Source organism: Thermoplasmataceae archaeon (genome assembly GCA_038729425.1).
Classification (GTDB): Archaea; Thermoplasmatota; Thermoplasmata; order Thermoplasmatales; family Thermoplasmataceae; genus B-DKE.
Genome location: JAVYSB010000001.1, coordinates 175,866 through 233,536, shown reverse-complemented (window position 1 = coordinate 233,536; position 57,671 = coordinate 175,866). Strand labels below are relative to the sequence as shown.

The following is a 57,671-nucleotide window of genomic DNA, read 5'->3' as shown; positions in this document are numbered from 1 at the left end:
GGGAAGCAATACCGAAGTCATTTGCTCAGGGTACTGCGGCCATACAGGTTGAAAGTGACACAACCATCGAAATTAACGGAAAACATTTGGACTTGGCCGCTGGGAAAAACGAAGTACCCCTCTACGCAGCTGTCTTTATGGTGGCTTCAAAGAGAGCCATATTTATATAGATTATTTGGTAGTTATGTGTATAAGGAAAAAACCTTTATACTCTCATTCAATTGGCAAACGGTGAAAAAATGGACTTTAAACATAGCAAGACTCTTGAAAACCTGAAAGCAGGTTTCGCGGGTGAAAGCCAGGCTAACAGAAGATATCTTTACTTTGCACAGAAAGCCGATGAAGAGGGGAACCAGGAGATCTCCCAGATTTTCAGATCAACCGCCGATGGAGAAACAGCACATGCCTTTGGGCACATGAATTACCTGAAGGCAGTAGGAGACCCAGTCACTGGAGAACCTATTGGAACTACCGAACAGAACCTCAAATCCGCAATAGCAGGTGAAACATATGAATATAGCCAGATGTATCCAGGCTTTGCAAAGGTCGCCCGGGAAGAGGGCTTTGAGGATATAGCCCATTGGTTTGAGATCTTAACTAAAGCGGAAAAAGCGCACGCTAAGAAGTATGAAGATACTCTCGCGAAATTGAAGCAATAAATATGTCAGTATTCATACAACCCGGAGAGATACTCTCTCCTTCAGCTTATAAAACAAAGAGAGAACTGATAAATAGGCAAGTAATAGAATTCGAAAGAAAGCGCCGGATTACAACCAGGACGTTCAGTTTCCTCTTCGAACACAAAGATATCATCCTGAATCAGATAACCGAAATGGTATTCCTTGAGAATGTCACGGATTATAAAGAAGTACAACACCTCATAGGGATATACGAGGACCTCATGCCTTCAAATGGCGTCCTCAGCGTCTCAATGTTCATAGAAATATCAGATCAGGATCAGCTGCTGAGGGAAATGCCCAAGCTAGCAGGAATAGAGAAGACTGTTTTCCTGGTGTTCGACAGCGCTGAGATCCAGGCCACTCCGGAATCAGGTAGATCAACAGAGGTTCTTGAATCAACACTACAGTACCTGAAATTTAAGTTCAGCAGAGCACAGGTTTCCAGATTCACGAGGTCTAAAAATGCCTTTATTGAAACCCGCAAGAAGGAATACGAACAGGTCGCCAGAATCCCACCAGATCTTCTCGAGACTCTCAAGAAAGAAATAGTTTCAGTTGAATAGATTTTCTCTTCCATTTTATTTTCTTCACCAACTAGTGTTTGTGCGTTTATTGCGCAGACCTTACCTTTCAATGCTCAAACCAACATAAAATAGGGTTCCCGATAAGTTATTTATTTGACATTACATGGGCAACTATGGCATATTCGTTACTTAACAATCAGGAAAATGAGGTCTTTGAATACGTCGCCAGATTCGCCAGGGAAGAGGTAAAGCCTCTGGCCAAGAAGATAGACGAAGAAATGGAGGTGCCAAAGGCCCTTATCGACAGAATGAAGGAGCTTGGACTCTTTGCAACTTATATCCCGGAAAAGTATGGCGGTGCAGGACTCAGTTTTCGCTTTCTTGTCAAGGTTATTGAAGAACTCTCGAAAGCCTGTCCAAGCACCGCACTGGTGCTTGATGGAGCACTGACGCTATTTGCGGAACCTGTGCTGTTGTTCGGTGACGAATCCATCAAGAAGCGTTATTTGACACGGGTAGCCAGTGGATCCGTGGGTGGTTTGGCTCTTACTGAGCCCGGATCCGGTAGCGATGCGGCCTCTATCAAGACATCTGCCATTAAAAAAAGCGGAAAATATGTGATAAACGGGAACAAGATTTTCATCTCAAATGGGAGGCTTGCGGAATTCTATGTTGTAGACGTGGTCACTGATCCATCAAAAGGTTACAGGGGAATCTCTACATTCGTTGTTGATGCTGATACGCCCGGCTTAGAAATAAGCAGGGATATCCACAAGATGGGAATAAGGGGATCAAGCACAGTCGAACTTGTATTCAATAACGTTGAAGTGCCTCCTGAGAATATCGTTGGGGAGTTGAATAGTGGATTTAAGGTAGTAATGGAAACGCTCGACGCGGGAAGAATAGGAATAGCCGCACAGGCACTGGGAATCGCAGAGGGGGCGTTTGACGAAGCAGTTGAGTACATAAAACAGAGAAAGCAGTTCGGCCAGCCAATTTCCAGTTTTCAGGGGATACAGTTCATGATATCAGACATGGCTACGAGAATCGAAGCGTCGCGTCATCTGATAGACGCTGCAGTTTTGGCCATGGAAAGACACGAGGACACGGTTAGACTATCTTCGATGGCAAAACTCTTCTCCTCGGACATGGCCATGAGTGTAACAACAGATTGTCTCCAGCTCTTTGGCGGCTACGGGTACACTACTGACTTTGACGCTGAAAGACATATGCGTGATGCGAAAATAACTCAGATTTACGAAGGAACGAATCAGATTCAGAAGGTCATAATATCAAGAGAAATTCTGAAATCAAAGTGAATACATGATATGGCTGGGCTGTTCCGGTTGGAACTACAAGGAATGGTTCGGGGTATTTTATCCATCCTATATCAGAGACCAGCTAAGATACTACTCTCAGATGTTCAACTCAGTGGAAATAAACAGTACATTCTATGGCAATCCGGAGAAGGAGATCGTGCAATCTTGGTGCAAAAAGGTCGGAGACAGGAAGGATTTCAGATTCTCCATAAAGATGCCCGGGAGCATAACGCACGATCTGTTTTTCAGCGACAGGAAGAGCTGCGTAAACAAGGCGGTCGATTTTGAAAGGCAAATCTTAGGTGAAATGGATTCAGCCGGAAAACTAGGAGCCTGCTTGATTCAGATGTCTTCACGACTTTCCATGAACTACTGGGACGATTTTACGGATTTTCTAGGAAATCTGGATTCTTCGGGATACAAATACTTCGTAGAACTCAGAAACTCTGATATGGAACTCAGATCCGCGTCTGAAACTCTTGGAAATATGGGAATTGGAACAGTCAGTACTGACACACCCGTGGCCAATTTATCCAGTCTCGAGGTTGGGACAAAATACATAAGGTTGCATGGGCGAAATGTGGCACAGTGGGAGAGCAAAGACGAAGGAATGTCAAAATACAAGTATCTCTACAATATGGATGAGATTCGGGAACTGAGCGCGACTATTAAGAAATCCGTATCAACAGGGGATGACATCTTTATTTATTTTAACAACCATCACGAGGGGAATGCTCCAATGAACGCTATTAGCCTTGGCATGGAACTGGGACTCCGGATTGGAAAGGGTCAAGATCAGAAAAAGCTATTCTAGACACAAAAGGACGGCAATCCATTATAAATAAAAGGAGCATTTACCAAATCAAGGGCTTGAATTATGACGGACATGTCGGCAATAAAATTCGGGACTTCCCTGAAATTTTCCTATTCTGGAAATGTATACGAGGGACTTTTCATCCACTTTGACGGTGCGCTTGTTACCGTGAAGCTGTCAAATGGTTATAACATAGTCATTCCAGTTGAATCTATGGACCTCATTGAATCCAGATTTGAAGAAAACGGTAATTCCACACCAACGATGCAGGCGGTGTCTCCTGCCAAAAGAATGAGCAACAGTTCAAAGAAAGTTTCGCTTCTGGCTACAGGGGGCACAATAGCCAGCAAAGTAGATTACAAGACGGGGGCAGTGAGCCCTTCCCAGGACGTAAGCTTTATTTCAGATAAGGTGAAAGGAATCAATGTCGACGCTGAGACCATAGACAATATCTTGAGTGAGAACATAACCCCGGATAAGTGGATCGGCATAGCGAAAAGAATTAAGAATGGGCTTGACAAAAATGATGGATGTGTAGTGTTCCACGGTACTGATACAATGACGTACACCGCATCGGCAATCAGCTTCATGTTTTCTTCACAAACCGGGCCCATAATATTTGTTGGATCGCAGAGAAGCTCGGACAGGCCAAGCAGTGACGCTTTCCTGAACGCCGAAGGAGCTATTCATCTGGCCACAACAGATTTTGGAGAAGTTGGGATTGCCATGCATGACAGCCTTTCTGATAGCAGGATTTCCATACATCGTGCCGTAAGGACCAGAAAAATGCATACCAGCAGAAGAGACGCATTCAGGAGCCTTGGGGAGAAGGAACTGGGGAACTATGAGTCAGGGAAAGTCACCATTAACTCACCTTACACGAAGGTGGGAGATCGGAATGAATTGATGGCAAAGCTGGAACCGTCAGTTTCATTGATTTACTTTTACCCGTCATATTCTCCTGAAGATTTCCAAAGGGCAATCGAAGGAAAGAAGGCAGCTATACTGATGGGGACTGGGCTGGGTCATGTATCCCACAGCCTCATGCCAGTTATATCTGAGGCTGTCATGGCCGGCAAGAAAGTCATGATGACGTCCCAGTGCTTGAATGGGGCGGTAAATCTTAATGTTTATTCCACAGGGAGAGAACTTCTGGAGTCTGGCGTAATTCCGCTGCACAATATGCTTCCAGAGGTAGCGCTGGTAAAGGCAATGTATGTACTTGGTAACTTCAATGACGATCAGTTCAAGGACATTATGCAGCTAAACCTTCGTGGCGAAATTATTGAAAGGGAGTTTGCAGGATCATTCGAGGGGCTGGTTTGAACATGTCTGCAAAAACATACGATCTGAGAAGTAAAATGAAGATTGGCCTCGAGATACACTTTCAGGTGTCGGGGAGAAAACTATTCTGCAGATGCCCTACAGAATCTCACGGCTCTGAGATTTTCAGATTCTCTCGCAAGCTTGTTGCAACTTCTAGTGAGATGGGTTCCATAGACAAGGCCGCCAGATATGAGATGGAAAGAAATCTGTCCGCAGAATATTCTGCCACAGATAATTCATGTCTAGTAGAATATGATGAAGAACCCCCTCATGCGGTTGATCGAAAGGCAATGGATGCCGCTGTCATTGCTTCCCTAGCTCTTAAGTCAAAGGTGCTCGAAGACATTTTTTTTATGAGAAAGGTAGTTGTTGATGGATCTAACACCTCCGGATTTCAGCGAACCGCGATTATCTCCATGAACGGTTCCATTTCAACATCCCGTGGAGATGTCAGGGTCACCAGTGTCTGTCTGGAAGAAGATTCGGCCAGGCTTCTCGAGGCGGAAAAGGGTGTGAACCTATTCTCCCTAGATAGGCTTGGTATTCCGCTTATTGAAATAGCCACAGAACCTGATATTATAGACGAAGATCATGCAGTGGAAACGGCCAGGGCAATAGGGTATTTTGTCCAGGCCACTGGTTTGACGCGTATGACAGTAGATGCCATTAGACAGGACGTCAACGTTTCATTCGGTTTTGGCAGGGTGGAAATTAAGGGCGTTCAAAAGCTCTCCCTGATCCCTGACGTAATAAGGTATGAGCTCGAAAGGCAGGAGGCATTGCTCGAGATATCCCACAGGACACAGCAATACCTTGAGTATTACAGAATATCACCTAAAATAAGCGACTTGACCGAATTGTTATCCAATACAAGTTCGCGAATAATTTCGCAAAACATATCTTCTGGGAACCGGGTATATGGCTGCCCTCTCAAGGGCATGGCTGGTTTGATGAAAAGCGGGTCTTTCAGGATGGGAAAGGAAATCTCAGATCTGGTAAAGAGATACGGAATTAAGGGGCTATTTCATTCCGACGAGCTTCCTGATTACGGTATAACAGCGGAGGAGGCTGAACGAGTCTATAATATCCTGAATAAGGGGAGGGAAGACGCGGCGATCATAATATCATGCCCGGAAAAAATGAAGGAAATGCTGTTTCAGGAGATATTCCGCAGGATTTCAAAACTGATAAGTATGGATCTCACGGAAACAAGATTTCCCACTGATGAAGGAACAACTGGATTTCTAAGGCCAATGCCGGGACGGGAAAGGATGTATCCGGAAACTGATATTCCAGTCATATCGCTTAACCGGTCCTATATCGAGGAAATGTCGGGGAAAGTCCCTGAATCCCCAGAAGAAAAGATAGGAGAGATATCCAGCAAATATGGAATCTCAAAGCAGGATTCTATGGTCTTGGTCAACACCTTCAGGTCAAACGACTTTGAAGAGATTTGCAGTTTAATTGGAAATCCAAAAATATCAGCCAGGCTGCTTTTGCAGACCATACCCGAACTCGAGAAAAAGTACAAATCCACTGTGCAGATGAACGAGCTTTACAAGTTGCTCAGGATTGCTGGCGAGAGAGGCTGGATTAGGGATGTCATTGAGAGGGCAATAGAGATAATGCTTTCCAAGAAAAAATTGGCAGTTGATATAATTGGCATGGAAGAGATCACTCCCATGTCTATGGACGACATTGTTTCTGTCTTGAGGAAAATAATCTCGGAAACTCCAGGTAAGGTCAGCGAGAAAAATATTGTTGCTAAGATTAAAATGGTTACCGGGAGGCCATTTAATCCATCAGACGTGATCTCAGCATATAGGGCTCTTAAAGATCGATACCTGCCTTAATTTATCTGCGGACTCTTTTAATCGATTCTTTCACATATACCAAATTACGCTCAAGTATGCGGGAAAAGCGCTAAATATTCGAGGAAATATACTTATATCGTGTAACAATACTTTGCCTATGCTTTACGGGTACATACCCCTATTGATAACGCTTATCCTGCTTATCATTGGTATGGCTGCTCTGTTTGCTATCCTGCCATCTCTGAGTCAGAACAGATTCGGGAAAAGTGGACATGTGAGCTTCAAGGTAAACGACATTCTTTCAAACATGGTCAATGTTAATAGTCCCCCGGTGAAAGACCAGGCATATCTGGAGACATATGAAAGCGGCGAGATTTCAAGGGGTGAAATAGGAAAATTTGTAAACATACAGTATTACATAATTGTTCTGCTATTTGTACTGTTCGATGTTGATATGGTACTCCTGTTCCCATGGGCATTCGACTTTAAGACACTTGGACTAGGTGCCTTTATCGATACGCTCGTCTTCCTGGCAATGCCTCTTTTCGCCGTCTTTTACGCCTTTAAGGAAGGATATATGGAGTGGCTCAGATGAAGACTGGAGAACCAGGAATATTCACTACAAAGCTTGAAGACGCGCTCAAATGGGGAAGGACGTATTCCCTGTGGCCCCTGACACTTGGCCTTGCTTGCTGCGCCATTGAAATGATGGCTATACAGGCATCAAAATTGGATATATCGAGATTCGGAAGTGAAATCTTCAGGAATTCCCCCAGGCAGTCCGACCTTATGATTGTTTCCGGTACGGTAACGAAGAAAATGGCTCCTCGTATAAGAAGGATATACGACGAGATGCCATATCCCAAATATGTTATTGCAATGGGTGTTTGCGTAATACAAGGCGGACCATACTGGGAAGGTTACTCAGTCGTTCTTGGTGTTGACAGGGTCATACCAGTCGATGTTTACGTTCCCGGTTGCCCTCCAACACCAGAAGCCCTTACCTATGGAATAATGACTCTCCAGAAGAAGATTATGGGAGAGACAGAGAGGTGAATTATACGGTAGAGATAATCGGAGAGTCTGTTGGAAAGGATGGAAGAAAAATAATTCAGGTGTCAAAAGAGAATTTTCTAGACCTTATGAAAGACCTCAAAAGCAAAGGGTATGAACACCTGTCCCTCATTACAGGCGTGGACCGAAAGGACTACATGGAGGTCGTTTATCATCTTCACTCTTTAAAGGAAAACCAATATGTGGTTGTTAAGGTCGAGACTAGAGACTATAAGATCCCCAGTGTCGTAGATCTCTGGCACAGTGCGGACTGGGATGAAAGAGAAGAATACGATCTCATGGGCATAATTTTCGAAGGTCGCAAAGATCTCAAGAGGCTATTTCTTCCGGAAAATTGGGTAGGTCACCCTCTCAGGAAGAATTATGACCTCAAGAAAGCACAGTACATAAACGTAGACAAAGAAGGGAACGACTATGCAACTTTTGATGAAGGGGGTGGCTGGTGATGGAGCCGGAGAGGGAATGGGTAGAACTGAATTTTGGGCCTCATCACCCATCAATGCATGGCGTACTAAGAGTCAAGGCAAAGCTTGACGGCGAAATAATAAAGGATATAGAGATCATAATAGGGTATCTTCACCGTAACGCCGAGAAGCTGTGTGAAATGACATATTTTGCGGACAACCTGGTATATTTTGACAGAATGGATTACGTCGGCGCAATGAATATGGAAGTAGGCTATCTAGAAGCAGCTGAAAAGTTACTTGATATAGAACCTCCAGAACGTGCGAAATGGATCAGGGTCATAATGGCTGAACTGCAGCGTATAGCAGCACATCTTGTTGAGATTGCCGCAATAGGTCTGGATCTTGGAATGCTAACCCCATTCTTCCATTGTTTTCGGGAAAGAGAGAAAATTCTCGATGTCTTCACAGAGGTATCTGGTGCGAGGCAGGAGGTTAATTACATGAGCATCGGTGGCGTCTATCAGGATATCACGGAGAGAGCAATTACCTTGACAGAGCAGTTCTTTGAGGAATTTCCGAAGCGCCTTAAAGATCTTTACAACATGTTCATGAAAAATGATGTATTTCTTTCCAGAACCAAAGGAATAGGGATTCTTGATAGAGATACCGCCATAAATTACGGAGTGACGGGGCCCGTATTAAGGGCGTCAGGCGTCGAATATGATGTTAGGAAAGCAGAACCATATCTTGTTTACGATCAGGTCAATTTTGACATTCCCGTATCGTATAAGGGAGATAGCCTCGCAAGGGTGCTGGTAAGATTCGAGGAGATAAAGCAGTCCCAGAAAATTGTGGAACAGGCTATCAAGAAACTCCCTGACGGACCTTACTTTAATCCGAAAGCAAAGAAATCTCTGATGATCAGGCTTAGGGGAGAAGGGGAAGTTTACGCCAGAACGGAATCTTCGAAAGGTGAGTTTGGTGTCTATATCGTTGGAGATGGCGGCGTCAAGCCCTATAGAGTCAGGGTCAGGAGCCCTGCCCTCAAAAACCTGTCCATACTGAGGCCTCTTTCAAAAGATACGATGATAGCGGATATGATCACCACGTCGGCTACACTTGATCTGGTTTTCGGGGAGATAGACAGATGAACATATTAATCAGGCTGCAGGAATTTTTCTCGCCGCTTGGGCACTACCTTTCCTACATTCTAGCCTACTTCTTTGAAACACTCTTCCTTATAATTTTTGCAGCGCTTAGCATCATCGTTGCAATATATGTATTCAGGAAGTACATGGCGAGGGTGCAACAGAGAATCGGTCCAAATAGGGTCGGGAAATTTGGGGTTTTTCAGCTCATTGCAGACGTCTTCAAGTTGATAGGAAAAGAGAACATCTTGCCAAAGAGCAGGGATGATCTGCCCTATAAGTTGGCTCCAATTGTGGTGTTTATGGGGCTGATGCTGGCTTTTGCAATACTTCCATATGGCAGTTTTTACTACCTTGGATCTTTCACAATTACCCATTCTGAAGTTACTATTATTCTTCTTTTCGCGATTATATCAATAATGCCAATTGGCGAACTTCTCGCTGGAATCAGCTCATACAACAAGTATGCTATTCTCGGATCGCTGAGAGCCGTTGCAAAGGACGTATCATTCGAGGTGCCCATGATGCTTTCAGTGATAGCGATCGTTATGATGGCATCTGCGAGGACACCAAGTTCCCTGAGTTTAGAGTCAATTCTGTCTAGCGAGTTTCTTCCTTACGGAATACTGGAACCGATCGGGCTCTTTGTGTTCTTTGTGTCCATGATTGCAAGGGCTTCATATTCTCCGTTTGATATGGGCGAAAGTGACAGTGAGTTAATTACCGGCTCTACTACCGAGTACTCCGGTATGAGGTTCGGTCTGTTCTACGTGGGAATGTTTGGAAGCATATTCCTAGGTTCCCTTATAGTTGCCACGCTATACCTTGGTGGACCAAGTGGACCACTGGAATCAAGCGTTGGCTTTATATGGCTTCTGATAAAGGCCTGGATCTTGGTGATCATATCATTCACCATATGGCTGTCAATGCCCAGGATAAGGATAGACAAGTTCGTCAATTTCGGTTGGAAGTACTTGCTTCCGATTGCAGTCATAAATTTGATCCTGACTGGGATCATTACGCTGGGGTGGGGACTATGATAGAAGTCAAGGAACCAAAGAGAAGGATTCCACTTATTGGAACCATTAGGGGTCTTGGAACTGTTGGGAAATATGTCTTCAAAAAGCCCGTAACAGTTCAATATCCAGAAGAGAGACAGGTTTTGCCTGACAGGTTTAGATTTAGGATATTCCTCAATCTGGATGAATGTGTAGGGTGCACACTGTGCGAACAGGTATGCCCGAATCAAAGCATAAGTATGCAAAAAGTTGAGAGGGAAAATCCGAGAAACAAGAGGAAGATCTACCCAGATGTTAATTTCGGCACCTGTACTGTATGCAGAAACTGCCAAGAGATATGCCCGACAGAGGCAATATATCTTACAAAGGAGTTTGAGACATCCAGGACGAGAAACAGCTTCACGTATTCCCCAGAAGAGCTTGCAATGAAGGAAAACGAGGTTATCAAATGATCGACACAATAATAATGATCATCCTCGGCATAATAATGATAGTCCTCGCAGCACTGGCGGTTAATTCAAACAGGCTTTTTCATTCTGCAGTATGGCTCATGCTGTTCCTCTTCACGCTTTCCGCGACATTTATTTTTCTCGGAGCGAGCATAGTAGGAGCTATGGAACTTCTCGTTTATGTTGGTGCTACAGTTACGCTCCTAATATTCACCCTCATGCTAACTGGAGGTAAAGAAATTGAATAAGAAAGGAGCGTTCGCAGTCTCCCTAGTATTTCTTATAGTTTTCCTGTATGAGGTCATTCAGATATCCGGTGCAAAGTTCACATTCACTCCACAACCCCAGACAATTTTACTTATAAGCGAGGGACTTTTCAGTACTTACATTGTCCCCTTCGAACTTATATCAATGATTCTCGTAGGAGGCATAGTCGGTGCACTCTACATAGCAGGGAGGGAAAATTGATGGATCTGTTTATTGTAAGCTCAATTTCCATGATACTGTTTGTCGCGGGACTTTACGGGATCATGACGTCCAACATAGGGATCAAGATGCTCATTTCCATTGAGATACTTATCAACGCGGCTATGTTGAACCTGGTTGGCGTTGCGATGGATTTCAGCAACGTTACTCCGCTTATTTTGGCACTTTTTGTAATTGCAATAGCCGCTGCTGAATCTGTCATCGGGATAAGCCTGCTGACTGCAATTTACAGAAGATACGGCAGAGTCTCTCTATCTCTCCTGAGGGAGATTAGGTGGTAAAAAATGTACATATACGCCTGGTTAATTTTCATATTGCCTCTGATTTCTTTCCCACTAGCACTGTTCATAGGAAAATACAGAAAAAATGCCGCGGGAATTATAGCCTCTTCAATGATCGGGCTCTCTCTGCTGTTCTCCGTCCTGACTTATTTTTACGTGGGTGCTAATGGTACGATTTACAACAGCTATCACTGGTTCGCCAATATAAATTTCGGAATATACGTTGACAACCTTACGCTTATCATGCTTCTCATGGTATCGTTTGTATCTCTGATGATACAGTTATTCTCAATTTATTACATGAAAGACGACCCGAACAGGCATGTTTACTTCGCGGAAACCTCGCTATTCACCGCTGGAATGCTTGGTCTGGTCGAGTCGTCTGATCTTGTTTTCTTCTTCCTTTTCTGGGAGCTTGTTGGTCTCTGTTCATACCTGCTGATAGGTTTCTGGTTCTTCAAACCAAACGCAGCTTCAGCCGCTAAGAAAGCTTTCATTGTAACAAGAGTGGGTGACTTGCTTTTCCTCATAGGCCTAGCGTTACTCTACACGTCTCTTTCAAGCTCCACACTCCTTTCTCCCGGCGAAAGTCCGCTTAGCATACCGCTGCTCATCAATTTAGCAACCAATCCTTCAACTCAATCAGCTTTTATAAGTGCAATCGGCCCTACCAATCTTGGGATCATAACATTGCTGTTCCTTGGAGGAGTAGCCGGGAAATCATCCCAATTTCCTCTGCATGTTTGGATACCTGATGCGATGGAGGGTCCTGCAACTGTTTCTGCTTTGATTCATGCTGCGACCATGGTTACTGCGGGAATTTATCTGGTAGCGAGGGTTTTTCCACTGTATCAGGTAGCACCTTCATATTCCCTTGTTGTGGTTGCTGTCCTTGGAGCTTTCACTGCACTGTTCTCGGGAATCCTTGGCGTTGTGATGAATGACATCAAGAGGATACTCGCATATTCCACTATCAGTCAGCTAGGCTATATGCTTGCCGCAATCGGGCTGTCTGGACTGATCGGATCAATAGGCGTCTCACTTGGCATATACCAGCTGGTGGTTCATGCCATGTTCAAGGCATTGCTCTTCATGTCCGCAGGTGCAATTATGATTTCACTAATGGACCTCAGAAGCGTAAAACAGATGGGAGGACTCTGGCGCAGAATGCCATTTACCATTTCCCTGATGTTCATAGGGGCTATCACGCTTGCTGCTATACCTCCAACAGCTGCCTTCTTTTCCAAAGATGCAATAATAGCCGCTGCGTGGGAATATTTCGCATTGTCAAATGGAAACCTGCTTTATATGCTTCCGTGGATTTTCCTGGCTGTTGCGGCTTTCCTCACAGCGGTTTACACTTTCAGGATGTTTTTCCTTGTCGCACTGGGAAAACCAAGATCTCATCTTGCGGAGCATGCTCGTGATGCACCATTGATCGCACTTATACCACTCTTTTTCTTGGCTGCGTTTTCCCTAATTCTTGGAATATTCCAGGGCGGATTCTATAACTTCATTTATCCTGTTTACAAGACTCTCGCCCCAAGTGCTACAATAGTATACAGTGCTCCCGGGATAATACAGTACATCCCCCTGATATTGGCCCTTTTCGGAATTCTGATAACATACATCTTGTACGGTACAGAAAGGTGGAAACACATTGATGTCTCCAGGAACGTTTTATACCGTGCAGTAAAGCAGAAGTTTTACCTTGATTACCTGTTCACAAGGGTTATCGCTGAGAGGACTATAGTACCTGTTTCCGGTTCAATAGCCGGGGCAGAATTCACATATAACAATGGTGTAGAGAAATTTGGAAAGGAGTCACTCAGTTTCGGTTCGTTTCTAAGGAAAATGCAGAACGGACTTGTTGAGAATTATTTCCTCGTCATAATACTTGGAATGACCCTTGCATTTTTGGTATTGATAATTGGGGGTGTTTTCTGATGTATATGCTTGCGATTTTCCTTGCACTCATCGTTCTTTCATTCGTTGCATTCTTTATGGGAAAGTATGCAGGGGCGTTTTCGAAGATATCCTCGGCCACAATCATGGTCCTTACTGTTGCCTATGCGATCCTTATATTTCCGAGCAGGAGCGCCAGTGGATTGACGCCAATAAACTCTTACGCCTTCGCACCCGGAATAGGAATTTATTTTTCCATTGGTGTCAACGGACTGACAATTTCACTTCTTGTGCTTGCATCAATAGTATCTCTTGTATCCATTCTCATTGCTGACAAGAAGGAGTATAAAGCAACATTCTACGGCTTGATGCTCCTAACTGAATCCGGTCTATTCGGAATACTGCTGTCAAGAGACTTCCTCTTCTTCTACATTTTCTGGGAGGTGGTCCTGATACCAATGTATTTCATCATAGGAAGATATGGCGGGCAGAGAAAAGATACGGTATCGCTGAAATTTTTCGTATACACTCACATCGGCTCCGTCTTCATCCTACTTTCAATCCTTACGCTGTTCAGTTTCTATTATGGATACTCAGGATCGACAGTATTCACTCTGCAAATGGCTACGCTCCTTAACCCAGCCTTCATAAATAATTCTGCGTACCTGCCTGTCTTTTGGAAAGGTTTTATGCTCTTCGGATTCATGCTTGGATTCCTCGTGAAACTCCCTTCCTTCCCATTACATTCATGGCTCCCTGATTCATACACAACTTCTCCTTATCCTGCAACAGTGATGCTCGCAGGCGGACTATCTGTGATGGGCGGTTATGGTCTCTTTGGAATCCTCCTTCCAATTTCGACTACAATCCCTGTTGCGGTGCTCTGGGTGCTGATCGCTCTTGGCATAATCAGTCTGCTCTACTTTGCCTTTACAGCCATGTTCCAAATGAACATTAAGAGGATGATGGCGTATGCCAGCGCCTCCGCCATGGGGTTTGTGGTTATTGCTTTCTCTGCCGGAATATTGGACAGTTCATTGTCAATTAGAAACATCGAACTTTCTGGCGGAATATTCCAGATTGTGGCTCACGGAATTATTATGGCTCTAGTTTTCTCGACTTTATACTTTATAAGTGAAAGGACAGGCAAGGAAAACATCTACCAGATGGGGGGAATACACAGAGAGATGCCGTGGCTTTCGTCTTTTCTACTTGGAGGACTTCTTGCATCACTTGGCCTTCCGGGACTTGCCGGATTTATAGGGGAATTCTCAATAATTGCCGGAGTTTTTCAAACTGTGGGATGGTTGATCTTCCTTCTCATACTGGGCATGATAATTACTGCTTCTTACCACATATGGACTGCCCAGCGCGCCCTCTATGGCCCATATAACGAAACTCTGGGTAAGATCAGTGACGCATCAAGAAAGGAGATAGCGATACTTGCATCAGTGACCATAGTCATTTTTGTCCTGGGTGTTTATCCAAACCTGATCTTTGGTATTATAAGCGCCTACGTCGGAGGAATTATATGAGCATATACTCAAGCATAATGAATTCAATGCAGTCCGCATCGCACGTTTCAATGTATTACTATCCACTTCTGTTTCTTGGTGTTATGGCATTTATAATGCTGGCGCTTGGTATAAAAGTTTCAAATAAGAATGTGTTCGCTGGCATTACCTTTGGATCGGTGCTAGTTTCAATGGCCCTTATCCTTCTTAATCCCTATGATGGCGTGCAGGTTGGTTCACTGGTCTTCAATACTTTCACAATTTTCTTCGTGGTCATATTGATAATTTCCGTGCTCTATGTAACCTTCCCCATGATCAGGGGAATCAAGACAAAGCCGGAAATATTCTATTCAACCCTTATTTTTGTACTGATCGGCATGATCATTGCAACTCTGAGCTACAACCTCATAATCATATTTGTCGCCTTTGAAGCCGTGAGTATCGGCACCTACGTTATTTCTGCATATGGTAAGGAGAAAAGGCATCTTGAAGCATCCACGAAATACTTCTTTACCGGAACCATAGGGACTGCATTTACGGTTTTCGGGCTATCATTTTTCTATACAGCTACAGGAACATTCACACTTACTACCGAGGTTGTGAGTTCCTCTCCAGCAATGCTGGTCGCGCTCCTTTTCCTGGTAATAGGATTCGGGTTCAAGCTTGCTATATTCCCCATGCATCAGTGGGCAATTGATGCCTATGACGGTACGGAGAACGGCGTTTCAGCTTTCTTATCAACCGGAACAAAACTACTCGCGTTCATGATTCTCCTAAAGGTGCTCCTGGTAGGGTTTGTTTCCGACTTCCACGATGTCTATATCCTCTTTGTGATCCTATCGATCTTTTCCATGACATATGCAAATCTTGCCGCCCTGTCTCAAAACAATCTGAAGAGGCTCCTCGCCTATTCGAGTGTTGCACAGGCAGGTTATCTTATTCTCGTTATAGCTCTAGTCGGCAGCGCTGGGATAGGGAACGTGGCATACGTTGCTGTCACGGCTGGAATGTTCTATTCTCTCGTGTATATATTCATGAAGGGAGGGTCATTCCTTGCAATGAATCTCGTAAAGAAGCAGAGTGTGGAAGTTTCCGATATGTCCGGACTTGCCAAAAAGTCCCCGGCCACAGCCATCAGCTTTGCGATCCTTCTAATGGGCCTCGCCGGTATTCCTTTCACTGGTGGGTTTACCGCGAAGTATTATCTGTTCCTTTCACTGATAGAGGGGAATCTTTGGTGGCTTGCTGTAATTGCCATACTGAACAGCGCAATTTCAGTGTTTTATTATTTCAGAGTGATAATGTTCATGTTCTGGAAAGACCCTGTTGAAGACGGTAATTTCAACCTAAATGTCTACTCAAAAATACCGGTGATTGTTTCCGCGGTCATAATGGTAGCCCTGTTCTTTTTCTTCTACCTGCTTCCTACGTTTGCTACTTATGCGCCTGGACTCTTCGCTACCATGGGGGGAAGTATATGAAGGGAGAAGACGATTATGGAATCATAATGAGCGCGCTGGCAATGGGAGACCTGAATGATGTACAGGCAAGGATACGAGGAAGGATCAGGAAGCTCGGCCTTGCTCAGAAGTACAGACCATCCGATCGAACTACTGCCTATATTGGAATGCTTGAAGCCCTCCAGTCAGTGCTGGAAGGAAAAATAAGCGTCGATGATTTCATCAGGTCGCTTGAGAATCCTTTGGTTTCACAGGAATTCAGGTTTGTAGACAACTGGCAGGATTTTGTCAGTTCTGTTACCTATTACCTTAACTACTACATCGACAGATACAACATCCACCTTCCGGCATTTGATGCAAAGAGAAGTGATGATAAATGACAACAGGATTCATGGAGTGTTTCGAACACCTTTCGGATGATGAGGAATCGGCTGCGGAGTGCGTACATTGCCTCAGAAAATATGGGGAGCAGGTCTTGTTTGACGACAAGCTCGGAAGGTTGAAACTCGGCAGAGAGCTTTATGAGGATCATTCCAGAGACATGAGCAAGCTGACTGAGATATTGAAAATCAAGAACAGATCCGATTATGAGGAATCTGACAAAAAATTTAACCTGACAATGTATTAGACTGCATGCCTACTGACGTCAACGGGAAGGGCAAAATCTTCTTGGACAGGTATGAAAGGACTCTGGTTATAACCATGTCCAACACGCTGGATAATATCATTGATACTGAATCTTTGCAAGCAATAATAAGTTCAATCTCTTCAATGACTGATGATACAGATTCTATCGTACTTTTTGGATCTGGAGGAAGATCATTTTCCGTTGGGTATGACGGCTCATGCAAAAGGATCCAGGAGAGGGGGCACATGAAAAACATCTACGAGATGGGTTTTACCATATCGCGCATGCTGGCTTCCATTGACGTCCCGGTCTTCGCTCTCGTTGATGGACTGACCCTCGGTATGGGTATGGAATTCGCCCTGTCCTGTGACATGATCATTTCCTCTAGGAAGTCCAGATTCGGCATGCCCGATTTCAGGTACGGCTTACCCTCGCTCACAGGTGTGATCTCATCTGTACTGGAAACTTATGGAAAGAGAGCTTACGGCATGTTAATGAGCGGTGAGATTTTTGATGCTGCCACAGCATTTGATATTGGAGTAGTATCAAGAATCGTCGAAGGGAAGGAATTTTTCAGATCGTCGATGGAATATGTTAGGTCAATAAACCTGGAACTGATGTCATTCTACAAACGCGAGAACATGAGATTTTCCCAGAGCGTTAATGCCGACAGGCTTCTCATGGACTTCTATGATCTGACCAGAATTAGGTTGAAGGAATTAGAGGTCTTCAGAAGCACTCTGTGATTGATCAATGTAATTTTTTCTCTCTATTCGCCTGGCAACATACATCCCGCCGAAATAGAGCAGAATCATAGGCAGGGCAATAACTACCATGGTGAAACCCGTAACTCCAGGGGAAAATATCATGCCAAATACAAGTGAGCCGATGATCGCATACCTCCAGTTCTTCCGCCAGGTTTCGTATTTTACCAGGCCCAATTTTGTCAGGCCAACCATGAAAACCGGGATCTCGAACGAAAGGCCGAATGCAGCAACGTAGATCAGTAGAAATGACACAAAATTCATGACGCTGGTCGTGGGAGCTGTGCCAAGGCCGAGATCAAATTGGTAAAATATGTTGAACAGCGTTGGAGCAACTAGCCAGATTCCTATGAACGATCCCGTGATGAACAGTACTGTCGCCGGTATAAGCGTAATTCTTGCCAGTGCCTTTTCGCTGGATTTCAAAGCAGGGCCAACGAATGCTGATATCTCGTATACCAGCACTGGCATCGTGAAAATCAGGGAAAGGAAAAGGCAAACGTAGAGATCGGCGACCACGGCATCTGTGGGTTTGACCACGATTAATTGTGTTGTACTAGGAAGGACATGGCGCTCAAGTAAGACAAGAAACTGTGCCCCTATATTTCGATACGGATCAACGGTGAAAAACGGGAACGTCACGCCAAATAGGTGATAAAGGCGAATTCTTAGAGCTATGAAAAAAACGAATAATATACCGAATGGGATCAGGATCCTGATGAGCCTGATCCTGAGCTCTTCGATATGTTTTAAGCTGCTGGAAATGAACGTTTCATCGCTCATTGTCCACTTTTGAGTTTATCAGCGATCTCGTCCCTAAGTTGCTTCTCTGTCTTGTCCTTAGTCTCTATGCCAAGGCTCTTTGCCATCTGGGAATAATCAATGCCTGGAGGCGCTGGTGAGGCTGGTGTGGGGGCTCCATTCATGGCGCTCTTGATCTCCTTCTCTATCTCCATCTGCCCCCTCTTGAATTCCCCGGTTGCCTTGCCTATATTCCTGGCAAGATCCGGAATCTTCCTCGTGCTTCCAAAAAGAACGAGAATAACAACGACTATGATAAGCCAGTCTATTGGTGAATCAAACATTGTTGTAAGTATGCAGGACCGTTATTTAAAATTTATCTGGTAATACTTAACCTTAGGAAACATCGAATTCTGCGTTAATTCCCCTCTCACTATATCCGTTCACTATGGGTGCTATTCGCGCCTTCAGGTCAGAAGATATCTTTGTAGCCGAAATGGAGATTGTCATTTTCTTCTTGTTTACTACAATGAATCCAATCGTTTTGTCCTCAGGCATGATCTGAGAGGTTCTTGCGAACTTCTCGATAAACTCAGAAACAGAGTCCTGCGGATATTCACTGACAAGCAGTTCCGAGACTTCCCTGAGGGATGATTCCAGTTTTGAGAGTTCTACGCAAATGGTGGAGGGGTGAAAATCACCCAAACTTATGTTATACATCACACAATCTGTCAATGATATCAGCCTAGACTTTGACTCTTTTAAGATACCACCTTTCCGAACCGTCAGAATCTCGCTTGAAGCTGTCTGCCAGGGTAGCGGGGGCTCCCGCGATTCCGGGCTGGCCAACTTCCCAGTTTACCGGAGTGGCGAGCTTGTTCTTCCAGTTGAACTGGAACGCCTTTATGACTCTGATGATTTCGGATATGTTTCTGCCCACTTCGGCAGGGTAGTATATCATCCACCTAACTTTCTGGTCAGGGTCGATAATAAATACCCCTCTGACAGTCAGGCCAGCTTTTTCATCAATAAGGTTGTATGCTCTTGCAACTTCCTTGTCTATGTCTGCGATGACCGGAAAAGGGACCTCAATCCCATAATGGTCCTTTATGTCCCTTAGCCAAGCTATATGGCTGTAGATACTATCCACGCTGAGACCAAGGAGTTCCACTCCAAGTTTCTGGAAATCTTCATACCGCTCAGAAAATGCCATAAACTCCGTTGTGCAAACTGGAGTGAAGTCTGCTGGATGCGAGAAGAGGAGCACCCATTTTCCTTTGAAATCTGAAAGGCTAATTGGCCCCTTGGTCGTGTTCGCCGTGAAATCCGGCGCTTTCTGTCCTAAATACACTGCCATTTTTTCACCAGGTAGTTAATATTTATAATGGTTATAATCTTGTCGAAGGTGCAAGATATGCACTTACAGGCATATTTTAATACGTGGTACTTCAGACACCACCCAGGTTCTTCCCGAATAGAACTGTAAGATCTGAACGACTCAGGCAATGAAGGTTCGTGTGCAGAGGAAACGATCAAACGGGTCTATACGAGATACTGAAGTAAGCGACAAAATACTGCACCCTTAATAAGGAAGAATTACAGGCTATAGCGCATCATTGATCAACTTTACCTTAGCGAATAACTGACCTCCACAAAAGCATGAAAGTTATTATGCTTCAAATATCGACCATAATAGCTGACATGTTGAGGTCTAGATTCAAATATTTACGAAGCGTTATCCCAAAATGCCCGAAAAAGGAGATAATAATAAATCACTTAAGGCTGGATCTGCTGGTTTTTACCCTCTGTTGGGGCAGTCTGTTGCAATGATAGCCCCTCTTGGGGCGGTTGCCGCCACTATGACCGGAGCCGCTTCCTTTGCTTTAGGGTCTTTACCACTGGCATATATAATTTCCATATTTGGCGTACTCATATGGATTAACACTCCGTACCAGTTTTCCAAAAAGATCAATGGAGCCGGTGGCTTTTATACATTCAATGCCATCGGAGCGAGCCGGCCTTTCGGCTTGATTATAGGTTATATGATGTGGTTCTCTTATTTCAACGTTATAACGAACGCTATACTTTTCACCTCTGGGGTCTTCATACCGGGAACTATTTCCTATTTTCTTGGAGTCAACATTGGAACCTACACTTGGATACCCATAATGCTCCTGTTTGCGATACTTATAACTGTAATAGCCTATGTGGGGATCAAACCGTCACTGGCTTATAGCTTTACAGCCTCTGTGATTGAGATTGCGCTCCTTGTGATAACGTCTATTGTCATTATAGTAAAACTAGGATCCGCAAATACGCTGGCCCCGTTTACTCCTGGACCAGCGGGTGGCTGGTCGCCAATATTCGTTGGAATGGTTCTTGCTATATTTTCCATGTCAGGCTCATCCGCCGTCGTGACGCTTGGAGAGGAGGCTAAACAGCCTAGGAAGAATATAAAGAAGGCGCTTCTTATCAGCTTCCTGATCACTGGTGTCATCTTTGTGCTTACTTCATATGCCCTTACTGTGGGATGGGGTGTTGATAAAATGACCACATTCTTTTCATCGGCATCACAAGGCATCCCTGGACTTATTGTCAGTGACAATTTTATCGGATTACCGTTTACTATGCTGCTCTTCGCATTCATTATTAACAGCCTTTTTGCGGGATCACTTGCTCCACTAAACACCAGCGCAAGAATGATATTCTCAATGAGCAGGGATGGCCTTGGACCAAAGTTTCTTTCAAAAGTTCATTCCAAGTATAAGACGCCTTCCAATTCCATTCTATTCCTTGGGGGACTTTCGTTCCTTGTTTCTCTACTAGCCGGGATATTCCTTACTCCAGCAACGGGGTTCGTGTATCTGGTTTCAGCCTCCTCGGCCGCTCTTTTTATAGGGCACATCCTTTCAAATGTCGGTGTTGGAATAACCTACAAGAAACTGAAAGAATTCAAAGTAATACTACACGGTCTGATACCGGCAATCGCCACAGTGATCCTCTTGGTTGCCATGTATTACAGCTTAGTTCCTCCTACATACCCTGTTGATTACTCCATATTAACGGCCGCTGTCTTTATTGCTGTTTTCGCATCCGGAATCATGATATACGCAAGGCATCACAAAGAAGAGATTAAAAGGGCAGGGACAACCGACATGGAAATTCAGGAAACACTGAAACCCTGATTACACCTAATTTGGAAAATTCTTACAAATAAATGGGCATATGACCCAACCACTTTTATTTTTTTTACGAATATTACATTTCTATCTAATGGAATGCCAAGCGGAATTGAAAAAGATTTGCAAATGTCACCGGTAAATCTTCGGCCGAAACCCATTATATGAAATGGAATTTCTGTGATATCATTACTGTGTGAAACAGTAATGAGAAGATATCTCTATCTTAAATTTCGATCAATTCAACTCGCCATTTGGAAGCAAATTAGAAATGGCAGTCAAGTAGGGCGGTCCCACAATTTATTATGTTGGGAATTTAAGATCTTGTGAATCGCCATGTCGGATATGCATGTTAAAATGCACACCATAGCCACAAAATGACACTGTCGGAAAATTTTTGTTGTTATTTCAGGCGACCTTCAACAAAATGCTAAAGAAAACGGATTAGGATAAAATCGTTGAAAACAATTGTCTGAAGGAACCCAGTGGAGTATGCTGTAGATACATTTTCCTGATACAGGTCATGAAGACAATGTTTATATTGAAGGACATATTTATCTGCCAGGTTGAGGTGAACAAAGTACATGCTATCAGGTCAAATGCCAATTTTAGTGCTTAAGGAAGGCACTTCAAGGGAACAGGGGAAGAATGCTCAGAAGACAAACATTGAGGCTGCAAAGGCGATTGCGGACGCCATCAGGACCACACTTGGCCCTAAGGGCATGGATAAGATGCTCGTTGACTCTATTGGCGACATCGTTATTTCCAATGACGGCGCAACCATTCTGAAGGAAATGGATGTTGACCATCCCACCGCGAAGATGATTGTTGAAGTTGCAAAGTCACAGGACACTGCTGTTGGTGACGGTACGACGACGGCTGTTGTGCTCGCTGGCGAACTTCTTAAGCAATCTGAAGTTCTTCTTGAACAGGGAGTGCATTCTACAGTCATCACGAACGGATTCAGGATGGCGGTGAATGAGGCGAAGAAGTATCTGGATGAACTTGCAATAAAGGCGGACGACGACAAGACCCTGAAGCAAATTGCAATAACGGCGCTTTCTGGAAAGAACACCGGGACATCCGGCGAGTTTTATTCGGACCTTGTAGTTAAGGCAGTAAACGCTGTGGCAACACAGAGAAACGGAAAAATTACCGTTGACACTGCAAACATAAAGGTCGATAAGAAGAACGGTGGCGGTGTGACAGATACTCAGTTTATCAACGGGCTTGTCATTGATAAGGAAAAAGTCCATGCAAAGATGCCGTCTACGGTCAAGAACGCGAGGATCGCCCTTGTTGATTCCGCGCTTGAAATAAAGAAGACAGAGATAGAGGCTAAGATCCAGATCACGGACCCATCGAAGATCCAGGATTTCATGTCGCAGGAATCAGACACATTCAAGAAAATGGTTGAGAAGGTTAAGAAGAGCAAGGCAAATGTCCTGCTCTGCCAGAAGGGAATAGATGATGTCGCACAGCACTACCTTGCAAAGGAAGGTATATACGCGGTCAGAAGGGTAAAGAAAAGTGACATGGAGAAACTCGCTAAGGCAACAGGTGCCAAGATCGTGACTAACCTTGATGACCTTAACGAAGGTGCGCTTGGTTCAGCTGAAATGGTCGAGGAAAAGAAAATCGGTGACGACAGGATGACCTTTGTAACGGGTTGTGCAAACCCAAAGGCAGTCAATATCCTTATTAGGGGAGCAACAGACCATGTTGTTTCAGAAGTCGAAAGAAGCCTGAATGATGCAATAAGGGTAGTTGGAATTACAAAGGAAGACGGTAGATTTCTGCCAGGCGGTGGGGCCATAGAAGAAGAACTAGCAATGAAGATCAGGAACTATGCCAACACCGTAGGCGGCAGGGAGCAGCTCGCAATTGAAGCCTTCGCGAAAGCTATGGAAATTATCCCGAGGACACTTTCTGAAAATGCAGGTATGGACCCCATAAACACACTTATACAGCTCAAGGCAGAGCACGAGAAGAACCACCCAACCTATGGAATAGACGTGTACAATAACAAAGTTGGCGACATGAAGGCTGCGGGTGTATATGATCCACTGAGGGTTAAGAAACACGCAATTGAGAGCGCGGTTGAAGTCTCTACCATGATCCTGAGAATAGACGATGTCATTGCAAGTAAGAAAAGTGGTGCATCTGAATCCCCTGGAGGCGGCATGGGCGGCATGGGCGGCACGGGCGGAATGGGCGGTATGGGTGGAATGCCACCATACTGATCTCCAAATTTTTATTCATTTTTCAAAGCATCCAGAATTACTTTTTCTGACATTTTCTTAATTTTCTGATCGATTTGGACAAACTTATTTAGAAATATTGTATCACCTGATGGTGACTTATTGAATCTCTATGAATACATGGGAAAGGAAATTTTCAGGAAATATGGTGTTCCTGTTCCAGATGGTTATGTCGTGGAAAGTCTCACTTCAGTCAAGAAGTACGAGAAACCGGTTGTCGTGAAATCACAGATTTTGCTCGGCGGAAGAGGTAAATCCGGAGGTATAAAATTTGCAAAGAACCAGTCAGATCTTGAAAAAGGAGTTAAGGAGTTACTTGGTTCAAAGATTAGAAACCTTACCGTTACAAAGGTTCTCATTGAAGAGATGCTGGACATTAAAAAGGAAATATATGTCAGCATTGCGCTTAACAGGGCAGAGAGGAAGCCAATGGTCATTGCCAGTGCTTCCGGGGGAGTGGAGATTGAATCAGTGCCTGAGAACCAGATATTCAAGACCATTATCGATCCACTTATTGGATATTCGGACTATATCGGTCGTGAGGCAGTACGATTCCTGAGGCTCGACCAGGAGATTGGGAAACAGTTCAGGGCAATTCTCAGCAGCCTTTACAAAGTCTTTGAGGGCGAGGACTGTGAACTCGTCGAGATCAACCCACTTGTTATAACAGGGGGGGGAAAACTGATAGCGGCAGATGCAAAGGTGGTCGTGGACTCGGACTCAATGTTCAGGCACAGGGAAATAAACATAATTGATACAGAGAAAACCCCGCTGGAACTCGAAGCACAGGGCAAAGGATATTCATTCGTTGAACTTGAAGGAAAAATTGGAGTAATCGCGAATGGGGCCGGGCTCACCATGGCCACGCTGGATGCGCTCACTCTTCACAAAGGTAAGCCGAGGAACTTCCTTGACCTTGGTGGCACAGATAACGTGGACATTGTCGTAAACGCCTTCGAGCTGGTTCTCAAGGCGAAGCCCAATGCGATTTTAGTGAACATATTCGGCGGTGTTACGAAATGTGACACGGTTGCAACTGGAATAGTGGCAGCCAAGGACAGGTTGAAGATCACCCAGCCCATAGTTGTAAGGCTCAGCGGAGTGCATGAGAACGAGGGTAGGGCAATACTTAAAAAGGATGGAATAGAGGCATTCCCCATGATGATGCCAGCAATTGAACGCGTAGTTCAGATATCAGGAGGCAATTGAGATGACGGTACTTGTTGACAAGGACACGCGGGTCATTGTGCAGGGAATCACGGGACACCAGGGGTCGTTCCATGCTGGGGAGATGGTAAAGTTTGGCACCAAGGTGGTCGCTGGAACCTCTCCAGGAAAGGGAGGGACTAAATTCCAGAATGTGGACGTTTACGATACAGTAGCTGAAACCATGCATCTGTCCCCCGATGCGACTATGATATCTGTGGCGGCACCCTACGTCAAGGATGCAGCCCTGGAAGCCATTGATCATGGAATAAAGCTGGTTTACATTCTTACGGAACACGTACCGTTTCACGATACCATGGAAATAGTCCAGCAGGCAAAGCGCAAAGGGATAACACTTATAGGACCAAACGGGCCAGGAATCACTTCCCCTTTTCTCTGCAAGATAGGCATCATGCCTAACCAGATCTTCAAAGAGGGTGATGTGGCTGTTGCTTCCAGAAGCGGTACACTGACCTATGAGATTGTGGATGCCATAACTAGAAGTGGGTTCGGAGAAAGCACTGTTATAGGGCTGGGAGGCGACCCGGTCGTAGGTCTCACTTTTATTGACGTGCTCAAGATGTTTGAGGAGGATGAGAAGACCAGAAAGATCGTTCTTGTTGGAGAGATAGGAGGAAACAACGAGGAACGGGCTGCAGAATACATAAAGAGTCATATAACCAAAAAGGTCGTTGCTTATATAACAGGACGCAGCGCACCGCCAGGCAAAAGGATGGGTCATGCAGGTGCCATCATAGAGAAAGGTGTGGGAACAGCCGAATCAAAGATAAAGGCATTCAACACCGCCGGCGTCGAAGTCGCTAATTACCCGAATGATATACCTGAACTGCTGAAGTGATTACATGAAAAGAGACATTATATCTGTCCTGGATATGGAGAGAGATTTTCAGGAGATAATCGACCTTGCTATAAGGATGAAGAGAGACAGGTACCGTACCATTGATGAGACCAGAAACCGCGTGCTAGGGATGATATTTGAGAAGCCGAGCACCCGTACGCGCATTTCGCTAGAAACTGCAATGGTGCAGCTTGGAGGTCATGCCGTTTACCTGAATCCAAACGACATGCAGATCGGGCGCGGAGAAACCATAGCTGACACGGCCTCCGTTATATCTAGGTATCTGGACGTTATCTCCTACAGGGCATTCAAGCATGAAAACGTGCTCGAACTGGCAAGGCACTCAAGAGTCCCGGTCATAAATGCACTTGACGACAGGGAGCATCCTACACAGATATTGGCTGATTTCATGACGGTTCTTGAGAAAAAGGGAAGGTATAGGGACCTCAAATTTTCTTATGTGGGCGATGGAAACAATACTTCAAATTCTCTTTTGCTTGGAGCTGCTTTACTGGGCATGGATATATCCGTAGGTTGCCCAAAGACGAACACTCCGAACAAGGAAATAACAGAAACAGCCAGAAGGATTGCCAGGGAAAACGGGTCAAAAGTCGAGATTGTTGAATCTCCCGTAGAAGCAGTTAATGACGCTGATATCGTTTACACTGATGTGTGGATTTCCATGGGGGAGGAATCAATAAGGAATGAAAAGGAGAAGCTGTTTGGGAAATATCAGGTCAACGACGAACTGGTATCTCATGCAAAGAGAGACTATCTTTTTATGCACTGCCTTCCAGCGCACAGGGGCGTTGAAGTTACTGATTCCGTGGCGTCAGGGATCAACAGCGTGATTTTTGACGAAGCAGAGAACAGAATGCACACAGCTAAGGCTCTGATTTACACACTTTTGAAATACTGAAACCGGAAAACCCGGTTTTCATTTTATTTTTACAACTAGAGGGTGGGGACTTAAGCCAGTGGTCGGGTCGATAGTTGACTCTAAAAATAAAATATGATCGTTCAGGAAGTTTCCTTCCTGAAGAACTCAATTGCAGATTTGATCTCCTCGACAGAAGCTGAATTCTCAAGAGTACTGATATCACCGGGCAACTGGTTAAGGGCCACTGCCTTGACAACCCTTCTCATGATCTTTCCGCTTCTCGTCTTTGGCAGGCTCTTTACAATATGTATCTCCTCCGGGACATATACTGGGCCAAGATCTGACCTGATACGCTGCCTTACCTTGTTCACGACGTCACTGTCATTCTCGAATTCATCTTTTACAACGACGAAGGCAACGATCACCTCTCCCTTGACCGGATCAGGTCGGCCGAATACGGCAGATTCAGCGACTTCATTGGAGGCTATAAGAGCATCTTCAACTTCAATTGTTCCCAGGCGGTGCCCAGCGACATTTAACACTTCATCAGCCCTTCCGAGCAGCCAGTAGTATCCGTCCTTATCCTTTATTGCGTAATCACCACAGAAATATTTGCCCGGGTATTTCTCAAAATACACTTTCTTGAACCTCTCCGGATCGTTATTCAGTGTCATGAACATTCCTGGCCACGGTCTTTCATATGCAATGTACCCCTTCTCGCCGTCAGGAGTTGGGTTTCCTTTCTCATCCAGTATTACCGGCGAAACACCAGGCATCGGAAATGTGGCTGATCCGGGTTTCAGGGGTGGTAAACCGAGTCCAAGCGGCGGGGCGATCATGAATCCACCGGTTTCAGTTTGCCAGTATGTGTCGATGATAGGGCTGTTTGAGTGCCCGATGTTTTCATAGTACCATCTCCAAGCAGCGGGGTTTATTGGTTCTCCAACGGTTCCAAGAATCCTTAGCGAACTCAGATCATGTTTTTCCGGATACTTCTCACCGTACCTCATTAGAGTTCGGATCGCTGTAGGGGAGGTATACAATAGATTGACCCTGTACTTCTCTATAATGTTCCATATCCTGTCAGGTGCGGGATACGTTATTGCCCCCTCATACATTATTGAGGTAAGCCCAAGGAACAAAGGCCCAAAGACAATATAGCTGTGCCCGGTAACCCAACCAATATCAGCAGCGCACCACCATCTGTCATCCTCGCCCGGGTTGAACGCCCATTTAAGCGTATCAGCTACCCAGACAGAATATCCGCCATTTCCGTGAACAGCACCTTTTGGTTTTCCAGTTGTTCCGGAAGTATACAGTATGTACAGAGGATCAGTGGAGTCTAGCCACTCCGGCTCAACATAGGTCTGGGAGGTTCCTACTATGTCATGCCACCAGAGGTCCCTGCCTTCCTGCATCTGGATTCCGTGCTTTGTCCGCTCCACAACGACAACAGTTTCAACGGTGGAAGAGTGAACCAGGGCTTCATCAACAATATCCTTCAGCTTCACGATCTTCCCCCCTCTGAAGGCGCCATCGGCAGTCACCACAAGTTTGGCTTTGGAATCATTGATTCTCTCTGCCAGTGCACCGGCGCCGAACCCGGCAAATACAAATGAGAATACCGCTCCTATCCTGGCTGCGGCCAACATTGCCACCGGGGCTTCGATCAGCATCGGCAAGTAGATGATTATTTTGTCCCCTTTCTTTACGCCCAGATCTTTCAGTGCTTTCGCAAAGTTGTTGACCCTCAGGTATAGCCCGTCGTATGTTACTATCTTCTCTTCCCCGTTCTCTCCGACCCATATATAGGCTGCCTTGTTTCTCCTGTTTCTGTGTAAATGCCTATCGAGGGCGTTAAAGGAAGCATTCAGCTTACCTCCAACAAACCATCTATAAAAAGGCGGGTTGGAGTCGTCCAGAACCTTATCCCATTTTCTGTTCCAGTCGAGAATCTGTGCGTGCTTCTCCCAGAATGCTTCTGGGTGTTCTATTGATTCCCTATAGTCCTGCTTATAGAGTTCTATGTTTGGGTGATAGGTCTCTCCCGTGGGTAGGACCTCGCCACCGTTTGTTGTTCCTTCAGCCATGATTAACTATACTATTAACATTATATCAATATTTGGAAACTACAGCTATTATGCCAACAAACATATTAAAAAATAGGGAAAAATAAAAAATAGTTATTTTGGAGTTTAAGCAGATTTTTTCTTAAAGAGTCCAGGTCCGAGCGGCAGGGTTCCAGGTCTCATGAAGTTCGTCACAATGGCGAAACTGGTATACGCGGCGAAGAAGGCGGTTAACATACCTACGTACCCTCCAGCGTGCATCAGTGCCAATGAACCTGTCAGATTTGCAGCGCCCAGTAGGAAAAACGCAAGCCACAGGAAGAAGAAGGTCAAATTCAGGCTAAAGTTTGCCATCATCGCTGGTAGCCACATGTACAGCGTGAAAACTCCCCAGAGAACTAAAGCAAGGCCAACCTCGTGAGCGCTGATGGTAATGAGATTCATCCCGGCCAGCAGGTTAAGCAGTGCATAAAACAACCAAAATGCTCCGTAACTCGAGAACGCAGTGAAGCCAAAGGTGTTTCCCTTCCGCATCTCAAAGATTCCCGCCATCAACTGGGCAAGTCCACCGTACGCGATTGCGAGGGGAACCACCGCCCCCCCTGCCGAAATAATACCGGCATTTGTGAAACTGAGCAGGAACGTTGTGAATGCGAAACCTGCAAGTCCAAGCGGTGCCGGATCAGCTGATAGGGCCTTAGTAAAAGGGCTCTCAAAAGCGTCTGCCATTTAAAACCTCCTCATGATACTTCTCCGAAATCATTGTAGCTTACAACTGGTATGTTATTTTAAACTTTCTTATCAAGTAGTTCAGATTGCATTGAAATGGCTATCACCGAATGAGGGTTCTTTCATGAAACCAGTAAAGCTGTTTACTCAAAGAAAATTCTGTCAGACCCTGAAAAGCCAGAGAAAAAACTGCACATGATGATTCTGAACGCAACTGTTTTCTGGCATCAGAAAGATCCAATGGAAACCAGTTTGGAAAATAAGTAGAGTTTATTAGGGCCGGGTCCGGGAATTGAACCCGGGTCCGGGGATCCACAGTCCCCAAGGATATCCACTACCCCACCCCGGCCATTGATACGCCTGTACTGAAGTAGGCGGACAGACAACACTACGGGAAATTAAAAGAATTAATAGACTTTGTGCAAAGATACAGATTTCCTGTTATTTGCTGCTCCTAACACAGTAGAAAATTGCAGGTATGTTTTGGACTTCGCGCGTATGGTAATCATAGAGATGAGGCATTCTCAGACTTATGAACTCGGAATAAATGATTTCCCCTCTTTCTTCGTAGAAAGATTTTACAAATTCGGAAGTCCTGGCATTATGAATGGAATATATCCAATCAGCGACTTCCAGTGCTTTTGATAAAAATGGGGTATCTGCGTGTGGGGAAACCGATCCAAAAGGAGGATTCATGAACGCGGTGTCATAATGCCCATGAACTAGCATTACATCTTTGGTCTCAAATACAATGTTCAGACCCTTGGCGTTTCCTCTTGCAACAGCTATCTGTGAACTGTCTGCATCAAAGGCGTACACAGACGATGCTCCCATTAGGCTGGCTCCAATGGCAAAAATTCCATTTCCGGTTCCTAGATCAATAACATTCTTGCCAGTAACATTGCCATCAAGTGCCGCTTTGAAAACGACCCAAGCAGCATTTCCTGAATCCGTTGGATACTGTTCCAGATTTGAATTAAGATTTTCACTCAATTCAAGATGGCTGAGCTTGATTTCAAGTTGTTTCTTTGTGTACAAATTAATCTTATTGGGTCGTGCCAACAACTAGATCGACTATCTGTATGGCCATCTTTTCAGAATCTTCCTTGCTTAATCCTCTTATCCTGAGTATCCTCTCTATTTTCCTTGCTGCCCTCTGCTTCTTCCAGGTACCCTTCTCGTGTGCTGCGAGAACAACGTATTCAGCTATTTCCCTGTCCACGTTTATGCCGAATCTCTCTCTGATCTTGATCTGCCAGACAGGGACAAGTACAGGGGGGAGATCCTTCAGAACACTCTCCCTCGTCTCCCTGATGATCTCATTAAGGTTCCGAGTGTTCTTTTTGGATTCTGCCATGCCTATGAATAACCTACATCGAATTAAATCTTTTTGTCTGACAATCAGCATGCATGAGACATAAATCAGAAAGTAAAGTTGGTAACGACCGCATTTTAGTTTGCAGGGATTGAGAACATTCAGCGAGGAGAGAAAATAGGGTGAAAAATTCAGGAAGCTACAATCCTGACTACGTTGCTTCCCCTTATTACGACCGTCCCCAGTTTTCTCGTCACAGTCTCAGAATTTTCCTGGACATCTGAAAGCACCATGTTCATGTATTCGTCGTAACCTGTTAGCGTTCCTTCAAGTATCCTATTATCTTTAAGCAGCAGCGCGACCTTCCTGTTCAGATTGTCTTCCAGCATTTTCATCGGCATTATCATTCTTATTTCACCTAGTTATATTCGTCGTCATCCAGAGCACCATCACGGCTCATTACTACCTGTATAAGACCCTTAAGCACTTCCTTAACGTCCTCAAGTTCCTTTCTCATGCTCACTACTTCCTTAGACAATTTCTCCACGTTAGATTTGCTCAAGTTATCTTCTTTCATTAACATCACCAAATTCCATCACCGCTCCATAATCATCAGTTATCTTACGACTCTCGGCTCTTTCGCAGTTATCGCAATAAAGGCTATCCCCTTTGAGCGTAAGCGGGTTCCGGCATTTGTGGCATACTGTTTTTATTACACCAAAATGTCTCCCGAATATGGAGACTTCTATTCCTCTGCCTGTTCTCGTGACTTTAGCCCTGACCAGATCGCCCACTGAGAGCCCAGTCATCTGATCTTCTCCCCTTCCACCAGCTCGTGGCATTCTTAGAGTGGATTCTTTGTCGAATGATACTAGCCCTTGATCACCCTGATATATGGCGGAGATTTTGAGTGTTGCGTTCCCCCTGTCCACTTTTGTAATCTGCCCATATACCACATCCCCAACGTGTGCACTTATCTTTTTCTTAGAATTAATCACTGATACCGTCAGGTTATTCTCATCAAAATAAACGGTTCCATAGACAGCAGAAATTATGTTTCCTCCGATTTCAGTTGTGTTCTTCCCCGCAACATATTCTTCAGTTGAAGATATAATGTCGCCTGGAATAACGTATTTCTGGGTGTTAGTGCTAGTGTTCTTAGGATTCATCCAAACCTCTTCAATACTTTTCTGCCTTATTTTACTTAGATATTTAACAATTGGCATAGGTTGAGGGTCATAGGATTTAATTAATTTTTCATCGAGGCATGTGCATGATTTCGTTGTGGTCGGTTTCAAAAGGCAAACGTTTTTTTCCCCGGGGAAATGGAGTAGCGTGATTGAAGATCAAGCCATTTTCGGATTCGCGCGTGCTGGCATATACAACGAAAAGTTTCAGTATCCAGCGGTGCTCGATTCCACTGATTCAAGGATTATGACCAGAGGCAATGGAAAATTGGTCATAATGGAGACACCATTCGATGCAGGGTTTGCATATCCTGACTTCATGAAGCGGGGATCTCCAATTTGGAAAACGGATGAGTTAAGTATCTTGGCGAACGGGTCTGAACTCATCCAGAGACCATCAAGATTGCTGAAAGTTATACAGGAAAGTTTCTGGAAAGAAAAATTTGGCTCACTTTACTATGCACAGGGCATTTCGGACCCGTATCTTATACCAGTTCTAGTATATGCCGGGGTCTCATTCTTTGATGACAGTTACGCACGGATTGAGAGCCTTAATATGGTTCAGTATACTCCGCTGGGAAGGATAAAAGTTGATCATAATCCACTTGATGAGAACATTAAATTCTTAAGGAATATCATAAGCCTAACTGCAGCCTCAATTAAATCCGGCACACTAAGAGATGTGGTTGAGAAATTCCAGGTATCAAGCAAGGCCATGGAGATACTGAGGATCATGGATTTTCGATACGGAGAAGAAACAGAACGGGTATTTCCCTCAAGAACAGGATCCATTCATGCCAATTCCATAGAGTCTCTGGAGAGACCAGACCTCGTGAGATATCGTAACAAGCTACTTGAAGACTATAGCCCCCCAAGGGAAAAGATAGCGCTTGTTATTCCCTGCTCCGCGAGAAAGCCTTACTCCAGTAGCAAGAGCCACATGAAACTGTTCTCCGCGATCGGGGAGTTCAGGAAATATCTTCACGAAATTATCGTGACCTCTCCGGTGGGCATGGTTCCAAGAGAACTTGAGGAAGGTTACCCTGCGAGGTATTACGACATCCCAGTAATAGGTCACTGGTATCAAGATGAAAGGAAAATGATGTCAACGCTTGCTTCAGAGTATTTCTCAAGGAACCATTACGCAGACGTAATTACTTTCCTCCCGGAGGATCTCGAATTTCTTGAGGAATCTCTTCCGGCTGGCAGCACATTCATCAGGGGAGAGATGGGAAACAGCGACGATCTCAGAGAACTGCGCAAGAAATTGATCGAAGTTCTGGATGCGAAAAAAAGGGATGGGACGATTACTCAATCGAACAGGCTCCAGACCATTGCATCAATTGCCTCATACCAGTTTGGAAGCTGGATCATCCCAAAAATGTCTAATCTTAAAAGGGTGATAAACTACGACTTTGAACTCCTTACGGAAAATGGAAAAGTGATGCTGGTTTATAACCCCTCCAATGGGAAGATGACCATTAATCGCAATGCAGCGCCTTGGTTTGTGGAAGCCATGAAGCGTATTGTCGAGATAGACAATTTCAAGCCTACCGCCAATGTTTATGCAGTGGGCGTTATTTCTGCGTCACCTGATATAAGGCAGGAGGACGAGGTTGTCCTTGTGCATGAAGGCGAGGTCAGGGGTGTTGGGATTGCGAAGATGCCAGCAGATGCAATGGTTAGCCTCAAGAAAGGAGTTGCTGTTAAAGTAAGAAATTAAAGGGTGGCTTGTCTTATGTACACTAAAGCAAGTCTGCAAAGGTATTTATAGGAGTAATGTTTAGTAAACCATTATGAACGCGAAGGCAGTTGCACTATTGGTAGTAGGCATAGTCCTCGTGTCATTCGTATTTTCTTATTTTCATGTAAGCTATCCAAGCGGCGTCCCGAACATAAATGAGAAGTTCCAGGTGTTCCAGATCCAGGGATATAATGGTATAGGCATAGGGAATGGATTTGGGAGCGGGAGGACGTCCATTTTACCTCAGCAGCAATCCTCCGTTGTGATCCAGGGTTACATTACAAACGGCAGTGACGGCCAGCCCATTGGAAACGCTGACCTGTTTGCTTTCGTTTCAGCGGCTCAGACAACAACATATACTAACAGTAATGGATTTTACAAATTCACCGTGCTTTATACGGGTGAATATAACATCCTTTTCGCTGTCTATAAATACAATACAAAGCTAATTTCGTTGAGCGTTTTCGGGAACTCTGTATGGAACAACATGTCTTTCGTTCCGGCCACTCCATATAAGTACGAGCTAGAGACCATTGGATATAAATCCTCTCCTCAGCTTCCTGAGCCTGACGTGCCACTCCAATTGCAGGGTTATTTTGGACCGCAGGATTATATTGACGTGCAATCGGGTCACAATGGTTACCTCAATGTGTCTGCGTATTTCGATTCATATGCAATCACCGTAACCTCGACGCAGTTTTCAAAGGAGACGCACCCTGCATATCTCAATGTATCCGGACCGCAGGGTTCGAAAAACGATCCGTATCTTATCGGCATCCTTCCTCTGAAGTACTATAGTGTCAGTGGATATGTCTTTAACGATCTCAAGCAACCAATCGCAAGCGCCACGGTTTCCGTGCCTTCCCCGTCCAATACAACTCTGACGAACAATTCTGGATTTTACAACATAACTGCTGCCTACGGGAGCACGTACGTTGCAGCCATTAAAGTCGGATTCGGGGTTGGAGAGACAAAAACGTTCGTGGACAGAAACCTGACTGATGTGAATATAACACTCATTAACGTCAACCCATTCACAAATAACATTGGTTCCGGCAGCGGTTCAGGCACCGGTGTATCCGGAGTCCCACCTTCTGCAGGGTCCAACATCTCCGGAACCCTTGGCGGTAATGGGAATTCGTCAACTATAAATTATGGAAACGGACCTTCGAATTACCTGCTGGTAGGCAACATCACTGACAAAACCACAAGCCAGAGGGTGGCGCTGACGGAGGTAAGGTTTTTCCTAGAGATTAATGGAACAATTTTCTATAAAAATGTAACTACCAACAATACCGGCTTCTATCAGGTCCCTCTCTACTATCCGGGCCATTACTTCTTTGTTGTATATTCTCCATTCTATTATCAGTACAATTTTTCCATAGGCATCAATGTGCCGGTACAGTACTGGAATTTCAATCTGACACCGTATGGTAGTCACGTGTTCACAGTTACCGGCTTTGTGAAAGATCAAGCTGGGAATCTCCTGAGCGGTATAACCGTAACTGCGAACTATGTTTACAAGATTTCAAATAACCAGGTGCAGAACGTTTCATCCAAATTAAACAAAACTGCTGGTAATGGTGAATACTCGCTTACGATCTTCGAAGGAAATTACACGTTTTCAGCTTCGGGCATTTCATTCGTTACAAATTATACTGGGGTTGTAGATGTGAATAGTCCGAAGTACGATGTTAATATTACATTGGACTTCCGGCAGCCCTTCCTTGGCAGTAACACGGGAACGGGGACATACGGGGTTAACGGACCTGAGAGTGGTAATGTAACCAGCTTCCTCGCAGGGTCTGGTAACGGTTCGAATATCAATTTTAATGCACCAGGCAATTTTGAGATCACTGGTAAGGTTACCAATGCCAACAACTCACTCCCCGTATTCAACACACATATTCTCTTCCTGATTAATGTGAGTGGTGTTTACTACTATGATAACGTCACAACCAGCTCGGCAGGGCAGTATATAGTGGGAATAAACTTCCAAGGACAGTATAAGATGATAGTTTTCTCTCCGTACTACTATACGCACTCAATTGAGTTCAGTATAAGCAGCTTAAACACATTACAGGACCTGAATTTCTCGCTTAAACCACTGCCGCAATACGTGAATACTGTATCAGGATCAGTAAAAAATATTGCAGGCAATCCAGTGAACACGTCGGTTATTCTTGTTGGTATAGACGGAAATAATTATCTTGCCAGGCAAAATAGTTCTGATAGCTCTGGATACTATTCCATATACTTGGTGAATGATACCTCAAGTGACTATACTCTGCGGTTTGACGCTCCCGGTTACTATAACTATACAACATCAGCTTTTGCTATTACTGGGCCATTCATCTCAGATGCGGTTTTGACGCCGCTCGATACAATCGGGAATGGTGTTAGCCTGCTATCTGGGCAATCCGGCACAGGAGTCCCGTTCCTCTCCTATACGGCACTTGCAGGAGATTTGTCAAATTCCTCGGATAGCCTGGCATACGCGCTGACCAATAATACCACTAACCCAGTCAGCTTGACTGCGAGCCTTGAGAATTCATCATCATCTGTGCCAATAGAAAATACCTACTTCCTAGGATTCATCAAGATAGATGGAGCTATTTACAGGTTCATGGGTAAAACAGATAGCTCCGGACAGTACACTATAACCATGAATCTGACAGGTTCCATGGCCTTCCTTGTTTCAATGGTGCAATACAAGAACAGCAGCAAATTGTTCTCACTGGAAGGGCCATCCGGAAGTGAACTATTTGCACTGAATCCTGCCACGCTTTATAATGACACGATGCATTTGAACAGCGTATACAACTATTCATGGCACGTACCTGATTCCTTGAACGTTTCGAACTCCGTGCTGCCCATAACCGGCAAGACAACCAACCTTACGAACGGTACCGATTTCTCATTTTTTGTGCAGAATGGTACCTATGATTTCAGCTACATCAATCCACACTATGTACCGGCATCATTCTATGGCAATATCTCCGGAAAGGACAGGCTTTACAATGAAACGGTCAAAAACTACCTGCTGGAAATCAAAAACAATTCAGTCCTGCCGTGGAGTTTCAATGTAACCCCTTACATGCCAGTGCAGACAGCGATAGTGAAACCGATTACCTACGAGAACCTGACAAGCGGTACGTTTGTATTCAACGCTTTTATTGATGGGAACCTGTATGAATCCTTGCAGTTTCTGCTCAGTGAAACCAGTTATAACGAGAGCGTAAACTTTACTGTAACTCCCTCGAGTCAGGTGCTTAAAGCGTCTCAGACAGATGGTAATGAGACTGCAAACCTAACCTCAGTTCCTGACGGCGGAAAGGTGCTGATATACGGCATATCGACGAACGAGACATGGACTTCACCTGTTACACTTCGCTTTGACAACTCCAGCGTTCCTGTTTCAGAAAGCTCGGGGCAGGAATTAACTAACCTGACGCTGCTTAGCTATATCGCTTATACAAGTGGGTCCAAGTTAGCAATTGACATATATTCCGATTCATTGACTACCGCTCCTCCTCATTTGATAGTCACCGTTTACTTTTACGATACATACCTTACCGGCGGGGTGATATGAAATGGCAGCCGGAGCTGGCGGATTACTCTCGACCGCGCTTTCGACATTTATCTCCAATATTAGTAGTGCCCCGCAGATCCTTTTCAGATTCATTATCCCTGTATTCCTTGTACTCGTGATGTCGGTGGCGTACCAAAGGCTCTCAAAACGCACAAAAATAGACGCACCTCCGACACTAGAACAGATGAAGGAACCATTCGACCTGCCAACAGACAGATTTAACCTGGAGGTGAAAATTATTCAGAGCAATAATTATGAAAAGTATCTGACAGACATAGGTGCGGATTTTGACGTGTTGAAAAGTAGTTCAGAAGACTTCAGGCGTCTCCTGAAGGCATACAGAAAGTACGAGAGTATGAGCAAATCTACCTACAAAAAAAGGAAAAAAAGGGGAGAAGAGCTAAAACAACAAACGTTCAAGAGCATACTCGATCTCTACGCTAATGTTAGGAGGCTAAAAATGGAGCGTTTCGAGTTAAGCTCAGTGAAGGAAGGTGTCAATCAAAGATGACAGAAGTCAATGGCGATGATCTGCTCGAACTCAGGGCAACAGTCAAACAGATCCAGGCGGATATGGGGAAGGTGGTTGTCGGTTCAGAACGCATTGTGCGCTTTATGTTTATAGCGCTAATGAGCGGAAACCATATTCTGCTCGAAGGTGTGCCTGGGCTGGCCAAGACAATGCTCGCTAGCCAGTTCGCGAAAGAGATTGGAATCGATTTTAACAGGATTCAGTTCACACCTGACATGCTGCCATCGGATATCACTGGGAGCATTGTCTTTAACCTGGAATCCAGAAAGATGGAATTCAGACAGGGGCCGGTATTCTCAAACCTGATTTTAGCAGACGAGATTAACAGGACTCCGGCCAAAGTTCAATCGGCGCTGCTGGAGGCGATGGAGGAACACAAGGTCTCAGTTGGCGGCGAAGATCACATATTGCCTGAACCCTACCTGGTAATTGCGACCCAGAACCCAGTGGAACAGGAGGGCACATTCCCACTTGCGGAGGCGCTGATGGACAGGTTCCTTTTCAGGTATAACCTTGGTTATCCCACAAGGGAGGAAGAAATCAACATACTGAACTCCATTACCAACAGGGCACAGATAAAGGAGAACCAGATGAACGCTGACCAGATTCTTAAACTCAGGCAGGCTGTGGATAACGTTTACATTTCTCAGGAAGTCAAGGTATACATAGTAGATCTCATCAGGAGGACAAGGGAAAGCGATCTCGTTTATCTCGGAGCAAGCCCGAGGACGACTGCGAAATACCTCAAGGCGGTCAGGGCGAACGCATTGATCAACGGGAGGAACTACGTGATACCTGAAGATATCGTGTCAATCTCGCGAGAACTGCTGAATCACAGGATCTTGCTGAAGCCGGAGGCAATGATCGACAGTTCGTCTGATCCAGTTGGGGCTGTAAATAAGATCATAGATAGAATAGTGGGCGAAGTAGAGATCCCAGTATGATAAGAAAGACTGGATACATAGTACTGGGGATCATTGTTGGCGGTCTCCTCGAAGCTCTTTTTCTTGGTTATGGCTACTATATCGTAGCTCTCATGATCCTGTTTTTCATTGTCTCAAGCGACGTTGTAGCCTTCAATACTGGCCTGTCGAAAAACATAACCAAAATCAGCGTAAGAAGGGAACTTGACGTGAACACTGCCAGAAAATTCGAGATGCGCCCCGTGCGTATCTTTTTCTCCAACCAGAGCAAGCGGACGGTTTACTTTCACTATTATGACACACTTTCCGATGTATTCAACACCGGCGGCGATTTTCAGGGATACATCACGCTCAAGCCTGGAGAGGAAGTCAGGAGAGACTATTCTATCGCTTCCATAGCCATTGGAAAATACAAGGTCGGGCCGGTGATTATTTATGCAGAAGACCCGATGAAGCTATGCATATCTTCCTTTGCTGCACCCGTTGTGGATGAGATGATCATATCTCCAGCCATATCTGACATATATACGCAGAGGAGCGAGAGGCTGAGCAATCTCAAGTTCACCTACGGCATACATTATTCCCAGAAAATAGGTCAGGGATACAACTTCTATGGAATCCGGCCGTATAACGAATCTGATGACCTGAAATATGTTGCATGGAGCAGATACGGGTTCCTTAACGGCGAAGATATCTACATAAAGCAGATGGAGGAGGAGCGACAGATTGACGTGATCTTTGTCGTAGACTATGGAATTGGGATGAATCAGGGAACTAGGCAGAAGAGGATGTATGATTTCGTGATATCGACAATAATGAACGCCTCATACAGCATAGTGAAGAACCATGATGGCGTTGGTTATATAATAAATTCCTCAAAGTACGATTATTACATACCGGCAAAGAAGTCGCAGGAATCCATAAGAAAGTTTGAGCAAACTGTCTCAGAGATAAGGCCTCATGGGGATTTCTCCATATTCCAGTCATTCGATAGAATCAGAAAGAATGTGAAGAAGAACGCCCTTGTCTTCATAATAACACCCTTCTCTTATCCTGAAAGATTTCAGAAGGGAACAAGAAAAGAATTCGAGACCAAGGACAGGGTATCTCTTTTCATCCTAGATCCCTATGATTTCATGGAGAAGAGGAATGATGAGGTTTACAGCGCCCTCATGACTGATTCAGGCCTTAAACATTATAGATACCTCAGCGCACTGTCGAGATTCTTTAATTCTCTGGGGATTAGATCTTCAGTATCAAGGGAAAAGGATCTTCTTTACAAGATTATGGCAGAATACAGATACGGAAAACTGACGAATGAGGGTGCGTGAATGGCAAGATCTGCTTTCAATATTGCTTTAAACGCTTTGATATTTGCCCCCGCCATCTTCATATACATTTACATCTTCCCATATTTTTACCCCTACCTGGATATTATCATTCTTGTTGTACTCTCGTCCTTGCCGTTCGTTAAATACCTTGTACCGTTTCGTTTCAGGCATACTGTTTACCCTGTTTCCGCAATTGCGGTTCTTCTTCTCATACTCGCTACCTTGACTTACAATTTTAACCCGTCAACATACTATTATCTGCGCATTTTTGCTCTTCCTCTGGAACTTTCCACGGCTTTTGCCTTTGTCTTTGCCCTGGTTCTAATCTTTATAGCCGAAGGTATATTGTCTCGCGGTCCAGCAAGGGCAATGGGCCTTCTTCTACTCTCCCTGGGATCCATGCTGGATGAGCTTACAATAATAGCCGCTATGCATGAGTTTGCGCTTTCATTCATGAGTGCCATTGGACTTGTATTGGGGCTCGACGTTGAGTCCTATTACGAACTTTTTGTTTACGGATATCAGGAATTCCTGCCCATGGCTAACTTTCAGATTACCATAGGATATGAACTCCTCATCCTTTTCATTGTTTCCACGATCGCCATTGTTTTTTCCATTTACCTCAGGGAAAAGGATCACCAGAGGGAAAGGCTGGCAGATCTTGGTTTCTCCATGGTAGGAGGTGCCATAGTGGGGGCCCTTCTTTTCGCTATTTATGATTTTTTCAGCTACACCCAGTACCAGCTCTCCATCATAGGCTTCGCAGTCGTCGTAACCTTCATAGTAATGGCGAGGACTTCCAGGAAAGGCGATGCCCGGCTACCCGAGATAAAAAATAATACGGGACGGCAATAAGGTATCATGGCATCGATTCTCATAAAGAATGCCCTTACAGTTACTCAGGACGCCGAACGAAACATCAGGATAGCTAATATTCTAATTGAGGGAAACAGAATTTCTGGTGTAAACGGAAAAACACAGGATGCAGACAGGGTTATCGATGCTACCGGAATGATAGCCATTCCGGGATTAATTAACACGCATGCCCATGTTGCAATGTCACACCTTAAGGGAAAACTCGATGATATATCTCTTGAAAGCTTTCTGGAGAAAACTTTCTCACTGGACGGTGAAAGGACAGAAAGTGGCATCTACAATTCTTCGAGGCTGGGCATTGACGAAATGATCACTAACGGTATCACGTCCTTCGCGGATCTATATTATTCTGAGGACGTAATCTCCAAGGCAGTGGAAGATTCTGGGATCCGCGGATTTCTCTCATGGAACACCCTTGACGAGGAATTCACCACACAGAAGGGCAACCCAGTGAAGAACGCTGATCACTTCATTTCCACCCATTCCGGCAGGGAACTTGTATATCCATCCGTGGGTGTTCAGGGAATATATGTCAGCAGCGATGAGAATTACTTCAGGGTCAGAGAAGTCGCTGAAAGGCACGGAACAATAATACACACGCACCTGGCCGAAACCAGGAAAGAAGTCTACGACTACGTTAGGAAGAGCAATGGTAAGAGACCTACTGAACACCTGAATGAAATCGGCTTTCTCAATCCCAAGGTACTTGCTGCACATTCTGTCTGGGTTACACTGAGCGAGATCAGGCAAATGGCCAGGAACAGTGTAAAAGTGTCATGGAATTCAATAAGCAATGGAAAACTCGGTGTTGGCGGCATAGCCCCTGTGCCGGAGATGCTTGAAAGCGGCATTACAGTGTCTGTAGGCACAGACAGCTCTGGCAGCAACAACTCCCTCGATATGTTCGAGGCAATGAAATTTTCCGCACTGTGGATTAAGAATGATCGATGGGATCCCGCCATAATCGCGGCTCAGACCATCCTCGACATGTGCACTGTAAACGCGGCAAAAGCCCTTGACCATGGCGACCTACTAGGGTCGATTGAGCAGGGAAAACTCGCAGACATTGTTCTCATAGATTCCAGGATGCCAAATCTTATGCCCACGAAGGCTGAGAACGCCGTCAGCAATATTGTGTATTCGGCGAACCCTTCCAACGTGAAATACGTTTTGGTCAACGGATCAGTGCTGAAAGATAACGGTGCGCTCGTAAAGCCATTCGCCGGAGTGCAGAGTGAGCAGGAATTCTATTAAGGCTAAATATTCTCTTCAGGAAATAAATCTGGCAAAGTATATAAGCACAGAGACGATCGCTCTGGGAATTATAATGAGCTGGCAGGAAGCCGAAGTTAGGGAATTGAAAGTTGGAAGGTACATGCTTATAGACGACTCCCCTTGCAAGATCATGGAAATAACGATGTCTAAGCCTGGTAAACACGGCGAGGCTAAGGGAAGAATAGTCGCAATTGGTATATTCGATGACCAGAAACACAGCGTTGTGTATCCGGTCAAGCACAAGGTCAAGGTACCGATCATAGAGAAGAAGAATGCACAGGTTCTTTCGGTTGCAAACAACGAAGCCCAGTTGATGGACTCAGAGACATTCGAGACATTCTTCATTTCGTTGTCTCCGGAAGATGCAGCTAGAGTCAAACCCGGTACGGAGGTACCATATTGGGAGACCATGGGCAAGAAGAAGATAATGTTCCAGAACTGAGCTATCTCTTCAGAAGTTCAAAACTTCCAGATGCGCACTTCGCATATTCTAAATCAAAGTATGTGGTATTCGGCGTCCCATTTGATGGAACATCAAGTTTTCGTAGAGGATCTCGGCTTGGGCCAGACAGCGTGCGGTATTCGTATGATAACCTGGAATCGTTCGACCCCTATTATGGTGTAAATTTTCAAGAGATACCAATTTCGGACATTGGAAACCTTGAAGTCGGCGAGGACGCAGGAGAAGTTGTCGATTCCGTGCAGGAAGCTACCTCTGTAATTCTCTCCGACGGCAAGATCCCAATCATGATAGGCGGTGAACATTCCATAACCACTGGAGTCATAAGAAACCTCAAAGACATAAGCATGATAATAATAGATGCGCACTCTGATTTCCGTGAATCCTATATGGGAAATAGGAACAATCATGCTTGCGTAACAAGAAGGAGCCTAGAGATACTCGGGCCAGGAAGAATTTTTTCAATCGGTACCAGGTCAATCTCCAAGGAGGAGTACGATTCACCTGATTTCAGCAAGGTGAGATTCTTTGGATCAAGACTGGTTAGGGAAAAGGGCATAGAATGGGTCATAGAACAAATAAATGCGTCTGTGAAGGGAAATGTGTACATTTCCATTGACATGGATGGCATCGATCCTGCATTTGCCCCTGGCGTTGGGACCCCTGAGCCCTATGGGCTCTCCGATACTGATGTCAGAAGGGTCGTAAATGCATTTGCCAGGAGAGCAGTGGGATTTGACGTTCTGGAATTTACGCCTCTCTATGACAATGGCAACACGTCAATGCTTGCCGCGAAGCTTATACAGGATTTCATTGGAACCAGGGAGACCTCTGGCATAAAACGCGATTTCTAGGCAATTTTGGCGGTATTCCACCACAGTTCCGCCAACTTTATGAACTATCCACCTCATGTCTGGATAGTTCGAGTAACCTTGGGCATAAGCTGCACTACTTAACATCAGTATCATCAATCTTGACAGTCTTTGGGCTGCGAATATTATTAAAATGTAGGACAGCAAAAATAGATAAAATACTTTGCTGTAAAGTAAAGCGGAAGTGTTTGATGTGGATGATTTTCTACTGACCCCTGATGAGTTAAATATAAAGAATTTGGCCAAAAGGACAGTTAAGGGAGTACCTGCAGACATGATAAGATCAATGGAGGCCGAAACTGTGAGGTTTCCAAAGGAGTTCATTGAGATCAGCGCAAGAGAAAACCTTCTTGGGCTTAGATTTCCTGTAAGGTACGGTGGCAGGGGGGCATCATGGGTTGCAGATATGGCGGCTGTTGAGCAGATGGGTTATCTTGGCTTCACCCTGAGCTGTATGTATTCGCTTGGAACAATCGTGGGAGAACCAATTAATAAATTTGGAACAGAGGAGCAGAAACAAAAATATCTACGGGGAATAACGTCCGGGAATCTCTATGGCGCTGAAGCGATCACTGAACCTTCTGGTGGTTCTGATCTGTTTGGAATGATGAAAACTACTGCTGTCAAAAAAGGCAGATCGTACATTCTCAATGGACAGAAACGTTTTATTGTGGGTGGACTAGGAGCCGATTTTTTCGTCTCGTACGCGCTTAGCGATCTCTCAGTTCAGAATAGGACAAGAGGTGTGAGTGCATTTATTGTTGACAGAAATACACCTGGATTGAAAGTCGAGACTATGTATGGGCTTATGGGCAATAAGGGCGGCGGAACCGCAAGAATTGTGTTCAAAGATGCTGTGATACCTGAAGAAAACCTTATAGGAGAACTGAACGGAGGGTACGACATATTCAACGCCATGATGATTCCTGAGCGGCTCACTACCTCCTCCGGATCAATAGGCGTTGGAATGGCGGCTCTCGAGATAGCTGCAAGCTACGCCCTCAGGAGGAAAGCATTCGGAAGCAAGCTCATAGATCACGAAGGGGTAAGTTTCAAAATTGCTGAAAGCTTGACTGCTCTTTCAAGCTCTGCAGCACTAGTTTACGAGGCTTGCAAGGCTGCAGATAATCTTGAAGCCGGAAAAATAACCATGCCGTATGCCAGGAAGCTGATCTCGATGGCTAAATTAAATTCAACAGAGGCGATGTGGGAGGCGGTAAACTCCGCAATGCAGATCATGGGCGGGATAGGGTATACAACTGTCTACCCTATTGAAAGGCTCTTAAGGGATGCCAGGCTTGGGCTCATATGGACAGGCAGCAGCGAGGTTATGAAGATGATCATCCAGCATGAGTTTGTAAGAGAAATGTCTAGGCCAGATTACTGGGCTGATAGGAGAGTCGTTGAACAGGATGCGCTGGATTTCAAACTCGTCGAAGAGAAAATATACGAATAGCCCGGAATAAAACAACAAATATTGCCTATAAGAGCGAGATATAAAATAACATAAGCAAATTTTCAAAAAACGCAGATTGAAGGGATTAGACTCCAATCTTTCCTGCGATCTCTTTTCCTTTGGATATCCGGATTGTACATGGTGTAGGCAGTTTTATTGAAGCTTTGTGCAGGGCATCTTTCAATTGCTTTGCACCGGCTGCGTTAATCCTTCCGACCATTAAAATATCATCCTCATGGACTCTCGCAGCTGTTCCCACCGGCCTGCCAAAGGACAATTTCATTCCACTCGATATCCTATCAGCTCCAGCACCGGTTGCCATCTTGTGCTCCCTCAAAACTTGGTGAGGATAAGGTCTGATCTGGAGGAAATAGCCATCAACACCGAAATTCTCCAGCAGTTTCCTGTTTACCGAGATCCTAGCAGCCTCAAGCGCAGTATGCCTGATTTGGCATGCCTCCTTTGCCACGAGTTGCATTTCTATATCAAAATCAGCTTTCTGATTTCCTTGGACAAACGTAGTAATCTTTGGATAGGGTACTCCTCCCATGAAATCCCTGCGTGTATATGCGGGGCCCGAAATATGTGTATACATTCGCGCTGGCTTTCTTGACATATTAATATGGGATAGGTTTCTCGGATATAAAAAGTCGGCGATTACGTTGTGTGGATTGAGCTAGTTGAATTTTGTGCTTTCAAAATCCCTCACTCCGGTAATGTTTGTTTAATGGAATATTCGTAAATCTTGGAAGTCCACAATGGGAATTATTGGGAAATACCCATAGATTACATAACGTCACCTATGTACACTTTATATAAATGATTGACTTGTACCATCATGGACAAAAAGCCAATAATAGATGTTTCTCACGTCTCGGCGAGAGGCACATCGTATAGAATCACCATCCCAAGAAAGGTCGCCAGCAGGCTGGGCCTGAATGATGGTGACATACTTGCCTTTTACGATGATGATGGAGTGAAACTGGGGAAATTGCAGTAAAAGCATTAAATCCAAAGTCACGATACGCCGTCCGTGAAGGCGAATACCAGAAAGATGGTATTTTCCAGTGCTTTTTTTGCTCTTGGATGGTTCGGACTCAGTTTCTCCTTTCCACTCCTTGCAGTCCAGTATAATTTCAGCTACAGTCTTACTGGTTTTCTAGGCTTTTTAGTTGCCTACCCTTTTATTGTAGCAGCAGTCGTCGACCTGTATCTAAAGGAGAAGATTCTAAATATACAGATCGTACTCATTCCATTTATCGTTTCTCTGATGGCCGTAATTTTCATTTTTCAATCCAGAAACATGATAGTAATACTTATAGCGGTCGCGGATCTTCTGGAGGCTTTTTACTGGGTCGCAATGGAAATGCTGCTCGGGACAGGGGGAGAAAACCTTGAGGCTGAAAAATATTCCACAGCTTGGGGGGTACCCAGTGCCGCGATGCCCATTATTTCTGGAATTATCATACAGTCATTCGGGTTCAGGATTCTTTTCCTTGTAGCATTTCTGCTGCTTATCTCTGGGTCGATGTTCAGGCCAAAATACACTTCATCGTCAACAAAAGGGATTGGTTCAGGTTTTCGGTTGAAATTCATAATACCTATGATCTTCAGCGGGCTTGTGGCCGGTTTTGTTTCATATGTACTAGTGCCAATCTTCAGGATAAGGGGAGAGAGCTACGTTCTTATCGGTATAACCATCACAATTTTCAGCATTTCATCAGCAATTGGTTTCATCATAATGAATTTCACCGGTAAACGGAGCATCTACGCGCTTTCCGCAGTGTCATCATTCCTTCTGGGGTTGCCATTGATCACAGCCCTCACCGGTAATCTCCTTGTAATAATACTGGCACTGGTTGGGGCTGGAATCGGAATTTCAATAGCGTTTTCAAAGATATTGGCGTATATCTCGGAAAGATCATCCGCGAGAATAGGGATACTTACATACGAAGGATTCTTCGCTACCGGCACTGCGATAGGCTCGTTTATTCTAGGTTCAGCATTTCAGATATTTGGAAACTTAGCTATTGTCATAACTTTCACCATTCCCATCATCTATGCAGTTTACATGATAATAGAGGGAATGATTAAAGCAATTGAAATTGAGCCCACGAACAATAGCCTTTAGTTTGGAAAAGGAAAACATTGAACTTAAACTCTCAGGGCTCTTCTCTGCTCCAGTATTATATTGGCCGGTCCCACAGCATCCCTGCTCAGGGTGTGGTGGCATTTCATGCATTCAAGCTGCATACTTTCGCGGATATAGAAGCTGGCATTTCCGCAATTAGGGCAGGTGCTCCTGATCCAGATCATATTGCTTTCTGCATAAACCGGTTTAGGTACAGGGGGCAGAGTGGCTCCCAACGCGTCTTCGGGTTGAAGATTATGAAGTTTCTGGGGTCGTCTATTCGCGGATGCTCTCATGGTGTTGAATAGCCCGATAAGGGACCAGAGTGTAATGAAAACCACCACCCCAAGTGAAAGCAGGGGGATAGTTGAAAGCGCTGTCAGAATACCAAGCATAGTTACGGTAAAGCCAGCGAGAAATGCCTGAAATATTCCGAATCTGAGATAGATGTAATCCAGCACCAGAAAGGCTAGAAGGTTGAAAAAGGCATTGACATAATCCTGAGAAATCAAGGCTGCAGTAACAGCAGATGCTATGACAGCTGGCAGCATTATATCTTTTTTCATTATTTTGTAAGGATGCATAATGTTGGAAAACGTTAATTTTCTAGTTGCAGCAAAATAGATAGAAACCATAATGAATAAGGGGATAAATTGTAAGATCAAGAGCTCACTCAGTGTGGACACAGAAAACACGAAGTTTTGAACCCCAAGAGACTGACTGTATACCTCTGGGACAGAGTTTCCGGGGACCAGTTCTGAAACCGCAGATATTAGATATTCTACAAGCACAAAAATGGAGAAGAACCGGAAGAAGTCAGATCGGCCGCTTTCGCTTTCAGAGACTTTTCCTATTTGTCTGAATATAACCAGATAAATAGACGAGGCAAGTACAGCCACGACCAGAACAAGCAATAAAATTACCACGGATCCATCCACGGAAATCCCAAACAGGAGATATGCGGAAGTCGGCTGGTTCAGGATATCAGGTATATCTGTTAGAGTCGAAGGAATCAAGACTAGGAATAGGATTGTCGCCACGAATATGGCAGCCAAGCCGAAATAGATAGTCACAGTGGCGGGGATATCCCTGTGTTCTCTCAAAGATAGATCTAAACCTCCATAGACAAACTGCCCAAGGATTCATTCAAGTGTTATAGTTATTCTCTTACTGAGTTTACCCTTGACCATTGTTGTCTTAAACATAATTTTTCCAACTTCATAGGTGTTAGTCACCTGGGTCCCGATGTCATGCATATAGGGAAGGTCACCAATCTTCACAACCCTTATACTGTCGTAATCTGGCACCTTTTCCCAGTTGGTCTTGACCATCTCAGCGTTTGCGCTGAACTGATCCTTCTTGACGTAGGAATAATCCACGGCCAGCTTTTTTTGGACTAGGTCGTTTGCATCGTTTTCAAGTTTTTTCACCTGTTCTTCAGTCAGGTCTCCCTCGAAACTGAGGTCGAACCAGGCCTGGTCATCGTAGGTTTGGTTGATTCTCACTGCCGCTCCAAGATGCCTATAGGCAAGTCCCTTGATGATATAAAGGGCGGTCCTAAATCTCATGTGATTATACCTGACATCCCAGTTTACTTTCTGGTGTACTTTCTTCCCAACAATATTCTGTGGGTATGTATCCAGGGAAATAAGATGGACCCAAGTACCATCCTGCCAGGTATCGACAATCTCGAATTCTTTTCCATCTATGGTGACTGTTCCCTTATCATTAGGCTGGCCATCACCTGTCGGATAAAGGACCGTAGCATCTACAACCAGGTCCGTGAATTCTACGAAGGCAACATTGCCGTCGCACTCTTCTCTTAAAGGTTCCTTCTGGAAAAGCAGTTCTGTTTTCATGGCAGTTCCAAAAGCCAAAATGTTATATATTCTTTTCATAGAGAAATCAAAAAAGCTTTTTAGTATGACTCGCTGAGTTACCTATGGAAAAATTTGAAGTCATTGAACATGAAAATGATCAGAGGAGAGTAAAGGATTACCGGATCGTTGCAATTAATTTCCTTGATCCGACTTACGTGAGATTCACATCTAGTACCCGCCTTGAAAAGGGGGAAGAGGTTGACGTTGATGGAAAGGATGTATTTTACCACGGTAAAAAGATTGGAGCAGTAGAAGAGACTAGGGACGGAAAATCAGTTCGAGTGAGCACAAATTTCGACATTAAATACACTGGCGGATATTCTCTCGATGGAAAGACAATGTATCTCGATGAGCATTTTCCTAAAGTAATGAAGATTGCGGGAAAAGAAGTCGATGCAAGGGAGAGCATAGGGCTGCATCATGAGCTTCCGGAAAAATGGCTCTCGGATGATGCCTATGAATATCCATATGCTCACGAAGTGGCTACGGGCATAGAAAAGAGATATGTCGAACATCTGGGTGTCACCTGGAAAGACTACTGTGATGTTGTTGATAGAAACCTAAGAAACGTCTATAGTCAGAAATTGGGAAAATCTCCGCCATCCCTTGATCTTGCACCCTATCTCTATTGCAGGGATCGGGAAGCGCTGAAAGAAATCAGAGAAAGCTCTGAAAAGTAATCGGTGAACCAAAAGCGGGAAAGGGTTCACACAACGCATGTATATAGGGCGTGTTTCTGGGATAATCTTTCAGTGGTTAAATATATGAATCACCTGGTTATGCCTCAGCCGTGTCCCTTCCAAATCTGGAATATCTCTATGGTCTCAACCGAGAAGGCATAAAACTCGATCTCAGTATAACCAGAATGTTTTCTGACTTGCTAGGTAGCCCTGACCTGGATTTTGGATCGCTCCATATTGCAGGTACTAATGGAAAAGGGTCCATCACATCATTTATTTACAACATTTTTCAGCAGGCAGTGCCGAGTGGGATGTACACATCGCCGCACCTGGTCAAATTTAATGAGAGGATACTAGCCGATGATCGGTTCGTGAGCGATGACTACATCAACTTATTCATGAAAAAACATGAAAGTGAAATTGAGAATCTGAAGGCCTTAGGAAGAAATCCGACGTTTTTTGAGGTCACTACGGTCATGGCATTTAAATATTTTTCAGATAAAAAAGTAAAGATGGCTTCAGTCGAGGTCGGCCTTGGGGGAAGGCTCGATTCAACAAATATAATTCATCCAGAGGTCAGTATCATATCAAATATCGGGTATGATCACTCAGACAAACTTGGGTGCTCCTTAACTTCCATAGCCTACGAGAAAGCCGGAATTATAAAAGAAAAAGTACCTGTAATTCTTCTTGACGATAAGAATGAGGTTGTGAGGACTGTCAAAAGTGTGGCGGAGAAAAGAGGCAGCAGACTTATCAGGGTATCGAAAGTAACCGAAATTTCCTCGGTTCAGGTAAATGACAGTGGTACCAGATTCAGCCTTAAAACTCCGCAGGACAATTATGAAATTTTTACTCCACTCATTGGCGATTTCCAGATAAGGAATATTGCTACATCTGTACTGGCTGTGGAAAATGGCTCCTCTATTACACCCAATAGAAACCTTATTGAACGTGGCATCAGTCAAACAAGGTGGCCTGCAAGAATGGAGATAATACGCAGAGACCCGACGGTCATGGTGGACTGTGCTCACAATCCACCCGCAGCGCATGCTTTGGTGACTTCGTTTAGGAAACACGTTGGAAAGAAACCGCTTTTGCTCGTTGGAATGCTAGAAGACAAAGACGTTTTCTCATTCCTCACAACAATAAGGTACCTTTCTGACACCATTGTAATCACGACCCCACAGGATACCCCAAGAGCCCTCCCTGCAGAAAGCCTGTCAAAAACGGCGAGGCAGATCTTCCCTTCCGTAAAAGTAATATCAGATCCAAAGGAAGCGTATGAATACGCAAGGTCAGCATCAGATTATGTGCTTATAGCTGGTTCAATGTATCTCGTAGGATTCATAAAGATGCTGGAGAATTCGCCGGTGCTTCCATTTGAAAGGGGTGAAGTCATGAATGAAGCTGAGGCAACTACATAAATCTCAGAAACAGATTTGATCTCAATCACTGAATTTGTTGAAAGGGGCTAATTTTCTGTTCAATCTAAAGATTAAATAAAAATAAAAGATCTACTAGCAAAGTTTATTGTACTAAACCCTCCTAATCTTTCTTTACTGATGCGCCATGTCTAATCCTTTTCTTGATGTTTCAAATAAAAGCCAGATTTTAGTGGGGGATCTTGGTTCCTTGGGTGGGTCATATATCCCTGATAACTTCCCCCACAGAGAGGATCAGATTGAGAAGATTGTCTCCATCCTCGGAAGCATAATGCGCCGGACCAGGCCATCCAATATTATAATATACGGAAAGACGGGAAGTGGGAAGACCTCGACTACTCATTATGTGTCCAGAATGCTTGGAGAAGCGGCTGGATCGGATGCAAAAGTCGTATACGTTAACTGCCAGATCTTTGACTCTCCGTATTCAATCCTTGTTGAAATAGCTAATTCGTTTGCAACTTCGGATGAGGAGCGCATACCGGAGCTCGGTCTCCCCCTGGACAGGATATACAACGAACTGATGAAAAGGATAAATTCCGCCGGAAAGTTCCTGATTGTCGTCCTGGACGAAATAGATAAACTGGTGCTGAAAAATGGAGGCGATTCCTTATATTCCATTCTGAAGATGGCAGACGATACATTCGGAGGAAGGACATCGTTCATAGGAATAACAAATGATACGGGCTTCCAGGAATCTCTGGATGCCAGGATTAAAAGTAGACTTAATCAGGAGAGCATCCTTTTCCCACCATATAATGCCTCCGAGCTGAAAGATATTCTGAAATACCGTGTTAAGAACGTTGTCAGCGGAGACGCAATTGATGATTCGGCAATAAATCTATGTGCAGCCATTGGGGCGCAGGAGCACGGAGACGCCAGGAAGGCAATAGATCTCCTACGTATATCCATAGAAGTGGCTATACGAGGTAGTAAGCCTAAGGTAACCGACACAGAGGTATATGCCGCGAGGGACAAATTCGAGATGGACGTTCTGAGGGAAGCAGTCATAACCCTGCCACTACAGTCGAAGCTAGTCCTGTTATCTGCAGTAGTTACTCAGGAAATATCTTCACTTATGGTCACTGGAGAGCTTTACGAGAACTACAAAAGCATATGTTCTGAACTCGGTTATCAGGCCCTCACATCACGAAGAATAAACGATATCACATCGGAACTCGAGGACTTTGGGCTCTTGTCATCTTCCGTGAAAAGCATGGGCAGGTATGGCAGGACAAAGATACTAAGGGTAATGGGCGACCCCCTGTCAGTGAAGAAATACCTGCTTGAAGACGAGGATCTTTCTCCGTTCAGGGGATCAAAGATCACAAAGCAATACAGATTTGACACAGATTCTAAAGATCAGCAGAAACTAAAACCAGAAGAACTAATGCAGAAGCTGGAAGATATGAAGGAATCTGCTGTAGACAGCAGTTGATTCAGGGGAAGATCAAACACATATCGTCCGCCACATTTATGAGTTTAAAGGAGTTTTTTCTAGCAAAGTCCGCTGGGGCCTCTGTCCAATCATAGTTATCCACTATGAAAAGCGGATTCGCTCCCGCGTGTTTCAGAGCGGTGTTAAGCTCAAACGTTACGTGATTATACTCATGCTCAGAATCATGGAAAAATATGTCCAAACTTCCTTTTGAGGAAAGGGTATTCTCGAGATTTTTCTTTGAGTCTCCAAGTACCAGATTCCAGTCTTTCCTGAGGTTCTCAGGAATTACCCACCCAACGGGTTTTGTTTCCTCTTCAGATCCATATTTTACACCTAGATCAAGACTGATAAGTTTTCCGTTAGTTCCTCTCAGGGCGCTGAGTATGGCGGTTGTGGTTGTTCCGGGCCCGACGCCAGTCTCCACGACCAGCCTGGGCTTTTTAAGCCTGACGCAGGCGTACAGCACTTGAAGTTCATCGTAACTGACCTGCCAATAATCCTTGCCACCCAACTTCGCGTGGACATAATCCACTATTACGTCAGCTTCGTCCATTGCTTTCTGGAAGCCATTTTTGTCACTTTTAAGAAATAAATATAGTGAGGATGCAGCATGGTTAAGCTTTAGCAAATACGAGTTCCTCCTCTACCTTCATTATGCTTACTTTGACGTTTTTGTGCTTCTCTGCTTCTTTCTTAAAATCTTCGGGGTTCTGCTTGATGAGGTCAAATGTATTGTAATGCATGGGGACAAAGTTAGGCGATTTCAACATTCCAGCAGCGACTGCTGCTTCGTGGGGACCCATAGTGTAGTGCCCTCCTATGGGAAGTAGGGATACGTCCGGTTTGTACATTTCTCCAATCAGTTCCATATCCTTGAAGACTCCGGTGTCTCCTGCATGATAAACGCGCATCCCATCCTCAATGATCATGCCCGTTGGTCCGCCCGCATATTTACCGTTGTAACCTGCAGAGTGTGTTGCCAGGACAGCGGTAACTCTGACGCCGTCAACATTGTAATGCCCGCTGTAATTAATGCCAACCGCGTTGAGTCCTTTATTCTCTTCCTCGAGTATCCAGGCAAGCTCAACCATGGTGATCAGTGGAGCATTGTTTTTCTTTGCGATGAAAACAGCATCACCGACATGATCAGAATGGCCATGAGTTACAACGACGAGGTCGGCCTTAACGTCTTCCTTTTTTATCTTGGCAACTGGATTTCCTGTAATAAACGGGTCTACAACAACTTTCTTTCCGAAATCTAGGGTAAAACAGGCATGTCCGTGCCATCGAACTGAGACTTTGTCTGCCATAGGATGTCATAAAGACATTCAATAAATTATTTTCTAAAGGGGTAAAAGGAAGTTAGTTATATGGCAAAGAATTGAAGTTGAAATGGATCTGGCATCGGCAGCGTTAGTCGGAATTTTCCTTGGGATTTCGCTTGCTGCCCCTCCTGGCCCAGTCACCGCAATTATAGTCAACAGGGCTTCGCGCTCTGTTTTCGGAGCGGTCACAGTGGGATTCGGAGCAATGTCAGCTGACTTTGTCCTCATGGTTCTTGTCATTGCCCTTGGGTCTGGAGCAGAACTATCGCCATACGATAAATATATCTATCTTTCGGGATCAGTGGTATTTTTCCTGATGGCTATGATGATAGCAAGCTCAGGTTCAAAAATGAAAGAAACAGGGGAGCGATCCTCTGGGTATCTCTCAGGACTGCTCGTAGGCATTGTTAATCCATTCCAGATTATTTGGTGGTTTACAGCAGGTCTTGGTTTCTACGAGAAATTCAACATATATCCATTCATATTCTTATTCGTAGGAACCACGGCGTGGGTCGTGTTCCTTTCTTATCTGATCAGGTATTCAGTGATAAGGTTCGGAGAAAAAATAAGGGAAATAACCACTGGGTTCAGCGTAATTACCCTAGTGGCTTTTGGGATTTATTTCATTTTGCTGATCCTTTAGGTATTAGATTACTCTGTCAGCGAATGTCTTGAAAGGATCGACATTCGTGAATCCGTCTGGGCCTGCTACAATCTGATCAGAGGGAGGGTTTGTAAGATAATCTGGGACATTCTCCGCTATTCTCTTTACGAAGCTTGGAATAGCCCTGTTATCAAAGAATACTCCTATGGGTATTTTGTCTTCCCATTCAAGTCCTCTGCTGTAAGCATTGTTGAATTTTTCGTTTACCTTCTGTGCCGGAGTGTCCGGCAGCACAACAGGGTCCCAGCCCTTCTCGTCATCTATCTTATATACTCTGCTCTTGTACCATTCCATAGTATTGATATTGTTATACGTGGGGCAAGGTTGTAGCACGTCGATGAATGACGACCCCTCATGGACCAGCGCCTTCTTCACAAGATCCTTCAGATGCTTTGTGTCAAAGGAAAACCCTCTGGCAACGAATGAGTATCCAGAAGAGAGTGCCAGTGTTATTGGGTTTACTTTTCCGTATATATTCGGTTTCGACAATCCCTTTGTGCGCTCGCCTAGTGCCATGGTCGGAGCAGCCTGACCCTTTGTCAGACCATAGACCTCATTATCGTAAAGGATTATCGTAAGGCCAGTATTTCTCCTTCCCTCGGCAACAAAATGTCCTGCACCAATACTGAGCATGTCACCATCACCACTGGTAACGATGACCTTTAGTCTTGGATTTGCAAGCTTTACTCCGGTAGCATATGGAATTGATCTTCCGTGAAGCGTGTGAACCCCTGCAATGTTAAGGTAATGTGGCGTTTTTCCAGAGCAGCCAATTCCCGAGACAGCCACGACATCGTTTGGCCCGTAGTTAAGTTCAGAAAGCGCCTGGGTTAATCCTGTGACGATACCGAAGTCGCCGCAACCAGGGCACCAGTCAATTGCAACATCCGATCTAAAATTATGCGCCATTTTCCAACACCACCGTTTTATTCTTCTTTCCAACTATTTCCTTAGTCGCAGACACCAGTTCATCCTCTGTTATGTGCCTTCCATTGTATTTCAAAATAAAGTTAGTTATCTCTATTCCGGTGTTCATCCTGATTACCTTTGCTGCCTGTCCCGTCATATTACTTTCAACATCTATGACTGTCCCAGCTTTGGAAAGAAAATCCTGTACGAACTTTGACGGGAATGGTTCGAACATCCTGAGATAGAGCAGGTTCGCTTCAATGCCCCGAGCCTTCAAGGCTTCGATAACATCGAGCACCACTCCCTTCTGGCTACCCCAGGTGATGAAAGTGATCTTTGCGTCCTTCTTCCCATAAACCAATACTTTTTCGCTATCAGGAATTTCTTCAGCTGCAAGCTGCAATTTCCTGAATCTCTTTACCATCATCTGGTCTCTTATAACGGGATCCTCAGTAACATGGCCAAGTTCGTCATGTTCGTCGCCGGTCATCCAGAATATATCTTTCCCGAAATATCCCATGGGAGAGATGCCGTTATCAGTGTTAAGAGTGTATCTCTTGAAGTCATCTCTGTGCTCAGTCTTCAGTGCGTGATCTACTTTCACTAATCTAGTGTCAATCTTTGGAACAAAATCAGAGGTATTGGCAAGATTCTTGTCAATAAGGTGAATAACAGGAAGCTGGTATCTCTGAGCATAGTTAAGCGCACTCATTGAGTCATAAATGCATTCCTCGACGTCCCCCGAAGACATTACCATCTTTGGGAATTCACCGTGACCGGTATTCAAGGCAAACATCAGATCAGCCTGTCCATTTCTCGTGGGAAGGCCCGTACTTGGTCCGCCTCTCTGGTAAAGTGTTATGACAACCGGGATCTCGTCTATTCCTGCGAATGAAATTGCTTCCGCCATAAGCGAGAATCCAGGGCCACTGGTAGCAGTCGCGGTTCTCGCGCCGGTGAGCGCGGCTCCTTCTGCCATTGTGATAGCTGAAAGTTCGTCCTCAGTCTGTACTACTGTTATTCCGCCTTTGGTAAGCATCTCGTTCTCGCTTGAAAGCCACTTGATATGCTCATGCTCTTCCAGTATGGCGCTTTCGTCACTGGCTGGAGTGATTGGATAATAGGTCTGGAATCTCAGCCCGCCCATGATCTTTCCGAGAGCAGCCGCATCGTTTCCTGTAAGAAGCATCCTTGGTGGAGCATCTTTGTCAGCCAGAGTCTTTCCAGAGAGTTTATTCTCACTGCAGTAGTCATACGCAGCGTCAACTACCTTGCCATTGAGTTCAATGACTTTTTCCTTACTGCCAAAAATATGCTTTAGGGAACCTTTCGTGAATTTTCTGTCGAGTCCGATTATGGAAAGAGTAAGTGAAGCACCAAGAACGTTTGCGTATCTTGTGGCCGGTCCGTCAAGTTCAACACCCTCGACGACCTTTGAGAAGGGAATGCCAACGATCCTCGCCCCCCTTTTCTTCATTAACTCAAGTGCACCTTTGACGTTGAGTTCAAAGCCGTTTTCCTGCAAGGTGCTGTTTATCCTCTTGAAGGTATCTCTCATTATCATTCTTGCCTGCGAAAGTTCCGATGACTCATCATTCTTGTCGTATATCACTGTTGAGCCAGTGGATACGTCGTCAAGATGCTCAAAAATTGTGTCAGGGTCTAGCGCTACAAGGAAGTCCAGTGGGTACTTCAGCGATCTTGGTCTTTCTTGCTTAATTCTTAAATGAACGTAACTGTGTCTACCCTTGATGTTTGAGTGAAATTCTCTTACACCTAGTACATTATATCCCGAAGATGCAAAGGCTCTGCTGATCATGTTTGAAGAAGTGTCAATACCTCCACCCTGTGGACCTCCTACTGAGAGGTTAAGGTCTATGTTCGACATTGCCACAGGAATTCCAATCTCGTTCTAATACCTTTGTTTGCATTAACGCTGAATAATACTGATTATACGTAAAATAAAAATATTATAACAATCATTATAAATACATGAGTGCCCCCGTGAATGCGTAACTGCAACATTTTAATTAGCCATACGAATCACCGGTAAACATGTATAAGGTATACTCTTTAAAGAAAGAAGCGCGGAAGACT

62 protein-coding genes and 1 tRNA gene (2 of these 63 cut by a window edge) are annotated in these 57,671 nt (G+C 44.6%); 44 read left to right on the top strand and 19 right to left on the bottom strand.

Annotation, left to right across the window (positions count from 1 at the left end):
* The 22 genes from priS to QW597_01050 form a co-directional block, all read left to right on the top strand.
* Positions 1–170, top strand: the end of a protein-coding gene (priS, locus tag QW597_01155) for a DNA primase catalytic subunit PriS (GenBank protein MEM0155197.1). The gene continues 997 nt to the left of window position 1, outside the view; only the last 170 of its 1,167 coding nucleotides appear in the window; the start codon falls outside the window, past its left edge; its stop codon occupies positions 168–170.
* 69 nt (positions 171–239) lie between these two features.
* The gene (locus QW597_01150) at positions 240–659 is read left to right on the top strand and encodes a rubrerythrin family protein (GenBank protein MEM0155196.1); all 420 of its coding nucleotides are present in this window, start codon (positions 240–242) and stop codon (positions 657–659) included.
* A 2-nt stretch (positions 660–661) separates the two neighbouring features.
* Complete coding sequence (locus QW597_01145; GenBank protein ID MEM0155195.1) at positions 662–1,243, top strand: DUF3501 family protein; 582 nt, start codon at positions 662–664, stop codon at positions 1,241–1,243.
* Between the two features lie 134 nt (positions 1,244–1,377).
* Complete coding sequence (locus tag QW597_01140; protein MEM0155194.1) at positions 1,378–2,523, top strand: acyl-CoA dehydrogenase family protein; 1,146 nt, start codon at positions 1,378–1,380, stop codon at positions 2,521–2,523.
* A 4-nt stretch (positions 2,524–2,527) separates the two neighbouring features.
* A complete protein-coding gene (locus QW597_01135; protein MEM0155193.1) occupies positions 2,528–3,337 on the top strand; it encodes a DUF72 domain-containing protein in 810 nt (269 codons plus the stop codon).
* A gap of 63 nt (positions 3,338–3,400) precedes the next feature.
* Positions 3,401–4,663: a Glu-tRNA(Gln) amidotransferase subunit GatD gene (gene gatD, locus QW597_01130; GenBank protein MEM0155192.1), complete on the top strand. Its 1,263-nt coding sequence runs from the start codon at positions 3,401–3,403 to the stop codon at positions 4,661–4,663.
* 2 nt (positions 4,664–4,665) lie between these two features.
* Positions 4,666–6,516, top strand: coding sequence for a Glu-tRNA(Gln) amidotransferase subunit GatE (gene gatE / locus QW597_01125; GenBank protein MEM0155191.1), 1,851 nt, complete (start codon positions 4,666–4,668; stop codon positions 6,514–6,516).
* 118 nt (positions 6,517–6,634) lie between these two features.
* Positions 6,635–7,072, top strand: coding sequence for an NADH-quinone oxidoreductase subunit A (gene ndhC / locus QW597_01120; GenBank protein MEM0155190.1), 438 nt, complete (start codon positions 6,635–6,637; stop codon positions 7,070–7,072).
* Entirely contained in the window at positions 7,069–7,533 is a 465-nt protein-coding gene (locus QW597_01115; GenBank protein MEM0155189.1) for an NADH-quinone oxidoreductase subunit B, read from the top strand. Before ndhC ends, QW597_01115 begins: the two co-directional genes overlap by 4 nt.
* The gene (locus QW597_01110) at positions 7,530–7,997 is read left to right on the top strand and encodes an NADH-quinone oxidoreductase subunit C (protein ID MEM0155188.1); all 468 of its coding nucleotides are present in this window, start codon (positions 7,530–7,532) and stop codon (positions 7,995–7,997) included. The genes QW597_01115 and QW597_01110 overlap by 4 nt, the downstream gene beginning before the upstream one ends.
* Entirely contained in the window at positions 7,997–9,109 is a 1,113-nt protein-coding gene (locus QW597_01105; GenBank protein MEM0155187.1) for an NADH-quinone oxidoreductase subunit D, read from the top strand. The genes QW597_01110 and QW597_01105 overlap by 1 nt, the downstream gene beginning before the upstream one ends.
* A complete protein-coding gene (gene nuoH, locus QW597_01100) occupies positions 9,106–10,146 on the top strand; it encodes an NADH-quinone oxidoreductase subunit NuoH (GenBank protein ID MEM0155186.1) in 1,041 nt (346 codons plus the stop codon). Before QW597_01105 ends, nuoH begins: the two co-directional genes overlap by 4 nt.
* A complete protein-coding gene (gene nuoI / locus QW597_01095; GenBank protein MEM0155185.1) occupies positions 10,143–10,577 on the top strand; it encodes an NADH-quinone oxidoreductase subunit NuoI in 435 nt (144 codons plus the stop codon). Before nuoH ends, nuoI begins: the two co-directional genes overlap by 4 nt.
* On the top strand, positions 10,574–10,822 hold the full coding sequence (locus tag QW597_01090) for an NADH-quinone oxidoreductase subunit J (GenBank protein MEM0155184.1): 249 nt from the start codon (positions 10,574–10,576) through the stop codon (positions 10,820–10,822). The genes nuoI and QW597_01090 overlap by 4 nt, the downstream gene beginning before the upstream one ends.
* Complete coding sequence (locus QW597_01085; protein MEM0155183.1) at positions 10,815–11,042, top strand: hypothetical protein; 228 nt, start codon at positions 10,815–10,817, stop codon at positions 11,040–11,042. The genes QW597_01090 and QW597_01085 overlap by 8 nt, the downstream gene beginning before the upstream one ends.
* Positions 11,042–11,341, top strand: a complete 300-nt coding sequence (gene nuoK, locus QW597_01080) for an NADH-quinone oxidoreductase subunit NuoK (GenBank protein MEM0155182.1) — start codon at positions 11,042–11,044, stop codon at positions 11,339–11,341. The genes QW597_01085 and nuoK overlap by 1 nt, the downstream gene beginning before the upstream one ends.
* A 3-nt stretch (positions 11,342–11,344) precedes the next feature.
* Positions 11,345–13,288, top strand: a complete 1,944-nt coding sequence (locus QW597_01075) for an NADH-quinone oxidoreductase subunit L (protein MEM0155181.1) — start codon at positions 11,345–11,347, stop codon at positions 13,286–13,288.
* Positions 13,288–14,781: an NADH-quinone oxidoreductase subunit M gene (locus QW597_01070; protein MEM0155180.1), complete on the top strand. Its 1,494-nt coding sequence runs from the start codon at positions 13,288–13,290 to the stop codon at positions 14,779–14,781. Before QW597_01075 ends, QW597_01070 begins: the two co-directional genes overlap by 1 nt.
* 17 nt (positions 14,782–14,798) lie before the next feature.
* A complete protein-coding gene (gene nuoN, locus QW597_01065; GenBank protein MEM0155179.1) occupies positions 14,799–16,241 on the top strand; it encodes an NADH-quinone oxidoreductase subunit NuoN in 1,443 nt (480 codons plus the stop codon).
* Positions 16,238–16,600: a hypothetical protein gene (locus QW597_01060; protein ID MEM0155178.1), complete on the top strand. Its 363-nt coding sequence runs from the start codon at positions 16,238–16,240 to the stop codon at positions 16,598–16,600. Before nuoN ends, QW597_01060 begins: the two co-directional genes overlap by 4 nt.
* Positions 16,597–16,848: a hypothetical protein gene (locus QW597_01055; protein MEM0155177.1), complete on the top strand. Its 252-nt coding sequence runs from the start codon at positions 16,597–16,599 to the stop codon at positions 16,846–16,848. The genes QW597_01060 and QW597_01055 overlap by 4 nt, the downstream gene beginning before the upstream one ends.
* Positions 16,849–16,853: 5 nt before the next feature.
* Positions 16,854–17,594: an enoyl-CoA hydratase/isomerase family protein gene (locus QW597_01050; protein ID MEM0155176.1), complete on the top strand. Its 741-nt coding sequence runs from the start codon at positions 16,854–16,856 to the stop codon at positions 17,592–17,594.
* Here QW597_01050 and tatC read toward each other — a convergent pair.
* From tatC to QW597_01030, 4 genes are read right to left on the bottom strand one after another with little or no spacing between them, the layout of a single operon-like run.
* On the bottom strand, positions 17,568–18,395 hold the full coding sequence (gene tatC, locus QW597_01045) for a Sec-independent protein translocase TatC (GenBank protein MEM0155175.1): 828 nt from the start codon (positions 18,393–18,395) through the stop codon (positions 17,568–17,570). The two genes, QW597_01050 and tatC, sit on opposite strands and share 27 nt — an antisense overlap.
* A complete protein-coding gene (gene tatA, locus QW597_01040; GenBank protein MEM0155174.1) occupies positions 18,392–18,697 on the bottom strand; it encodes a twin-arginine translocase TatA/TatE family subunit in 306 nt (101 codons plus the stop codon). Before tatA ends, tatC begins: the two co-directional genes overlap by 4 nt.
* Before the next feature lie 52 nt (positions 18,698–18,749).
* Positions 18,750–19,076, bottom strand: a complete 327-nt coding sequence (locus tag QW597_01035; protein ID MEM0155173.1) for a TA0956 family protein — start codon at positions 19,074–19,076, stop codon at positions 18,750–18,752.
* Positions 19,077–19,098: 22 nt separating this feature from the next.
* Entirely contained in the window at positions 19,099–19,710 is a 612-nt protein-coding gene (locus QW597_01030; protein MEM0155172.1) for a peroxiredoxin, read from the bottom strand.
* Positions 19,711–20,098: 388 nt separating this feature from the next.
* Here QW597_01030 and QW597_01025 point away from each other — a divergent pair, with 388 nt between their 5' ends.
* The 5 genes from QW597_01025 to argF all read left to right on the top strand — a co-directional run bounded on the left by QW597_01025 (position 20,099) and on the right by argF (position 26,777).
* Positions 20,099–21,538 (top strand): APC family permease, encoded by a 1,440-nt coding sequence (locus tag QW597_01025; GenBank protein MEM0155171.1) that lies wholly within the window; start codon positions 20,099–20,101, stop codon positions 21,536–21,538.
* A gap of 578 nt (positions 21,539–22,116) precedes the next feature.
* The gene (gene thsB, locus QW597_01020) at positions 22,117–23,775 is read left to right on the top strand and encodes a thermosome subunit beta (protein ID MEM0155170.1); all 1,659 of its coding nucleotides are present in this window, start codon (positions 22,117–22,119) and stop codon (positions 23,773–23,775) included.
* Between the two features lie 120 nt (positions 23,776–23,895).
* Positions 23,896–25,002: an ADP-forming succinate--CoA ligase subunit beta gene (gene sucC / locus QW597_01015; protein MEM0155169.1), complete on the top strand. Its 1,107-nt coding sequence runs from the start codon at positions 23,896–23,898 to the stop codon at positions 25,000–25,002.
* A gap of 1 nt (position 25,003) precedes the next feature.
* Complete coding sequence (gene sucD, locus QW597_01010; GenBank protein ID MEM0155168.1) at positions 25,004–25,858, top strand: succinate--CoA ligase subunit alpha; 855 nt, start codon at positions 25,004–25,006, stop codon at positions 25,856–25,858.
* Between the two features lie 4 nt (positions 25,859–25,862).
* On the top strand, positions 25,863–26,777 hold the full coding sequence (gene argF / locus QW597_01005; protein ID MEM0155167.1) for an ornithine carbamoyltransferase: 915 nt from the start codon (positions 25,863–25,865) through the stop codon (positions 26,775–26,777).
* Between the two features lie 101 nt (positions 26,778–26,878).
* Here argF and acs read toward each other — a convergent pair whose 3' ends face one another.
* The 8 genes from acs to QW597_00965 all read right to left on the bottom strand — a co-directional run bounded on the left by acs (position 26,879) and on the right by QW597_00965 (position 32,077).
* The gene (acs, locus tag QW597_01000; protein ID MEM0155166.1) at positions 26,879–28,828 is read right to left on the bottom strand and encodes an acetate--CoA ligase; all 1,950 of its coding nucleotides are present in this window, start codon (positions 28,826–28,828) and stop codon (positions 26,879–26,881) included.
* Between the two features lie 105 nt (positions 28,829–28,933).
* Positions 28,934–29,536 carry an acetate uptake transporter gene (locus QW597_00995; protein ID MEM0155165.1) on the bottom strand — a complete coding sequence of 201 codons (603 nt, stop codon included), beginning with the start codon at positions 29,534–29,536 and terminating at the stop codon, positions 28,934–28,936.
* Positions 29,537–29,813: 277 nt separating this feature from the next.
* Positions 29,814–29,885: transfer RNA gene (locus QW597_00990), tRNA-His, on the bottom strand.
* Positions 29,886–29,977: 92 nt separating this feature from the next.
* Positions 29,978–30,574, bottom strand: a complete 597-nt coding sequence (locus tag QW597_00985) for an METTL5 family protein (protein MEM0155164.1) — start codon at positions 30,572–30,574, stop codon at positions 29,978–29,980.
* Between the two features lie 7 nt (positions 30,575–30,581).
* Entirely contained in the window at positions 30,582–30,893 is a 312-nt protein-coding gene (locus QW597_00980; GenBank protein ID MEM0155163.1) for a hypothetical protein, read from the bottom strand.
* 149 nt (positions 30,894–31,042) lie between these two features.
* Positions 31,043–31,258, bottom strand: coding sequence for an LSM domain-containing protein (locus QW597_00975; GenBank protein ID MEM0155162.1), 216 nt, complete (start codon positions 31,256–31,258; stop codon positions 31,043–31,045).
* 11 nt (positions 31,259–31,269) lie between these two features.
* Positions 31,270–31,428: a hypothetical protein gene (locus QW597_00970; GenBank protein ID MEM0155161.1), complete on the bottom strand. Its 159-nt coding sequence runs from the start codon at positions 31,426–31,428 to the stop codon at positions 31,270–31,272.
* The gene (locus QW597_00965; protein MEM0155160.1) at positions 31,415–32,077 is read right to left on the bottom strand and encodes an exosome complex RNA-binding protein Csl4; all 663 of its coding nucleotides are present in this window, start codon (positions 32,075–32,077) and stop codon (positions 31,415–31,417) included. The genes QW597_00970 and QW597_00965 overlap by 14 nt, the downstream gene beginning before the upstream one ends.
* Positions 32,078–32,186: 109 nt before the next feature.
* On the opposite strand from QW597_00965, the gene QW597_00960 reads away from it, so the two are divergent.
* The 10 genes from QW597_00960 to QW597_00915 all read left to right on the top strand — a co-directional run bounded on the left by QW597_00960 (position 32,187) and on the right by QW597_00915 (position 45,099).
* Positions 32,187–33,761: a DUF5591 domain-containing protein gene (locus QW597_00960; GenBank protein MEM0155159.1), complete on the top strand. Its 1,575-nt coding sequence runs from the start codon at positions 32,187–32,189 to the stop codon at positions 33,759–33,761.
* Positions 33,762–33,834: 73 nt separating this feature from the next.
* Positions 33,835–37,374: a hypothetical protein gene (locus QW597_00955; GenBank protein MEM0155158.1), complete on the top strand. Its 3,540-nt coding sequence runs from the start codon at positions 33,835–33,837 to the stop codon at positions 37,372–37,374.
* 1 nt (position 37,375) lies between these two features.
* A complete protein-coding gene (locus QW597_00950; protein MEM0155157.1) occupies positions 37,376–37,885 on the top strand; it encodes a hypothetical protein in 510 nt (169 codons plus the stop codon).
* The gene (locus QW597_00945) at positions 37,882–38,850 is read left to right on the top strand and encodes a MoxR family ATPase (protein ID MEM0155156.1); all 969 of its coding nucleotides are present in this window, start codon (positions 37,882–37,884) and stop codon (positions 38,848–38,850) included. The genes QW597_00950 and QW597_00945 overlap by 4 nt, the downstream gene beginning before the upstream one ends.
* Positions 38,847–40,160 (top strand): DUF58 domain-containing protein, encoded by a 1,314-nt coding sequence (locus QW597_00940; protein MEM0155155.1) that lies wholly within the window; start codon positions 38,847–38,849, stop codon positions 40,158–40,160. Before QW597_00945 ends, QW597_00940 begins: the two co-directional genes overlap by 4 nt.
* Positions 40,161–41,015, top strand: coding sequence for a hypothetical protein (locus tag QW597_00935; GenBank protein ID MEM0155154.1), 855 nt, complete (start codon positions 40,161–40,163; stop codon positions 41,013–41,015).
* A gap of 6 nt (positions 41,016–41,021) precedes the next feature.
* The gene (locus tag QW597_00930) at positions 41,022–42,290 is read left to right on the top strand and encodes an amidohydrolase family protein (GenBank protein ID MEM0155153.1); all 1,269 of its coding nucleotides are present in this window, start codon (positions 41,022–41,024) and stop codon (positions 42,288–42,290) included.
* Positions 42,291–42,363: 73 nt separating this feature from the next.
* On the top strand, positions 42,364–42,753 hold the full coding sequence (locus QW597_00925; GenBank protein MEM0155152.1) for a translation initiation factor IF-5A: 390 nt from the start codon (positions 42,364–42,366) through the stop codon (positions 42,751–42,753).
* Positions 42,711–43,625, top strand: a complete 915-nt coding sequence (gene speB, locus QW597_00920; GenBank protein MEM0155151.1) for an agmatinase — start codon at positions 42,711–42,713, stop codon at positions 43,623–43,625. Before QW597_00925 ends, speB begins: the two co-directional genes overlap by 43 nt.
* Positions 43,626–43,836: 211 nt before the next feature.
* The gene (locus QW597_00915) at positions 43,837–45,099 is read left to right on the top strand and encodes an acyl-CoA dehydrogenase family protein (protein MEM0155150.1); all 1,263 of its coding nucleotides are present in this window, start codon (positions 43,837–43,839) and stop codon (positions 45,097–45,099) included.
* 85 nt (positions 45,100–45,184) lie between these two features.
* On the opposite strand, the gene QW597_00910 is transcribed toward QW597_00915, so the two are convergent.
* The gene (locus QW597_00910; protein ID MEM0155149.1) at positions 45,185–45,715 is read right to left on the bottom strand and encodes a 50S ribosomal protein L16; all 531 of its coding nucleotides are present in this window, start codon (positions 45,713–45,715) and stop codon (positions 45,185–45,187) included.
* Between the two features lie 222 nt (positions 45,716–45,937).
* On the opposite strand from QW597_00910, the gene QW597_00905 reads away from it, so the two are divergent.
* Together QW597_00905 and QW597_00900 are read left to right on the top strand one after the other, a co-directional pair.
* On the top strand, positions 45,938–46,099 hold the full coding sequence (locus tag QW597_00905; GenBank protein MEM0155148.1) for an AbrB/MazE/SpoVT family DNA-binding domain-containing protein: 162 nt from the start codon (positions 45,938–45,940) through the stop codon (positions 46,097–46,099).
* A gap of 33 nt (positions 46,100–46,132) precedes the next feature.
* Complete coding sequence (locus QW597_00900; GenBank protein ID MEM0155147.1) at positions 46,133–47,230, top strand: hypothetical protein; 1,098 nt, start codon at positions 46,133–46,135, stop codon at positions 47,228–47,230.
* 23 nt (positions 47,231–47,253) lie between these two features.
* Here QW597_00900 and QW597_00895 read toward each other — a convergent pair whose 3' ends face one another.
* Positions 47,254–48,333 (bottom strand): hypothetical protein, encoded by a 1,080-nt coding sequence (locus tag QW597_00895; protein MEM0155146.1) that lies wholly within the window; start codon positions 48,331–48,333, stop codon positions 47,254–47,256.
* 39 nt (positions 48,334–48,372) lie between these two features.
* Positions 48,373–49,089, bottom strand: coding sequence for an alanyl-tRNA editing protein (locus QW597_00890; GenBank protein MEM0155145.1), 717 nt, complete (start codon positions 49,087–49,089; stop codon positions 48,373–48,375).
* 83 nt (positions 49,090–49,172) lie between these two features.
* Between QW597_00890 and QW597_00885 the strand changes: the two genes are divergently transcribed.
* The 3 genes from QW597_00885 (at position 49,173) to QW597_00875 (ending at position 52,673) form a co-directional block, all read left to right on the top strand.
* A complete protein-coding gene (locus QW597_00885) occupies positions 49,173–49,790 on the top strand; it encodes a hypothetical protein (protein ID MEM0155144.1) in 618 nt (205 codons plus the stop codon).
* A gap of 110 nt (positions 49,791–49,900) precedes the next feature.
* Positions 49,901–51,217, top strand: a complete 1,317-nt coding sequence (locus QW597_00880; protein MEM0155143.1) for a folylpolyglutamate synthase/dihydrofolate synthase family protein — start codon at positions 49,901–49,903, stop codon at positions 51,215–51,217.
* A gap of 145 nt (positions 51,218–51,362) precedes the next feature.
* Positions 51,363–52,673 carry an ORC1-type DNA replication protein gene (locus QW597_00875; protein ID MEM0155142.1) on the top strand — a complete coding sequence of 437 codons (1,311 nt, stop codon included), beginning with the start codon at positions 51,363–51,365 and terminating at the stop codon, positions 52,671–52,673.
* 1 nt (position 52,674) lies between these two features.
* Here the strand turns inward: QW597_00875 and QW597_00870 are convergent, their stop codons facing one another.
* Together QW597_00870 and QW597_00865 are read right to left on the bottom strand one after the other, a co-directional pair.
* Positions 52,675–53,229 (bottom strand): class I SAM-dependent methyltransferase, encoded by a 555-nt coding sequence (locus QW597_00870; protein ID MEM0155141.1) that lies wholly within the window; start codon positions 53,227–53,229, stop codon positions 52,675–52,677.
* A 61-nt stretch (positions 53,230–53,290) separates the two neighbouring features.
* On the bottom strand, positions 53,291–53,986 hold the full coding sequence (locus QW597_00865) for a metal-dependent hydrolase (GenBank protein ID MEM0155140.1): 696 nt from the start codon (positions 53,984–53,986) through the stop codon (positions 53,291–53,293).
* An 82-nt stretch (positions 53,987–54,068) separates the two neighbouring features.
* On the opposite strand from QW597_00865, the gene QW597_00860 reads away from it, so the two are divergent.
* Positions 54,069–54,644 (top strand): LysE family transporter, encoded by a 576-nt coding sequence (locus QW597_00860; GenBank protein ID MEM0155139.1) that lies wholly within the window; start codon positions 54,069–54,071, stop codon positions 54,642–54,644.
* A 3-nt stretch (positions 54,645–54,647) separates the two neighbouring features.
* Here QW597_00860 and QW597_00855 read toward each other — a convergent pair whose 3' ends face one another.
* Complete coding sequence (locus QW597_00855) at positions 54,648–55,574, bottom strand: 2-oxoacid:ferredoxin oxidoreductase subunit beta (protein MEM0155138.1); 927 nt, start codon at positions 55,572–55,574, stop codon at positions 54,648–54,650.
* Entirely contained in the window at positions 55,564–57,462 is a 1,899-nt protein-coding gene (locus QW597_00850) for a 2-oxoacid:ferredoxin oxidoreductase subunit alpha (protein ID MEM0155137.1), read from the bottom strand. Before QW597_00850 ends, QW597_00855 begins: the two co-directional genes overlap by 11 nt.
* Before the next feature lie 167 nt (positions 57,463–57,629).
* Between QW597_00850 and QW597_00845 the strand changes: the two genes are divergently transcribed.
* Positions 57,630–57,671, top strand: the beginning of a protein-coding gene (locus QW597_00845) for a hypothetical protein (GenBank protein MEM0155136.1). Its footprint extends 249 nt past the window's final position; the window shows 42 of its 291 coding nt (coding positions 1–42); its start codon is at positions 57,630–57,632; its stop codon lies off the right edge, out of view.

Excerpts from the sequence above, each read along its gene's own strand:
- QW597_00890 (MEM0155145.1), bottom strand. The coding sequence starts at position 49,089 with ATGAAAACAGAACTGCTTTTCCAGAAGGAACCTTTAAGAGAAGAGTGC.
- QW597_00910 (MEM0155149.1), bottom strand. The coding sequence starts at position 45,715 with ATGTCAAGAAAGCCAGCGCGAATGTATACACATATTTCGGGCCCCGCA.
- QW597_01090 (MEM0155184.1), top strand. The coding sequence starts at position 10,574 with ATGATCGACACAATAATAATGATCATCCTCGGCATAATAATGATAGTC.
- gatE (MEM0155191.1), top strand. The coding sequence starts at position 4,666 with ATGTCTGCAAAAACATACGATCTGAGAAGTAAAATGAAGATTGGCCTC.
- nuoH (MEM0155186.1), top strand. The coding sequence starts at position 9,106 with ATGAACATATTAATCAGGCTGCAGGAATTTTTCTCGCCGCTTGGGCAC.
- nuoI (MEM0155185.1), top strand. The coding sequence starts at position 10,143 with ATGATAGAAGTCAAGGAACCAAAGAGAAGGATTCCACTTATTGGAACC.
- QW597_01070 (MEM0155180.1), top strand. The coding sequence starts at position 13,288 with ATGTATATGCTTGCGATTTTCCTTGCACTCATCGTTCTTTCATTCGTT.
- QW597_01060 (MEM0155178.1), top strand. The coding sequence starts at position 16,238 with ATGAAGGGAGAAGACGATTATGGAATCATAATGAGCGCGCTGGCAATG.
- QW597_00975 (MEM0155162.1), bottom strand. The coding sequence starts at position 31,258 with ATGATAATGCCGATGAAAATGCTGGAAGACAATCTGAACAGGAAGGTC.
- argF (MEM0155167.1), top strand. The coding sequence starts at position 25,863 with ATGAAAAGAGACATTATATCTGTCCTGGATATGGAGAGAGATTTTCAG.
- QW597_00940 (MEM0155155.1), top strand. The coding sequence starts at position 38,847 with ATGATAAGAAAGACTGGATACATAGTACTGGGGATCATTGTTGGCGGT.
- QW597_00925 (MEM0155152.1), top strand. The coding sequence starts at position 42,364 with ATGAGCTGGCAGGAAGCCGAAGTTAGGGAATTGAAAGTTGGAAGGTAC.
- QW597_00930 (MEM0155153.1), top strand. The coding sequence starts at position 41,022 with ATGGCATCGATTCTCATAAAGAATGCCCTTACAGTTACTCAGGACGCC.
- QW597_00945 (MEM0155156.1), top strand. The coding sequence starts at position 37,882 with ATGACAGAAGTCAATGGCGATGATCTGCTCGAACTCAGGGCAACAGTC.
- QW597_00885 (MEM0155144.1), top strand. The coding sequence starts at position 49,173 with ATGGAAAAATTTGAAGTCATTGAACATGAAAATGATCAGAGGAGAGTA.
- QW597_00855 (MEM0155138.1), bottom strand. The coding sequence starts at position 55,574 with ATGGCGCATAATTTTAGATCGGATGTTGCAATTGACTGGTGCCCTGGT.
- QW597_00950 (MEM0155157.1), top strand. The coding sequence starts at position 37,376 with ATGGCAGCCGGAGCTGGCGGATTACTCTCGACCGCGCTTTCGACATTT.
- QW597_01025 (MEM0155171.1), top strand. The coding sequence starts at position 20,099 with ATGCCCGAAAAAGGAGATAATAATAAATCACTTAAGGCTGGATCTGCT.
- tatA (MEM0155174.1), bottom strand. The coding sequence starts at position 18,697 with ATGTTTGATTCACCAATAGACTGGCTTATCATAGTCGTTGTTATTCTC.
- nuoK (MEM0155182.1), top strand. The coding sequence starts at position 11,042 with ATGGATCTGTTTATTGTAAGCTCAATTTCCATGATACTGTTTGTCGCG.
- gatD (MEM0155192.1), top strand. The coding sequence starts at position 3,401 with ATGACGGACATGTCGGCAATAAAATTCGGGACTTCCCTGAAATTTTCC.
- QW597_01115 (MEM0155189.1), top strand. The coding sequence starts at position 7,069 with ATGAAGACTGGAGAACCAGGAATATTCACTACAAAGCTTGAAGACGCG.
- QW597_00980 (MEM0155163.1), bottom strand. The coding sequence starts at position 30,893 with ATGGCAGAATCCAAAAAGAACACTCGGAACCTTAATGAGATCATCAGG.
- QW597_00865 (MEM0155140.1), bottom strand. The coding sequence starts at position 53,986 with ATGGCAGACAAAGTCTCAGTTCGATGGCACGGACATGCCTGTTTTACC.
- QW597_01050 (MEM0155176.1), top strand. The coding sequence starts at position 16,854 with ATGCCTACTGACGTCAACGGGAAGGGCAAAATCTTCTTGGACAGGTAT.
- QW597_00995 (MEM0155165.1), bottom strand. The coding sequence starts at position 29,536 with ATGGCAGACGCTTTTGAGAGCCCTTTTACTAAGGCCCTATCAGCTGAT.
- nuoN (MEM0155179.1), top strand. The coding sequence starts at position 14,799 with ATGAATTCAATGCAGTCCGCATCGCACGTTTCAATGTATTACTATCCA.
- QW597_01030 (MEM0155172.1), bottom strand. The coding sequence starts at position 19,710 with ATGGCAGTGTATTTAGGACAGAAAGCGCCGGATTTCACGGCGAACACG.
- QW597_00850 (MEM0155137.1), bottom strand. The coding sequence starts at position 57,462 with ATGTCGAACATAGACCTTAACCTCTCAGTAGGAGGTCCACAGGGTGGA.
- QW597_00935 (MEM0155154.1), top strand. The coding sequence starts at position 40,161 with ATGGCAAGATCTGCTTTCAATATTGCTTTAAACGCTTTGATATTTGCC.
- QW597_00970 (MEM0155161.1), bottom strand. The coding sequence starts at position 31,428 with ATGAAAGAAGATAACTTGAGCAAATCTAACGTGGAGAAATTGTCTAAG.
- QW597_00860 (MEM0155139.1), top strand. The coding sequence starts at position 54,069 with ATGGATCTGGCATCGGCAGCGTTAGTCGGAATTTTCCTTGGGATTTCG.
- QW597_01105 (MEM0155187.1), top strand. The coding sequence starts at position 7,997 with ATGGAGCCGGAGAGGGAATGGGTAGAACTGAATTTTGGGCCTCATCAC.
- QW597_00870 (MEM0155141.1), bottom strand. The coding sequence starts at position 53,229 with ATGGACGAAGCTGACGTAATAGTGGATTATGTCCACGCGAAGTTGGGT.
- QW597_01055 (MEM0155177.1), top strand. The coding sequence starts at position 16,597 with ATGACAACAGGATTCATGGAGTGTTTCGAACACCTTTCGGATGATGAG.
- QW597_01145 (MEM0155195.1), top strand. The coding sequence starts at position 662 with ATGTCAGTATTCATACAACCCGGAGAGATACTCTCTCCTTCAGCTTAT.
- ndhC (MEM0155190.1), top strand. The coding sequence starts at position 6,635 with ATGCTTTACGGGTACATACCCCTATTGATAACGCTTATCCTGCTTATC.
- QW597_00965 (MEM0155160.1), bottom strand. The coding sequence starts at position 32,077 with ATGCCAATTGTTAAATATCTAAGTAAAATAAGGCAGAAAAGTATTGAA.
- acs (MEM0155166.1), bottom strand. The coding sequence starts at position 28,828 with ATGGCTGAAGGAACAACAAACGGTGGCGAGGTCCTACCCACGGGAGAG.
- thsB (MEM0155170.1), top strand. The coding sequence starts at position 22,117 with ATGCTATCAGGTCAAATGCCAATTTTAGTGCTTAAGGAAGGCACTTCA.
- QW597_01140 (MEM0155194.1), top strand. The coding sequence starts at position 1,378 with ATGGCATATTCGTTACTTAACAATCAGGAAAATGAGGTCTTTGAATAC.
- sucD (MEM0155168.1), top strand. The coding sequence starts at position 25,004 with ATGACGGTACTTGTTGACAAGGACACGCGGGTCATTGTGCAGGGAATC.
- QW597_01075 (MEM0155181.1), top strand. The coding sequence starts at position 11,345 with ATGTACATATACGCCTGGTTAATTTTCATATTGCCTCTGATTTCTTTC.
- QW597_00905 (MEM0155148.1), top strand. The coding sequence starts at position 45,938 with ATGGACAAAAAGCCAATAATAGATGTTTCTCACGTCTCGGCGAGAGGC.
- QW597_00955 (MEM0155158.1), top strand. The coding sequence starts at position 33,835 with ATGAACGCGAAGGCAGTTGCACTATTGGTAGTAGGCATAGTCCTCGTG.
- QW597_01135 (MEM0155193.1), top strand. The coding sequence starts at position 2,528 with ATGATATGGCTGGGCTGTTCCGGTTGGAACTACAAGGAATGGTTCGGG.
- QW597_01150 (MEM0155196.1), top strand. The coding sequence starts at position 240 with ATGGACTTTAAACATAGCAAGACTCTTGAAAACCTGAAAGCAGGTTTC.
- tatC (MEM0155175.1), bottom strand. The coding sequence starts at position 18,395 with ATGAGCGATGAAACGTTCATTTCCAGCAGCTTAAAACATATCGAAGAG.
- QW597_00875 (MEM0155142.1), top strand. The coding sequence starts at position 51,363 with ATGTCTAATCCTTTTCTTGATGTTTCAAATAAAAGCCAGATTTTAGTG.